Source organism: Streptomyces sp. NPDC091682 (assembly GCF_044756625.1).
Taxonomy (GTDB): domain Bacteria; phylum Actinomycetota; class Actinomycetes; order Streptomycetales; family Streptomycetaceae; genus Streptomyces.
In genome coordinates this window covers 473,860-527,783 of the sequence record NZ_JBIVTH010000001.1, presented here as the reverse complement: position 1 = coordinate 527,783, position 53,924 = coordinate 473,860, and the positions used below count along the sequence as shown (strand labels likewise).

The 53,924-nt window shown below is 72.3% G+C and carries 55 protein-coding genes (1 of these 55 running past the window's edge); 30 read left to right on the top strand and 25 right to left on the bottom strand.

Annotated features, from left to right (window positions below; genetic code table 11):
- The first annotated feature begins 60 nt into the window (after positions 1-60).
- Positions 61-1,056 carry an NAD-dependent epimerase/dehydratase family protein gene (locus tag ACIQK6_RS02615; protein WP_402694153.1) on the top strand — a complete coding sequence of 332 codons (996 nt, stop codon included), beginning with the start codon at positions 61-63 and terminating at the stop codon, positions 1,054-1,056.
- Positions 1,057-1,061: 5 nt separating this feature from the next.
- Here the strand turns inward: ACIQK6_RS02615 and ACIQK6_RS02610 are convergent, their stop codons facing one another.
- Positions 1,062-1,820 carry a GntR family transcriptional regulator gene (locus tag ACIQK6_RS02610; RefSeq protein WP_402694152.1) on the bottom strand — a complete coding sequence of 253 codons (759 nt, stop codon included), beginning with the start codon at positions 1,818-1,820 and terminating at the stop codon, positions 1,062-1,064.
- Positions 1,821-2,053: 233 nt separating this feature from the next.
- Between ACIQK6_RS02610 and ACIQK6_RS02605 the strand changes: the two genes are divergently transcribed.
- From ACIQK6_RS02605 to ACIQK6_RS02585, 5 genes are read left to right on the top strand one after another with little or no spacing between them, the layout of a single operon-like run.
- Positions 2,054-3,217 carry an ABC transporter substrate-binding protein gene (locus ACIQK6_RS02605; RefSeq protein WP_402694151.1) on the top strand — a complete coding sequence of 388 codons (1,164 nt, stop codon included), beginning with the start codon at positions 2,054-2,056 and terminating at the stop codon, positions 3,215-3,217.
- Positions 3,217-4,107: an ABC transporter permease gene (locus ACIQK6_RS02600; protein WP_402694150.1), complete on the top strand. Its 891-nt coding sequence runs from the start codon at positions 3,217-3,219 to the stop codon at positions 4,105-4,107. The genes ACIQK6_RS02605 and ACIQK6_RS02600 overlap by 1 nt, the downstream gene beginning before the upstream one ends.
- Complete coding sequence (locus ACIQK6_RS02595) at positions 4,104-5,045, top strand: ABC transporter permease (protein WP_402694283.1); 942 nt, start codon at positions 4,104-4,106, stop codon at positions 5,043-5,045. Before ACIQK6_RS02600 ends, ACIQK6_RS02595 begins: the two co-directional genes overlap by 4 nt.
- A 4-nt stretch (positions 5,046-5,049) precedes the next feature.
- A complete protein-coding gene (locus ACIQK6_RS02590; RefSeq protein WP_329105703.1) occupies positions 5,050-6,153 on the top strand; it encodes an ABC transporter ATP-binding protein in 1,104 nt (367 codons plus the stop codon).
- Between the two features lie 26 nt (positions 6,154-6,179).
- Complete coding sequence (locus ACIQK6_RS02585; protein ID WP_402694282.1) at positions 6,180-6,809, top strand: HAD family hydrolase; 630 nt, start codon at positions 6,180-6,182, stop codon at positions 6,807-6,809.
- A 9-nt stretch (positions 6,810-6,818) separates the two neighbouring features.
- Here ACIQK6_RS02585 and ACIQK6_RS02580 read toward each other — a convergent pair whose 3' ends face one another.
- A complete protein-coding gene (locus ACIQK6_RS02580) occupies positions 6,819-7,328 on the bottom strand; it encodes a hypothetical protein (RefSeq protein ID WP_329105706.1) in 510 nt (169 codons plus the stop codon).
- An 86-nt stretch (positions 7,329-7,414) separates the two neighbouring features.
- Between ACIQK6_RS02580 and ACIQK6_RS02575 the strand changes: the two genes are divergently transcribed.
- The 3 genes from ACIQK6_RS02575 to ACIQK6_RS02565 all read left to right on the top strand — a co-directional run bounded on the left by ACIQK6_RS02575 (position 7,415) and on the right by ACIQK6_RS02565 (position 10,247).
- Complete coding sequence (locus ACIQK6_RS02575; protein WP_402694149.1) at positions 7,415-8,500, top strand: DUF2330 domain-containing protein; 1,086 nt, start codon at positions 7,415-7,417, stop codon at positions 8,498-8,500.
- Positions 8,501-8,567: 67 nt separating this feature from the next.
- Entirely contained in the window at positions 8,568-10,007 is a 1,440-nt protein-coding gene (locus tag ACIQK6_RS02570; protein WP_329105710.1) for an amidase, read from the top strand.
- 66 nt (positions 10,008-10,073) lie between these two features.
- Entirely contained in the window at positions 10,074-10,247 is a 174-nt protein-coding gene (locus ACIQK6_RS02565) for a hypothetical protein (protein WP_329105712.1), read from the top strand.
- A gap of 347 nt (positions 10,248-10,594) precedes the next feature.
- On the opposite strand, the gene ACIQK6_RS02560 is transcribed toward ACIQK6_RS02565, so the two are convergent.
- Positions 10,595-11,029 carry a carboxylesterase family protein gene (locus tag ACIQK6_RS02560; protein WP_402694281.1) on the bottom strand — a complete coding sequence of 145 codons (435 nt, stop codon included), beginning with the start codon at positions 11,027-11,029 and terminating at the stop codon, positions 10,595-10,597.
- Between the two features lie 147 nt (positions 11,030-11,176).
- Between ACIQK6_RS02560 and ACIQK6_RS02555 the strand changes: the two genes are divergently transcribed.
- The 3 genes from ACIQK6_RS02555 to ACIQK6_RS02545 all read left to right on the top strand — a co-directional run bounded on the left by ACIQK6_RS02555 (position 11,177) and on the right by ACIQK6_RS02545 (position 13,209).
- Positions 11,177-11,377 carry a hypothetical protein gene (locus ACIQK6_RS02555; RefSeq protein WP_402694148.1) on the top strand — a complete coding sequence of 67 codons (201 nt, stop codon included), beginning with the start codon at positions 11,177-11,179 and terminating at the stop codon, positions 11,375-11,377.
- Between the two features lie 121 nt (positions 11,378-11,498).
- Complete coding sequence (locus ACIQK6_RS02550) at positions 11,499-12,404, top strand: fumarylacetoacetate hydrolase family protein (RefSeq protein WP_402694147.1); 906 nt, start codon at positions 11,499-11,501, stop codon at positions 12,402-12,404.
- 79 nt (positions 12,405-12,483) lie between these two features.
- Positions 12,484-13,209: an Asp/Glu racemase gene (locus tag ACIQK6_RS02545; RefSeq protein ID WP_329108200.1), complete on the top strand. Its 726-nt coding sequence runs from the start codon at positions 12,484-12,486 to the stop codon at positions 13,207-13,209.
- A gap of 13 nt (positions 13,210-13,222) precedes the next feature.
- On the opposite strand, the gene ACIQK6_RS02540 is transcribed toward ACIQK6_RS02545, so the two are convergent.
- On the bottom strand, positions 13,223-14,413 hold the full coding sequence (locus ACIQK6_RS02540) for a serine hydrolase domain-containing protein (RefSeq protein ID WP_402694146.1): 1,191 nt from the start codon (positions 14,411-14,413) through the stop codon (positions 13,223-13,225).
- A 155-nt stretch (positions 14,414-14,568) separates the two neighbouring features.
- Positions 14,569-15,423: a DMT family transporter gene (locus tag ACIQK6_RS02535; RefSeq protein ID WP_329105719.1), complete on the bottom strand. Its 855-nt coding sequence runs from the start codon at positions 15,421-15,423 to the stop codon at positions 14,569-14,571.
- A 284-nt stretch (positions 15,424-15,707) separates the two neighbouring features.
- Between ACIQK6_RS02535 and ACIQK6_RS02530 the strand changes: the two genes are divergently transcribed.
- Positions 15,708-16,196, top strand: a complete 489-nt coding sequence (locus tag ACIQK6_RS02530) for a hypothetical protein (RefSeq protein WP_402694145.1) — start codon at positions 15,708-15,710, stop codon at positions 16,194-16,196.
- 40 nt (positions 16,197-16,236) lie between these two features.
- Here ACIQK6_RS02530 and ACIQK6_RS02525 read toward each other — a convergent pair whose 3' ends face one another.
- A complete protein-coding gene (locus ACIQK6_RS02525) occupies positions 16,237-17,058 on the bottom strand; it encodes a RimK family alpha-L-glutamate ligase (protein WP_402694144.1) in 822 nt (273 codons plus the stop codon).
- Positions 17,055-17,960, bottom strand: a complete 906-nt coding sequence (locus ACIQK6_RS02520; RefSeq protein WP_329105725.1) for a hypothetical protein — start codon at positions 17,958-17,960, stop codon at positions 17,055-17,057. The genes ACIQK6_RS02525 and ACIQK6_RS02520 overlap by 4 nt, the downstream gene beginning before the upstream one ends.
- Positions 17,961-18,105: 145 nt before the next feature.
- On the opposite strand from ACIQK6_RS02520, the gene ACIQK6_RS02515 reads away from it, so the two are divergent.
- Positions 18,106-19,521, top strand: a complete 1,416-nt coding sequence (locus ACIQK6_RS02515) for a hypothetical protein (RefSeq protein ID WP_329105727.1) — start codon at positions 18,106-18,108, stop codon at positions 19,519-19,521.
- 9 nt (positions 19,522-19,530) lie between these two features.
- Positions 19,531-20,262, top strand: coding sequence for a hypothetical protein (locus ACIQK6_RS02510; protein ID WP_329105728.1), 732 nt, complete (start codon positions 19,531-19,533; stop codon positions 20,260-20,262).
- Positions 20,263-20,686: 424 nt separating this feature from the next.
- Here the strand turns inward: ACIQK6_RS02510 and ACIQK6_RS02505 are convergent, their stop codons facing one another.
- From ACIQK6_RS02505 to ACIQK6_RS02495, 3 genes are all read right to left on the bottom strand, one after another.
- Positions 20,687-21,412: a zf-HC2 domain-containing protein gene (locus ACIQK6_RS02505; RefSeq protein ID WP_329105730.1), complete on the bottom strand. Its 726-nt coding sequence runs from the start codon at positions 21,410-21,412 to the stop codon at positions 20,687-20,689.
- Positions 21,409-22,020, bottom strand: coding sequence for a sigma-70 family RNA polymerase sigma factor (locus ACIQK6_RS02500; RefSeq protein WP_030725819.1), 612 nt, complete (start codon positions 22,018-22,020; stop codon positions 21,409-21,411). The genes ACIQK6_RS02505 and ACIQK6_RS02500 overlap by 4 nt, the downstream gene beginning before the upstream one ends.
- 83 nt (positions 22,021-22,103) lie before the next feature.
- Positions 22,104-23,102 carry a DUF1996 domain-containing protein gene (locus ACIQK6_RS02495; protein ID WP_329105732.1) on the bottom strand — a complete coding sequence of 333 codons (999 nt, stop codon included), beginning with the start codon at positions 23,100-23,102 and terminating at the stop codon, positions 22,104-22,106.
- A gap of 220 nt (positions 23,103-23,322) precedes the next feature.
- Here ACIQK6_RS02495 and ACIQK6_RS02490 point away from each other — a divergent pair, with 220 nt between their 5' ends.
- Positions 23,323-24,231: a phosphotransferase family protein gene (locus ACIQK6_RS02490; protein WP_402694143.1), complete on the top strand. Its 909-nt coding sequence runs from the start codon at positions 23,323-23,325 to the stop codon at positions 24,229-24,231.
- A gap of 56 nt (positions 24,232-24,287) precedes the next feature.
- Here ACIQK6_RS02490 and ACIQK6_RS02485 read toward each other — a convergent pair whose 3' ends face one another.
- Together ACIQK6_RS02485 and ACIQK6_RS02480 are read right to left on the bottom strand one after the other, a co-directional pair.
- Positions 24,288-25,454, bottom strand: a complete 1,167-nt coding sequence (locus tag ACIQK6_RS02485) for an ATP-binding protein (RefSeq protein WP_402694142.1) — start codon at positions 25,452-25,454, stop codon at positions 24,288-24,290.
- Between the two features lie 229 nt (positions 25,455-25,683).
- Positions 25,684-26,076, bottom strand: a complete 393-nt coding sequence (locus ACIQK6_RS02480) for a hypothetical protein (protein ID WP_329105737.1) — start codon at positions 26,074-26,076, stop codon at positions 25,684-25,686.
- A 54-nt stretch (positions 26,077-26,130) separates the two neighbouring features.
- On the opposite strand from ACIQK6_RS02480, the gene ACIQK6_RS02475 reads away from it, so the two are divergent.
- From ACIQK6_RS02475 to ACIQK6_RS02460, 4 genes are all read left to right on the top strand, one after another.
- A complete protein-coding gene (locus ACIQK6_RS02475) occupies positions 26,131-26,673 on the top strand; it encodes a GNAT family N-acetyltransferase (RefSeq protein WP_329105739.1) in 543 nt (180 codons plus the stop codon).
- Between the two features lie 82 nt (positions 26,674-26,755).
- The gene (locus ACIQK6_RS02470; RefSeq protein WP_402694141.1) at positions 26,756-27,505 is read left to right on the top strand and encodes a DUF1838 family protein; all 750 of its coding nucleotides are present in this window, start codon (positions 26,756-26,758) and stop codon (positions 27,503-27,505) included.
- Positions 27,506-27,964: 459 nt separating this feature from the next.
- Entirely contained in the window at positions 27,965-29,731 is a 1,767-nt protein-coding gene (locus tag ACIQK6_RS02465; protein ID WP_329108202.1) for a S8 family serine peptidase, read from the top strand.
- 213 nt (positions 29,732-29,944) lie between these two features.
- Positions 29,945-32,713 carry a LuxR family transcriptional regulator gene (locus tag ACIQK6_RS02460; protein ID WP_329105742.1) on the top strand — a complete coding sequence of 923 codons (2,769 nt, stop codon included), beginning with the start codon at positions 29,945-29,947 and terminating at the stop codon, positions 32,711-32,713.
- Positions 32,714-32,731: 18 nt separating this feature from the next.
- On the opposite strand, the gene ACIQK6_RS02455 is transcribed toward ACIQK6_RS02460, so the two are convergent.
- The 3 genes from ACIQK6_RS02455 to ACIQK6_RS02445 all read right to left on the bottom strand — a co-directional run bounded on the left by ACIQK6_RS02455 (position 32,732) and on the right by ACIQK6_RS02445 (position 34,566).
- Complete coding sequence (locus ACIQK6_RS02455) at positions 32,732-33,643, bottom strand: glycoside hydrolase family 19 protein (protein WP_402694140.1); 912 nt, start codon at positions 33,641-33,643, stop codon at positions 32,732-32,734.
- A gap of 149 nt (positions 33,644-33,792) precedes the next feature.
- Positions 33,793-34,206, bottom strand: a complete 414-nt coding sequence (locus ACIQK6_RS02450) for a rodlin (RefSeq protein WP_329105747.1) — start codon at positions 34,204-34,206, stop codon at positions 33,793-33,795.
- Between the two features lie 168 nt (positions 34,207-34,374).
- Entirely contained in the window at positions 34,375-34,566 is a 192-nt protein-coding gene (locus tag ACIQK6_RS02445; RefSeq protein WP_329105749.1) for a DUF5302 domain-containing protein, read from the bottom strand.
- A 208-nt stretch (positions 34,567-34,774) separates the two neighbouring features.
- On the opposite strand from ACIQK6_RS02445, the gene ACIQK6_RS02440 reads away from it, so the two are divergent.
- Positions 34,775-36,136 carry an FAD-dependent oxidoreductase gene (locus ACIQK6_RS02440; RefSeq protein ID WP_329105751.1) on the top strand — a complete coding sequence of 454 codons (1,362 nt, stop codon included), beginning with the start codon at positions 34,775-34,777 and terminating at the stop codon, positions 36,134-36,136.
- Positions 36,137-36,232: 96 nt separating this feature from the next.
- On the opposite strand, the gene ACIQK6_RS02435 is transcribed toward ACIQK6_RS02440, so the two are convergent.
- Both ACIQK6_RS02435 and ACIQK6_RS02430 read right to left on the bottom strand, forming a co-directional pair.
- Complete coding sequence (locus tag ACIQK6_RS02435; protein WP_329105753.1) at positions 36,233-36,751, bottom strand: DUF664 domain-containing protein; 519 nt, start codon at positions 36,749-36,751, stop codon at positions 36,233-36,235.
- Between the two features lie 98 nt (positions 36,752-36,849).
- Positions 36,850-38,379, bottom strand: a complete 1,530-nt coding sequence (locus ACIQK6_RS02430) for an MFS transporter (protein ID WP_329105755.1) — start codon at positions 38,377-38,379, stop codon at positions 36,850-36,852.
- A gap of 154 nt (positions 38,380-38,533) precedes the next feature.
- Here ACIQK6_RS02430 and ACIQK6_RS02425 point away from each other — a divergent pair, with 154 nt between their 5' ends.
- The 3 genes from ACIQK6_RS02425 to ACIQK6_RS02415 are packed head-to-tail and all read left to right on the top strand — an operon-like array spanning position 38,534 to position 39,964.
- A complete protein-coding gene (locus tag ACIQK6_RS02425) occupies positions 38,534-38,974 on the top strand; it encodes a MarR family transcriptional regulator (RefSeq protein WP_329105757.1) in 441 nt (146 codons plus the stop codon).
- 16 nt (positions 38,975-38,990) lie between these two features.
- Positions 38,991-39,362: a DUF4180 domain-containing protein gene (locus ACIQK6_RS02420; RefSeq protein WP_329105759.1), complete on the top strand. Its 372-nt coding sequence runs from the start codon at positions 38,991-38,993 to the stop codon at positions 39,360-39,362.
- Positions 39,359-39,964, top strand: coding sequence for a HutD family protein (locus ACIQK6_RS02415; RefSeq protein WP_329105761.1), 606 nt, complete (start codon positions 39,359-39,361; stop codon positions 39,962-39,964). The genes ACIQK6_RS02420 and ACIQK6_RS02415 overlap by 4 nt, the downstream gene beginning before the upstream one ends.
- A 157-nt stretch (positions 39,965-40,121) precedes the next feature.
- Here the strand turns inward: ACIQK6_RS02415 and ACIQK6_RS02410 are convergent, their stop codons facing one another.
- Positions 40,122-41,984 carry a galactose oxidase-like domain-containing protein gene (locus ACIQK6_RS02410; protein WP_402694139.1) on the bottom strand — a complete coding sequence of 621 codons (1,863 nt, stop codon included), beginning with the start codon at positions 41,982-41,984 and terminating at the stop codon, positions 40,122-40,124.
- 263 nt (positions 41,985-42,247) lie between these two features.
- Here ACIQK6_RS02410 and ACIQK6_RS02405 point away from each other — a divergent pair, with 263 nt between their 5' ends.
- Positions 42,248-42,910, top strand: coding sequence for a DUF4360 domain-containing protein (locus tag ACIQK6_RS02405; RefSeq protein WP_329105765.1), 663 nt, complete (start codon positions 42,248-42,250; stop codon positions 42,908-42,910).
- Positions 42,911-43,002: 92 nt separating this feature from the next.
- On the opposite strand, the gene ACIQK6_RS02400 is transcribed toward ACIQK6_RS02405, so the two are convergent.
- On the bottom strand, positions 43,003-44,061 hold the full coding sequence (locus tag ACIQK6_RS02400) for a LacI family DNA-binding transcriptional regulator (RefSeq protein WP_402694138.1): 1,059 nt from the start codon (positions 44,059-44,061) through the stop codon (positions 43,003-43,005).
- Between the two features lie 89 nt (positions 44,062-44,150).
- Positions 44,151-44,579: a MarR family transcriptional regulator gene (locus tag ACIQK6_RS02395; RefSeq protein WP_329105769.1), complete on the bottom strand. Its 429-nt coding sequence runs from the start codon at positions 44,577-44,579 to the stop codon at positions 44,151-44,153.
- Positions 44,580-44,705: 126 nt separating this feature from the next.
- Here ACIQK6_RS02395 and ACIQK6_RS02390 point away from each other — a divergent pair, with 126 nt between their 5' ends.
- Positions 44,706-45,590 (top strand): MBL fold metallo-hydrolase, encoded by an 885-nt coding sequence (locus tag ACIQK6_RS02390; RefSeq protein WP_329105771.1) that lies wholly within the window; start codon positions 44,706-44,708, stop codon positions 45,588-45,590.
- Between the two features lie 19 nt (positions 45,591-45,609).
- Here the strand turns inward: ACIQK6_RS02390 and ACIQK6_RS02385 are convergent, their stop codons facing one another.
- From ACIQK6_RS02385 to ACIQK6_RS02370, 4 genes are all read right to left on the bottom strand, one after another.
- Positions 45,610-46,446 (bottom strand): class II glutamine amidotransferase, encoded by an 837-nt coding sequence (locus tag ACIQK6_RS02385; RefSeq protein WP_329105773.1) that lies wholly within the window; start codon positions 46,444-46,446, stop codon positions 45,610-45,612.
- 88 nt (positions 46,447-46,534) lie between these two features.
- Positions 46,535-47,047 carry a pyridoxamine 5'-phosphate oxidase family protein gene (locus ACIQK6_RS02380; protein WP_329105775.1) on the bottom strand — a complete coding sequence of 171 codons (513 nt, stop codon included), beginning with the start codon at positions 47,045-47,047 and terminating at the stop codon, positions 46,535-46,537.
- Between the two features lie 165 nt (positions 47,048-47,212).
- Complete coding sequence (locus ACIQK6_RS02375; protein ID WP_329105777.1) at positions 47,213-48,643, bottom strand: glycoside hydrolase family 16 protein; 1,431 nt, start codon at positions 48,641-48,643, stop codon at positions 47,213-47,215.
- Between the two features lie 269 nt (positions 48,644-48,912).
- Positions 48,913-49,194, bottom strand: a complete 282-nt coding sequence (locus tag ACIQK6_RS02370; RefSeq protein ID WP_329105779.1) for a hypothetical protein — start codon at positions 49,192-49,194, stop codon at positions 48,913-48,915.
- 218 nt (positions 49,195-49,412) lie between these two features.
- Between ACIQK6_RS02370 and ACIQK6_RS02365 the strand changes: the two genes are divergently transcribed.
- Positions 49,413-49,622 (top strand): acyl-CoA carboxylase epsilon subunit, encoded by a 210-nt coding sequence (locus ACIQK6_RS02365; protein WP_329105781.1) that lies wholly within the window; start codon positions 49,413-49,415, stop codon positions 49,620-49,622.
- Between the two features lie 50 nt (positions 49,623-49,672).
- Here the strand turns inward: ACIQK6_RS02365 and ACIQK6_RS02360 are convergent, their stop codons facing one another.
- Complete coding sequence (locus tag ACIQK6_RS02360; protein ID WP_329105782.1) at positions 49,673-51,304, bottom strand: FAD-dependent monooxygenase; 1,632 nt, start codon at positions 51,302-51,304, stop codon at positions 49,673-49,675.
- A gap of 275 nt (positions 51,305-51,579) precedes the next feature.
- Between ACIQK6_RS02360 and ACIQK6_RS02355 the strand changes: the two genes are divergently transcribed.
- The 3 genes from ACIQK6_RS02355 to ACIQK6_RS02345 all read left to right on the top strand — a co-directional run.
- Positions 51,580-52,677, top strand: a complete 1,098-nt coding sequence (locus tag ACIQK6_RS02355) for a SchA/CurD-like domain-containing protein (protein WP_329105783.1) — start codon at positions 51,580-51,582, stop codon at positions 52,675-52,677.
- Between the two features lie 90 nt (positions 52,678-52,767).
- Complete coding sequence (locus ACIQK6_RS02350) at positions 52,768-53,211, top strand: cupin domain-containing protein (RefSeq protein ID WP_150255520.1); 444 nt, start codon at positions 52,768-52,770, stop codon at positions 53,209-53,211.
- Positions 53,208-53,924: the 5' portion of a beta-ketoacyl-[acyl-carrier-protein] synthase family protein gene (locus tag ACIQK6_RS02345; RefSeq protein WP_329105786.1), read on the top strand. The gene runs 555 nt beyond the window's last position; 717 of the gene's 1,272 nt are visible here — the first part of the coding sequence; it begins with the start codon at positions 53,208-53,210; its stop codon lies beyond the right edge, outside the window. The genes ACIQK6_RS02350 and ACIQK6_RS02345 overlap by 4 nt, the downstream gene beginning before the upstream one ends.

Sequence of the window (53,924 nt, the reverse complement as noted above, 5' to 3'; positions counted from 1 at the left end):
CGATGCGTTCAGCGGCTGGTCGGTTCCGCTGGGGGACCATACAGCGGCACAGTCGAACGCATGAAGCGAATTCTTGTCATCGGCGGCAGTAGGTACTTCGGAAAGACCCTGGTCACCCGGGCGCGCGAAGCGGGAGACGAGGTCACCGTCCTCAACCGGGGCTCCGGCGCACCACCGCACGGCGTGGACCGCCTTGTCGCCGACCGCGACGACGAGGAAGCACTGCGGGCGGCTCTGGGCCCGCGCGAGTTCGACGTGGTCGTGGACCAGGTCTGCTACACACCGCTCCAGGCCGCCGTCGCCCGAAGGGTGTTCGCCGGGCGGACCGGGCGCTACGTCATGACCTCGACGATGGAGGTCTACGACCCGGCCACGCTCCCCGCCGGCCTTCCCGCCGGCCTTCCCGCCGGCCTTCCCGACCCCGACCCCGCGCCCGGCACCACCTCCGTCCCCGTCCGGGCCTCCGGCCCCGTCCCGGTCACCGAGGCGACGCTCGACCCCGCGCGGTTGCCGCTCGCAGGGGCTGCGGGCCGCGCCACCGGGCCCTGGCCCGCGTACGTCTACGCCGAGGGGAAGCGGCAGGCCGAGGCCGTCTTCCTACGGGACCCGACCTTCCCGTACGTCAGCGTGCGCGCCGCGCACGTCCTCGGCGGGGGCCCGGCGGAGTTCACCGGCCGGCTCGCGCACTACGTGGAGCGGATCGCGGCCGGAACCCCCGTCGACGTCCACGAAGCCCCGTACGCCACCTCGTTCATCCATCACCACGAGATGGCCGAATTCCTGCACTGGACGACCGCGCAGACCTTTACCGGGCCCGTCAACGCGGCCTCGCACGGCGCGCCCGACGTGCTCGCCCTCTGCGAGGCGGTCGCGGCGCAGGTGGGGCGACGGCCCCGGTACCGGGTGGTCGGATCGGGAGTCGCAGCCTCGCCCTTCTCCTTCGACCGCGCCTACGCCATGGACAACGGCCGGGCCTCGGCCCTGGGCTTCGGCTTCGGTCGCGTCGTCGACTGGCTGCCGGGGGCGATCGCCGAGACCCCGCGCGCCGCCGGCTGACGCGGTCACTGGTCTCCGACCCGCCGCTCCAAGGGAGTTGCTACCGATGAGTTGCTCACACTGAAGGTCACGCTGCCGGCCCGGTACCGGTCGTCGGACCACTCGATCGGGCGGCCGGTCGCCGTCGCCGAGACGTGCCGCTGGCGCAGGAGCGGGCTGCCGCGCCGGATCTCCAGCAGCCGGGCGTCCTCGCTGCCGGCCGGAAGCGCGTCGATGAGGTGCTCGCCGTAGTGGGCGGTGACCCCCGACCCCTCGGCCAGGCTGTCCATGACGGAACGGCAGTCCACCGGCAGCGCCTCGACGGCGGCCGCGACCCAGTCGGCGTAGGCGGTCCGCTCCACCATGGTGGGCTCCCCGTCGAGCAGCCGCAGCCGCAGTACGGCCAGGACCTCCGTGCCGGGGGCCAGCGCGAGCCGGTCCGCCTCCTCGGCCGTGGCGGGCCTGCGGGTGCGCGACAGGAAGCGGCTGGCGGCCCGGTGCCCGAGTCCCTCGGCCCACTGGGCGAAGCTGTTCAGCTCGCCGAAGCTGTGCCGGCGCTCCCGGCGCAGGACGATGCGCCGCGCGCCCTGGCGGGAGCCGATCAGCCCCTCCGCCGCGAGGGTGGCGACCGCCTGGCGGACCGTCCCGCGCGATGCGGACCAGTGCGCCGCCAGGTCGCTCTCCGAGGGCAGGTGCGCCCCCACGGAGAGCTCGCCCGAGAGGATCTGCCGTCGCAGGGCCTCGGCGATCTCCAGATACCTGGCCGTGCCCGCGCTCGTGCTCATGCCCTTCGCCCCCTGCTGGCCGTGTTCCGGCGGTGCCGTGTCGGAATAGCCGTGCACCGGTCTCCCATGATCATTCCAACAGGTTCTGTCACGGCTCCTTCCGGTCATTCTTCTCTCTTCCTCGAGACGTGCTCCGGGCGACAGGCGCCGTTCACCGTCCGTACAGCGGGCCCGGGCGAACTAGAGCCAACTTGTTCAGACAAGTGAACCCACCTTCGTCTCCGGGAGAGACCGTGCTCAGTTCCTCCGCCCGTCGCGGTGCGGCCGTTCTGCTCAGCGCCGCCGTACTCACCACGCTCAGCGCTTGTGGTGCCGCACCCGACCAGAAGTCCGGCGGCGCCGACGGCGCCAAGAACGGCGTGCAGCCGGGCGCCGCGACCTCGGTCGCCGACTTCGGCTCCTTGGAGGCCCTCGCCGCCGCCGCGCAGAAGGAGGGCGAGCTCAACGTGATCGCGTTGCCGCCGGACTGGGCGAACTACGGCGAGATCATCAAGGCCTTCGAGGCCAAGTACAAGATCAAGGTGAACAGCGAGAACCCGGACGCCTCCAGCTCCGACGAGATCGCCGCCGTCAAGTCCCGCAAGGGCCAAAAGCGCGCCCCCGACGTCCTGGACCTCGGCATCGCCTTCGCCCGCAGCGGCGCGGCCGAGAACCTCTTCGCCCCGTACAAGGTCACCGGCTGGGACAAGATCCCCGCCGCCCAGAAGGACGCCGAGGGCCGCTGGACCAACGACTACGGCGGCTACGTCTCCATCGGCTGCGACGCCGCCCGCATCCCCACCTGCCCGCAGACCTTCGCCGACCTCCTCAAGCCCGAATACAAGGGCAAGGTCGCCCTCAACGGCAACCCCACCAAGTCCGGTTCGGCCTTCGGCGGCGTGTACGCGGCCGCCCTCGCCAACAAGGGCTCCTTCACCGACATCCAGCCCGGCATCGACTTCTTCGGGCAGCTGAAGAAGAACGGGAACTTCATCCCGGTCGAGTCCACCCCGGCCACCGTCGAGAAGGGCGAGACGCCCATCTCCATCGACTGGGACTACCTGAACGCCGGCTACGCCGACCAGTTCAAGGGCAAGGGCGTCGACTGGAAGGTCGCCGTCCCCACCGACGGCGTCTACGCCCAGTACTACTCGCAGGCCATCAACAAGGAGGCCCCGAACCCGGCGGCCGCCCGCCTGTGGCTGGAGTTCCTCTACAGCGCCGAGGGCCAGAACCTCTGGCTCAAGGGGTACGCCCGCCCGGTCCTGCTCCCCGGCATGACCCAGGACGGCACCGCCGACCAGGCCGCCGTCGCCAAGCTCCCGCAGGTCCAGGGCACCCCGACGTTCCCCGCCTCCGAGGAGCTCGACAAGGCCAAGGCCACCCTCGCCGAGAAGTGGGACAAGGCCCTCTCCTGATGTCCTCCACCACCGACCCCCGCGTCGCCGGCGGCACCCGTCGCCGGCGGCGCGGCCCGCGCACCTGGCTCGCGACCCTCCCGCTGCTCACCTTCACCGGGCTCTGCTTCGGCATCCCGCTCGGCGCCATGGCCTACGGCGCGGTCACCCGCACCGACCCGGCCGGCGGCGCCACCCGGGTGACAGGTGAGCACCTCGCGCGCTCCCTCCAGGGCCCCTACCTCGACTCCCTCATCGGCAGCGTCCAGCTCTCCGCCCTCACCGCACTCGTCGGCGGCGTCCTGGGCGTGGTGATCGCCCAGGCCGTGGTCACCTCCCGCTCCGCGGGCCTGCGCAGCGCCGCGCTGACCGCCTCCGGGGTGCTCGCCAACTTCGGCGGCGTACCGCTGGCGTTCGCCTTCATCGCCACCGTCGGGATCTCCGGCGTCGTCACCCAGCTCGCCGACCTCACCGAACTCGGCTGGAACCTGTACTCCTTCACCGGCCTCACCGTGGTCTACCTGTACTTCCTGATCCCCTTGATGGTGCTGGTGATCGCCCCCGCGTTGGACGGGCTGCGCCCGCAATGGCGCGAGGCCGCGCAGAGCAGCGGAGCCACCGCACTGCAGTTCTGGCGCCACGTCGGCCTGCCCGTGCTCGCGCCCTCCCTGCTCGGCGGGTTCGTGCTGCTCTTCGGCACCGCCTTCGCCGCCCACGCCACGGCCGCGGCCCTCGTCGGAGGCTCCGTACCGCTGGTCACGCTCAAGATCGCGGACGCGCTGTCGGGGAACGTGCTCACCGGCCAGGAGAACGTGGCGCTGGCCCTCGGCCTCGACATGATCCTGATCGCCGGCCTGGTCATGGCCGTCTACCTGCCCCTCCAGCGACGGAGCGCCCGATGGCTGCGATGACCCCGACCACCCCGACCGCCCGGTACTCCGACGGCGCCCGGGACACGGAAGCATCGGAGACCGGTGGCCCGGAGCGGACCCCGGCCCGCCGGTCCCGTCGGCCCCGCCCCAGGATCTGGCGCGGAGCCGTCCTCGCCCTCGCCGGCGCCTACTTCCTCGTCCCGCTCGTCGCCTCGTTCGTCTTCACCGTGCACGTGCCCGGCCACGGCATCACCTTCGAGGCGTACACCGAACTGCTCTCCGCGGACGGCTTCACCGAGAGCCTGCTGCTCTCCCTCGGCCTCGCCGCCGCGACCATCGCAGTGTCGTTGCTGCTCGCCGTACCCGCGCTGGTGGCCGTACGCCTCGGCTCCCCGCGGCTGCGCCCGGTCGTCGAGGTGATGTGCATGCTGCCGCTGGTGGTGCCGCCGATCGCGCTGGTCACCGGCATCAGCACCGTGCTGCGCTGGGGCCCCGAACACCTGTCGCGGACCCCGCTCTACCAGACCTTCATCGCCGTCCAGAACGAGGAGTTCCCCGTCGTCCTGGTCCTCGCCTACACGGTCCTGGCGCTGCCCTTCGTCTACCGCTCGCTCGACGCCGGCCTGCGCGCCGTCGACGTACCGACCCTGGTCGAGGCCGCCCGCAGCTGCGGCGCGAGCTGGCCGTACGTCGTCCTGCGCGTGCTGCTGCCGAACCTGCGGGCCTCCCTCGCCGGCGCCGCCTTCCTCACCCTGGCCCTGGTGCTCGGCGAGTTCACCATCGCCTCCCTCCTCGGGTTCCAGCCCTTCGCGGTGTGGATCGTCTCGATCTCCGGAGCGCAGGCCCGGATGTCGGTGGCCGTCTCCATCCTCAGCCTCCTGATCACCTGGCTGCTGCTGATCGTCCTCTCCCGGGCCGGGACCACCCCTTCCACGGCCGCGGCCGCACCCGCCACCACCTCCCGCAAGGAGTCCTGAGTCCATGTCCACCACGCCCACCACCCTTCCCGCGGCCAGGAAGCCGGCGGAAACCGACCGGCCCGCGGGCGCGCGCGTCGAGTTCCGCGGCCTGCGCCGGGCGTTCGGGTCCGCCGTCGCCCTGGACGGGCTCGACCTCACCGTCGAACCCGGTGAACTCCTCGCCCTGCTCGGTCCGTCCGGCTGCGGGAAGACCACCGCGCTGCGCGTCGTCGCCGGTTTCGAACAGCCGGACTCCGGAGAGGTCCTCGTCGACGGACAGGACATCACCCGGGTCCCGGCCAACCGCCGCGACGCCGGCATGGTCTTCCAGTCGTACAGCCTCTTCCCGAACCTGAGCGCCCGCGACAACGTCGCCTTCGGCCTGCGGGTACGGGGGGTCGGCGCGGCCGAGCGCCGCGAACGCGCCGCCGAACTCCTCGACCTGGTGGGCCTGCCCGACCACGGCGACCGCTACCCGCACCAGATGTCCGGCGGGCAGCAGCAGCGCGTCGCCCTCGCCCGCGCCCTCGCCCTGCGCCCGCGCGTACTCCTGCTCGACGAGCCGCTCTCCGCGCTCGACGCCAAGGTACGGGCGAACCTGCGCGAGGAGATCCGGCGCCTGCAGCTCTCCCTCGGCATCACCACCGTCTTCGTCACCCACGACCAGGAGGAAGCCCTGTCGATGGCCGACCGGGTCGCCGTCCTGAACGCCGGGAAGCTGGAGCAGTGCGCCGCCCCGGCCGAGCTGTACGACCGCCCGGCCACCCCCTTCGTCGCCGAGTTCGTCGGCACGATGAACCGGCTGCCCGGACGGCTCGGCGACACCGGCCTGGTGGAGGTGGCGGGAGTGCGCCTGCCCGTCGACGGCCCGGTCCCCGCGACGCCGCAGGTGCAGGTCCTCGTACGGCCCGAGAACGTCACCGTCACCGCCGACGCGGAGGGCACGGCCACCGTGGTCTCCGCCTCCTTCTTCGGCTCCGTCACCCGGCTCCAGCTGGAACTGCCGGGCGGGGTGAGCGTCAAGGCGGACCTCCCCTCGCGGGACGCGGGAGCCCTGGTGCCGGGAAGGCGCGCCGCCGTGGGACTGGCCGAGCGGCCGGTGCTCGTCGTGGCGGGCTCCTCGTGAGCACCCTCGCCGCGGTCCTGTTCGACATGGACGGCACCCTCGTGGACACCGAGGTGCTGTGGTGGCGCACCACCGAGGAGATAGCCGACGGCCTCGGCCACCGGCTCACCGACACGGACGCACCGGAAGTCGTCGGCCGGGCGGTGGAGGACACCGCCGCCCACCTCGTACGGGTCTCGGGAGGCGGAGACCCGGCCGAGGTCGCGGCGGCGCTCACCGAGAGATTCTTCCGCGGGGTGCAGGCCGGGGCGCCGATGCGGCCCGGCGCGCAGCGGCTGCTGACCGCGCTGGAGGCGGAGGGCGTGCCCTTCGCCCTGGTCAGCGCGTCACCGAGGGTGGTCGTCGACTCGGTGGTCGGGGGCTCCCTGGCCCATGTCCCCTTCGCCTTCACCCTGTCGGCCGACGACACCGCCCGCACGAAGCCGCACCCGGACCCCTACCGGGCGGCCGCCGGGCGCCTCGGCCTCGCACCGCGGGCCTGTGTCGCCGTGGAGGACTCGCCGGACGGCGCCGCCTCCGCCGAGGCGGCCGGCTGCGCGGTCCTCGTGGTCCCGTCCCTACTGGCGGTTCCGGCGTCACCGCCGCGGACCTTCGCCGAGTCCCTGGAGGAGGTCACCGTGGCGCGGCTACGGCGCTGCGTGACGGCGGCCGGCTGACCCCCGGACTCAGGTCGGCAGGCCGAGGATGTCCAGGATGCCTTCCGCGTAGGCGGCGCTCCCGGAGCCGGGGTCGGCGGCGATCTCACGGCGGAAGCCGTCGATACCCGTACGGATGAAGGCGGCGCACTGCCCGTGCAGTCCGGCCTCGTGGGTGCCGCCGTCGTCCACCGTGCACAGCAGGGCCAGCAGGGTCCACAGCAGGGCCTCGCGGCTCGCCCGCCGGGGCGGGTGCGCGGCCCAGGCGGCCATCAGGACACCGCACACCGCCGGGGCGGGCGGTTTCAGGTGCTCGGCGAAGAAGACGTGCCCCTCCAGCGCGTGGAACGCGGAAGGATGTCCCTCGGCGGCGTCCCGCACCGCGTCCACCAGATGGCCCGCCGAGCGGCCGCAGCCGCACTCGATGGACTCCCAGTCGTGCCGCGCGATCTCCGCCGCCACGGCATCCGGAACCAGCGGGCTGCGCAGCACCGCGGACCGGCGCAGCAGAGCCTGCTGCCGCTTCTCGCTCCCCGTCATGGGGCACAGTATGAGGCCAGGTCGCAGTGGTCGGCGAGGGGGGTCGGAACCGGATCGCGGGGGCCTTCGTCACAGACGCCGTGAGGATGAAACGAAGAATTGTGGCACTGCTGTGCGCCCTGCTCGTGACCCAGCTGGGCGCACTGGTCAACCCCGCCTACGCGTGCGGGTGCGGGGCCATGATTCCCGACGGCCAGTCCCGGATCGGCGTCGACCGCGAGACCTCCGTGGTGCGCTGGGACGGGCGCACGGAGCAGATCGTCATGCGGTTCACCGTCGGCGGGGACGCCCACCGGGCCGCCTGGATCATGCCGGTACCGAGCCGGGCCGCGGTGGAGCTGGGCGACGGCAAGATGTTCGACGAACTGGGCCGACTCACCCTGCCCGAGCACAAGAACCGCGGCTACTTCTGGCCGCGCGAACACGACTGGCCCTTCTCCTCGGGCGGCATGCGGGACGGGGCCGGCGCCCCAGCGGCCGGCGCCGCAGCGCCACCGGTCGGCGTCGTCGGACGCGAGCAGCTCGGTGACTTCGACGTCGCACGGCTCACCGCCACCGACCCGGACGCCCTGAAGAACTGGCTGGAGGCCAACGGGTTCAAGCTCCCCGACCGCCTCGCCACCGAGGTCAAGCCGTACGTGGACCAGCACTGGGAGTACGTGGCGGTACGGCTCGCCCCGCGCGTGGGGGACGAGCCGCTGCGCGGCGACCTGGACCCGCTGCGGATCCGCTTCGACAGCGACCGGCTGGTCTATCCGATGCGGCTCTCCCGGATGGCCAGGACACCGCAGTCCCTCGGCCTGTACGTCCTCGCCGACCACCGCATGGAGCCGGCCTCTCCGATCGGCGGCTCCGCACCCGAGGTGACCTTCGCCGGGACCATCCGCCCCGGGACCGGCCCGCTCGCCGAACTGGCGGGCGCCGAGTCCGTCTTCCTCACCGCCATCGACCAGCGGTTCCCGGAGCCCGGGCGGATCGACGCCGACCACGAACTGCGCGCCACCGCCGAGGACACCCCGTACCGCAGGGCGATCTACCACGACGAGCTCCTCACGGTGGGCGGCGTCCCGGTCTGGCTCCTGACGCTGGCGGCCGCCGTGGCGGTCCTGACGGCCACGTCCCTCGCGGTGCTCCGCGTCCGCGGCCGCCGCCGCCACCCCGGCCGGGGTTGACGCGCGAGCCGTGGGACACCAGCCTTGCACCGGAGTTACCGAGAGGTAAGGGGAAAGGGTGGTGTCCATGGACGAGGACGGCGTACGGCGGCGGGAACAGGACCGGGACGACGCGGAGTTGATGTTCCAGGGGGTCGCGCGCCAGGCCGAGCTGGTGCGCACCGGCAAGACCACCTCGCGCGCCCTCGTCGAGGCCGCGCTGCGCCGCACGGCCCGGACCGATCCCGTGCTCGGGGCCTTCCGCATCGTCCTCGCCGAGCAGGCCCTCGCCGAGGCCGATGCCCGTGACGCGGCAGAGCCGACCGGTCCGCTCCACGGCGTCCCGGTCGCGGTCAAGGACGAACTGGACGTCGCGGGTCAGGTCACCACCTTCGGCGGATCCGCCAACCGGACCCCCGTCACCGCCGATTCCGAAGCCGTACGCCGCCTGCGCGCCGCCGGCGCCGTCGTCATCGGCAAGACGACGATGCCCGAGTTCGGCCAGTGGCCCTTCACCGAATCCGCCGCCCACGGTCACACCCGCAACCCGTGGGACACCACCCGCACCCCCGGCGGCTCCAGCGGCGGCAGCGCCGCCGCCGTCGCGGCCGGACTGGTCGGGGCGGCCCTCGGCGGCGACGGCGGCGGATCCATCCGCATCCCGGCCGCCTGTTGCGGTCTGTTCGGCCTCAAGCCCCAGCGCGGCCGGGTCTCCACCGCCCCGAACCCGCACCTCTGGTACGCCCTCGGCACCGTCGGGCCGCTGACCCGCAGCGTGGGCGATGCCGCGCTGCTCTACGACGTGCTCGCCGGCACCACCCCCGCCGACCGCTGGAGCGCCGGCCCCTCGACCACCAGCTGGGTGGCGGCCCTGGAGAGCCCGCCGGGCCGGCTGCGCATCGGCTACTCGGTCAAGCCGGCCGTGCCCGGGGTGCGTCCGCATCCGGAACACGTCGGGGCCGTCCTGGAGTCCGTACGGGCGCTGCGCGAACTGGGCCACGACGTAAGGGAGGTCGACCCCCGCTATCCCGACGCGACCGCGCCGTTCGCCGCGCAGTTCTGCGGTGGAGTGCGGGCGGAGGCCGATGCCGTCGAGCGCCCCGACCTGCTGGAACGGCGCACCCGACGGACCCTGGCGCTCGCCCGGCTGGTGCCGGGATCCGCCGTGGAGCGCGGGATCCGGGCGGGGGAGCGGCTGGCGGAACGCGCCGACCGCATGTTCACGACCATGGACCTGCTGCTGACACCGGTCGTCGCCGAGCGCCCGCGCCCGGTGGGTGCGCTGGACGGCGCCGGGCTGCTGACGGCGCTGGCGCGCTCGCGCCCGATGGTCGCCTACACCGCGCTGTGGAACGTCACGGGGCACCCGGCCGCCTCCGTCCCGGCGGGCCTCGGCGAGGACGGTTTGCCGCTCGCCGTGCAACTGGTGGGCCGCCGGGACGACGAGGTGACCGTCCTGCGGGTCGCGGCGCAACTGGAGGAGGTCCGGCCGTGGGCGCAGCGACGCCCCCGGCTCCCGTCCGCCTGACGGGATCCGGCGGCCGTCCCCCGGGCGCCTCGGGCCGGTGAGACCCGTACGGGCGGCGGGGCCATCGTGACCGCCGGGAACTCTCACGCGGAGCGGTACGCCCTGAGCGCGAGCGCGCCGATCGCCGGTGAGCGGTGGTGGGCGTTCGCGACGAACACCGACACCACCAACCCGGGCACGCTGGAGGTCTACGCCATCTGCGCGAAGGTCGTCAACAACCCGACGCTCACCACCCCCTGACTCGGGCCGCACGGGGCCGCGTCCGTTCCGGGAACGTTCCCCGGAACGGCCCTCGTGCGAGCTGCTTCGCTGAAGGGCCGGGTGGGCCGTCGCCAGTGGGGCCCCACCCGCCCATCCCCTGGTGGACCCGGCGCTCGCGCCCGGGCACCGGTGAGGGAACGGCGCCTTCTACGCCAGGCCGGTCGCTCCTGATCGGACGGTGCTGCTCGCCTCCGGGACCGTCCGGCACGGTCCGGCCCCGGACGGATCGCCGGAGACCGCCCGTACGGATTCCGGGGTGCGGGCGGGTCCAACCGGGAGGCCCGTCTCGCGGTGGAACTCCTCGTGGGGGATCCCGGATCGCGGTGTCAGAGCGGCCGGGGAGGCCGGGTCCGCCAGAACGTGCAACCGTGCTCCGCTGCGAAGGAGGTGCTCGGCCGCGTCGCGACCGGGCCGAGGGTGAGCACCGTGGCTGCTCCGGGACCGGCCGCCGGCCACGGGGCCTGGCCCGCCACCACGGGCGCGCCGAAGCGGGCGAACGCCGCCCAGTAGCGCTTCATCCGGTTCCCGAGCGCGACCTGCACCGGCGTCAGCGGGCGCTCGCCCATCGTGAAGTCGTACAGATAGGCCAGCTCCGCACTGTGCGCGTTCGACTCGTCCAGGCCCGGCACCTGTGCGCCCGCGAGCGTCGGAGAGGCCGGGTCGTCGAACTCGTAGACGTACGTCGGCACTTGGGCTGCGAACAGCTGCGCCGTCCACGCGGTGTGGCACGCGAAGGTCGAGTCCGTCATGACCGCGGACAGCGCCAGGTACGGCGAACCGTACTTCGCGACCGGATACCGTGCGACCCGGATCTCCGCCGAACGCGCCGATGTTCTCCCGGGTCCAGCGCAGCGCCGCGAGCTGGTCCATCAGCCCGAAGGATCCGGGCGAAGGGCTCCGGAGTCTCGGTGATCGCCGGACAGCGCTTCGAGTGGAAGCAGGGCGACATCTTCTGCGTCCCGTCCTGGGCCTGGCACGAGCACCACAACCTCGACCCGGCCGAGGACGCCTGCCTCTTCTCCTTCAACGACTTCCCCGTCATGCGCTCGCTCGGCTTCCACCGGGAAGAGGCCTACGCCGACAACGGCGGCCACCAGCCCACCACCTGAACCGCTCCGCCGTGCCGGACGCCGCCGGCCCCGACACCGGCCCCGGCACGGCGGAGCACCGGCGAGTGCCGCCGCCGACCCACCCCCGCGCACCCTCCCCCTCATCACGCAAGGAGCACCCATGCAGTTGGTCAGCTACACCCTCGACGATGCTGTCGTGCGTCTCGGCGCGCAGGTCGACGACCTCGTCGTGGACCTCACCACTTTGGCCCGGCGGGCCGACGTGCAGCTGCCGCCGGACCTGATGTCATTCATCCGGGCCGGCGCGGCCGCCCAGGAGACCGCACGCGGACTTTTGGCCGCGGGCCCCGAGGCCTGGCCCGTCGAGGCCGTCCACCGGATCGACGCCGTGTCCCTGCGGGCCCCCCTGCGCCCCGGCAAGATCATCGGCGTCGGACTCAACTACATCGAGCACGTCGAGGAGTCCAGCCGCAGCCTCGACACCGACAAGGACCTGCCGCCGCGCCCCGTCCTCTTCGGCAAGCCCGCCACCGCCGTCACCGGCCCCGGACAGCCGATCCTGCACAACGCCGACCTGACCACCCAGCTGGACTGGGAGTGCGAACTCGCCGTCGTCATCGGCCGCCCCGCCTTCCGGGTGAGCGAGGAGGACGCGTACGAGCACGTCTTCGGCTTCAGCATCGTCAACGACATCAGCGCCCGCGACCAGCGCCGCTCCGGCCAGTGGTTCTTCTCCAAGGGCCAGGACTCCTACGCCCCCTTCGGCCCGGTGGTCGTCACCCGCGACGCGATCCCCGACCCGATGGCCCTCGACCTCTCGCTGCGCGTCAACGGCGTCACCAAGCAGAAGTCGAACACCCGGCACATGCTCTTCCCCATCGCCCGCCTCATCGCCGACATCAGCTCCGGCATGACCCTGGAGCCCGGCGACGTCATCGCGACGGGCTCACCGTCCGGCGTCGGCGCGGGCATGGTCCCGCCCGAGTTCTTGTGCCCCGGTGACATCGTCGAGGCCACGGTCGAAGGCATCGGAACCCTGACCAACCCCGTCGTCGACGCCCGCTGACCCGCCCGGGCAAGAAGGAGCACCCGTGTCACCCCGCACCTACCGCATCGGCCAGATCGTGCCGAGTTCCAACGTCACCATGGAGGCGGAGGTCCCGGCCGTCCTCCGGGCCCGCCAGGCCGTCGTGCCCGACGAGCGCTTCACCTTCCATTCCAGCCGGATGCGCATGACCCACGTGACCCCGGAACAGCTGAGGGCCATGGACGCCGACTCCGACCGCTGCGCCGTGGAACTCTCCGACGCCCGGGTCGACGTCCTGGGCTACGCCTGCCTGGTGGCCATCATGAGCATGGGCCTCGGCTACCACCGCACCTCGGAGCAGCGCCTGCACGCCCGGACCGCCGAGAACGGCGCGCCCGCCCCGGTCGTCACCAGTGCCGGAGCCCTCGTCCACGGGCTGCACACCATCGGCGCCGAGAAGATCGTGCTGTTGGCCCCCTACATGCGCCCGCTCACGCGGACCGTCGTGGACTACCTGACGCACGAGGGCATCGAGGTCCTGGACCATCGGGCCCTCGAAATCCCCGACAACCTGGACGTCGCCGCCCACGACCCGGCCCGGCTGCCGGGTCTCGCCCGGGCGCTGGAGTACGCCGATGCCGACGCGGTCGTGCTCTCGGCGTGCGTGCAGATGCCCTCGCTCGGCGCCATCGAGGAGGCCGAGCAGCTCCTGGGCAAGCCGGTGGTGTCCGCGGCCGTCTGCACGGCCCACCAACTGCTCCGGTCCCTGGACCTGGACGCGGTGGCACCGGGGGCGGGCCACCTGCTGTCGGGCGCGTACGCGCGGGCCCCGCTGCCGGGGTAGCCGGTACGGCCCGTCAGCTGCCGAAGGCGGTCAGGGCCAGGCGCTGGGCCACCGCCGGGAAGCTGTTGAGGGAGGACGAGGTACCCACCGAGTAGACCGCGCGCCGGTCGAGGTCACGGGAGGCGAAGACACCGCTCCTGTACCCCGGGTCGGACCCCGTCTTGCCCCACAGGACCGAGCCGTCGGGCAGCGGTACGGACATCAGTCCGACGCTGAAGCAGGCCGTACCCCTGCCGCGACCGGTGTTGCAGTTCGCGTCGTTGGCGTACGGCAGCGGCTTGCCGTCGATGCCCTTCGGCACCGTGAACAGCTCCGCGGCCTGGGCCGGGCGCAGCAGTCGGCCGTCGAACAGGCCGGAGATGAAGCGGTCCAGGTCACCCGTGGTGGACGTCATGCTGGCGGGCAGCCCGCCCTGCACGTTGACGTCGACCAGCTCGCCGTTGCCCTTCGGCTGGTAGCCGGGCAGGTAGGGCCGTGGCACGGGCGTGCTGCGGCCCGGCGCGACGGCCCGGGTCTCCCGCATCTTCAGCGGCTTCAGGATGCGGGCCGTCACCTCGTACTGGTAGGAGTGCCCGGTGATCTCCTCGATGAGCTTGCCCGCGACGCGGTAGCCGAAGGAGTTGTACTCCTGCCGCGTACCGGGGTGGAAGCGCGGGCCGGGTGCCGGCCTGCCTTCCGGGCGGAGCGTCTGCCGGATCACCTCGTCGAAGGTGACGTAGTCGAGGCGCCGATCGATGTCCTCGTCCGGCGAGGTGGGCGGGGCGCCCTCGAAGTCCTGGGGCAGGCCGCTGGTGTGGTTGAGCAACTGCCGTACGCTGATCGGCTCCTCGAACCGGTCCTCCGGCAGCAGCCCGGGCAGGTAGTGCTGGACGCTCCGGTCCAGGTCGACGCGGCCCTCGGCCGACAGCTGGAGCAGGATCACCGCTTCCATGGGCTTGGATATGCTGCCGATCCGGAAGTGGGCGTCGGGGCTGACGCGCCGACCGGTGACGATGTCCCCGGACGCACCCCGCCAGGTCTGCCCGTTCTTGTGCACCTCGGCCACCACCCCGGCGGCACCGTCGCCCGGGCGCACGGCGATCGCCTCGCGCAGGGCGGCACGGTCCAGGGGCGCGGGGGGCCCGGCGGTGGCGGCCTGCGCGGGGGCGACGACTCCGAGCACCAGGGCGGCGGTGGTCAGGGACAGGGCCGGGAAACGGCGCATGGGGGGTAACTCCACTCGGAAGGTAATGATCATGTCCCGGCGAGTATGTCCGCCGGCCCGTCCGTGTTCGACGGGGATCGCCCCTACGCCGACCCTGAAGCGACCCTGACCCCGCATCAGGGACGCCCGCGGAGCCCGGACCAGCTCCCGCCCGCTCACGGCGCGCCCTCCCCTGCCCGGGCCAGCGCCAGTACGCCCGCACAGATCAGGGTGATGCCCAGCAGCTGGGGGAGCAGCCACCAGCCCGACCGCAGGTGCTCCTCGTACAGCACCACCCCCAGCGCGATGCTGATGCTCGCGTCGCCGAGGGTCAGCGCGGGCTGCGACGCGACCAGCGGGCCGCCCTGCATGGCGTGTTCCAGCAGGAGCAGGGCACAGATGCCGGTCGCCCCGAAGGCGTACGTCTCCCAGGTCGTCAGGAAGGCGACGAAACCGTCGTCGTCGAGGACGTGCACCGCGGACTTCATCAGTGCGGCGGTGAGCGCGTAGCAGACGGCGGTGGCCGCACCGAGACAGCCGGCCCTGGCCCGGCCGGGCGGCAGGCGCAGTCCGGCCACGGCCAGGGCGGCCACGACGACCGCGCACGCCGCCAGGGCCACCACCCAGCGCTCGGGCGGCACGTCGGTCCGGTTGCCCATGGGCGAGGCGGCCACGAGCGCGACCCCGAGCCCCGCCACCACCCCCGCCACGGCCAGCCACAGCGCCCGCGGGAGCCGCTGCCGCGTCATCAGCGAGGCGATCAGCAGCGCGAGCGGCAGCTCCAGTACGAACAGCGGCTGTACGAGGGCCAGTGCACCCGTGGCCAGGGCGAGGGCCTGCCCCGCCCCGGCCGCGATCACGGCCAGGATGCCGCCGATCCACAACGGACGCCGCAGCAGATCGAGGACCAGGCCGGGGCGGAAGCCGTCGCTCTGCGGCACGGTGAGCGCGGCGCGCCGCTGGAGCACCGTGGCGAGCGCATTGCTGAAGGCCGCGAACAGCGCGAAGAGGACCGGCAGGACGACGCCCATGCGCCGATCCTCACGGCGTCCGCCGCCCCTCCGCGTCACGACACCGGGCCACGGCCGTCCGACCCCGCGCATTCCCCCGTCCGGACCTGCCCGGCAGGACCAGGGCCGGTTCCTTCGGATCACCAGCAGGGCTGGAGGGGCGACCTTCAAGGTCTGTAAGCTCGCTCGATCCTGATGGTGCGCCCGTGAGGGGCCGAACGCGGATCCCGGCGGCCGGCAGACGCCGGAGAACGGGAGCGGACCACGGGCTGCGAAGCGCTCAAGTAGGCAATCGGAGAAACGACATGGATCTGCTCCTGGCACCGCCGACCGCCGCCGGGCCCGTACGCCTCGGAAGTCCGTACGGGAAGGCCGTGGCCGCGGTCCGGCCCTGGGGCAAGCCGCGGGTGGTCGGCCCCACCTCGCGGAGGGCGCGTCGGCTGATGGGCGACTTCGACGGGGTCGGCTACACGGTCTTCTTCGATGCGGTCGACCGTGTGACGGCCGTGGAACTGTGGCGGCCCGGAGAGGGTCGGCAGTGCACCACGCGGGTCCTGCTGGACGGGCACGACGTCTTCACCACCCCGGCCGACACCGTCCTCGCGGAGCTGCGCGAGCGCGGGTGGACCGTGGACGACGAGGACCCGGGGAACGTCTTCGTGCCGGGCGTCTCGCTGGGTTTCACCCGCCAGACCTCCCAGGAAGTACCGCGCGACGGGCAGGGCCTGCCCGTCTCCTTCACCTCGGTCCTCGTCGCAGGCAAGGGCTACTACGACTTCCGCTGCGGGCAGTAGAGAAGACGCGTGGCACGCGGCCGGCAGTCTTCCGTGCGGGTCAGGCGAGATCCGAACGTCTCCCCCGGTGGCGCCCCGCGGCCCGGCGCAGGGCCAGCGCCGCGAGGGCCTCCGGGGCTCCGGCCTGGCCGCGGATGCCGGGGAAGGCGTTGATGTCCACGATCAGTGGTGTTCCGCCGCCGGTGTCGATGACGTCCACGCCGTAGACGTCCAGCGCGAACACCGCGCCCACCTCGCGCACCAGATCGGCCCAGCCGGAGGGCAGTTCCGCCAGGGGCAGGGGACGGGTGGGGCCACGGCCGCCGGGGGAGAGCTCGGACCGGCGCAGAGCCGAGAAGACCTGGTCCCCGATGGCCCACAGCTTGTGGTCCCAGCCGCTGTTGGGCGCGTACTCCTGCACCACGACCGGCTCGTGCGGCCACTCCCGCGCCAACTCCCGCAGGCGTGCCGCGTCGTCGACGCGGGCCACCAGGTCGCCCCGGCGGCTGTACCGGCTCTTGACCACCACGGGGGCGTCCGGTCGGGCCCCGGCCGCCCACGCCCCGAGGGAGTCGTGCGTAAGGGTCGCGGCGAACGGGAGCCCGGCCCGCAGGGCGAGCTCGGCCATCGCCGTACGGTCCTGGCACAGCGCGGTGGCCGAGGCGGAGTTCACCACGGCCGCTCCCCGCCGTTCCAGGTCGCGCGCGAGACCCAGCGCGTGCGGCGTCCGCGACTTCAGCAGGTACACCTCGGCGAGCGGCAGCGGCACGTCCTCGAGGGCGGCCGGATCGAGGGCTTCGACCTCGTGTTCCGGGGCCAGCAGGGCCGTGGTGTCCGCCAGCAGCGGATGCCCGGGTTCCGGGGTGATCAGGCCGATCTTCACGCGCCGTCGCCCCCCACGGCCGAGATCTGCGCCGGGATCGACAGGGGCAGCGGGTACGGCAGCGCCACGGGCGCCGGCTGCTGCGCGCAGCCGCCCGCCCGCGCCAGTTCCAGCACCGCCCGGGCCACCCGCGCGGCCGCGTCCGGCACCTGACGGAAGCTCGGGAAGTCGTTCACGTCGACGACCACCGGCCCGTCCGGGCCCAGCAGCACGTCCACGCCGTACAGGTCCAGCCCGTAGACCGCCCCCACCTGTGCGGCGATCGCCGCCACCTCGGCCGACAGCGGTACGCGGCGCTCCCGCACGGAGGGGTCCGGGTGCAGAGGCGAGCACCGCTCGGTCGCGAACAGCTCCCCGCCGACCGCGTACACCTTGATGTCCGTGCCCGAGTTGGGCACGTACGGCTGGGCGATGAGCAGGCCCTCGCCCGCGAGCACGGGCAGCAGCGACTCCAGCCGCTCCGGCGAGGACACCAGGTGCACGGCCCGCCCGGAGCTGCCGTCGGCGGGCTTGACGACGAGCGGGTACTCCGCGGCCGGGACCTCCCTGAGCAACTCGGGGCGGGCCACGGCGTACGTCGGCGGCAGCGGGAGCCCCCGGCCGCGCCCGAGGGCGGCGGCCAGCGCTTTGTCCCGTACGCCCCGGATCGACCGGGCGTCGTTGACGGTGGTCGTACCGGCCGCGGCGGCCGCCTCGAGCAGCGTCAGACCCGGGCCGCCCGAGACCGTCTTGAGGACCCACGCGTCGTGGGCACCCGCGTCCACCACCTCGGTCATGCGCAGGAGCGAGCCGCCGGGCCGTACGACGTCCACCCGGTGCCCCCACGCGGTCAGCTGCCGGATCACCTCGTTCGGCATGCCGTCGTGGCGGTAGTGCTCCTCCACCAGGAAGCAGAGCCTCATGGACCTTCCCCATATTCCCCGGACGTCCGCCGATACGTCCGGCGAGTCATGACGTCACAGGATGTCATGGACCGCAATGTGATGATCGGTCCGGCTGTGGGCTTCCTTGTTACGCTCCCGCTTCGGCAAGGGGGAGGGACAGGGCATGGGCGATCGGTGGACCGGGCTGCTGCACGGGCTCGTAGCGAACACGGCCGCACCGGCGGATGTGCTGGTGCGCCTGCTCGGCCACGAAGACGAGTGGGTGCGACGGGCGGTTGCGCGGCGCGCCGTGCTGCCGCAGGAGGTGGTCGAGGCCGTTCTGGTCCACCCGGACCGCCACGTACGGATCGCCTTCGCCGAGAACGGCAACGCCGCACCCGAACAGCGCGCCCGGCTGGTCGAAGACCCGAGCCCGGGGGTCCACCTCGCGCTCGCGGTCGGCCCCCTGACCTACCGGCAGCAGGTGGCCCCCCTGCCCGACTGGGCCTACGAGCGGCTGCTGAACCATCCCAGGGACCTGGTGCGCCGGGAACTGGTCGAGTGGGGCGGGACGCCCGCCCGCGTCCTGGCGGGGCTTGCGGACCACGTGGATCCGATGTTCCGTCGGGCTGCCTGTCGAGGTGCCTGGCGGGAGCTCCCGGACGCCGCACGGCAGCGTCTCCTCCACGACGACGACCACGAAGTGCGGCGGGAGGCCGCCGAACAGGTCTGCCACGAGGACGAGGAACGGACTACTTGGCTGGTCGGGGAACTGGGCGACGACTGGCGGGCGACGGACGTCCTGCGGAACGGCCGGCTCAGCCGGGAGCTCGCCGAACGCGTGGTCGTCGAGGGGGAACGGCTCCCGGCGATCGCCGGTAACCCGAGCCTTGCGCCCGACCTGGTGGCGCGCCTCGCCGACGACCCCGACCCGTGGGTCCGGCTGGCGGTCTCCGCACGCCCCGAGCTCAGTGAGGCCGAGCGCGCCGCCATCGACTACACCGTGGACCCCGAGGCCCGGCTGGGCACGCTCGACTGGGTGTGGGGGCGGCGCGAGGACGCCGAGTTCCTGCGCCGGTGCGCCCGGTCCGCGCACACCTGGCTGCGCCGCAGCGCCGCGGTCTGTCCCGGCCTGCCGGCCGATGCCGTCGAACTGCTCGCGGGGGACGAGGACTTCGCCGTACGCCTGCTGCTCGCCGAGTTCCACCCGGAACCGCCCCCCGAGCTGCTCCTCGACCTCTATCTGAACGGCACCCACCGCGCCGTACTCATGCTCGTCGCCCGGCCGGGCTTCCCCGCCGCCGGGCTCGCCGCCCGCTTCGGCGCCTCGCCCGATCCGGAACGCCGGCGGCTGGCCCTGCGCGATCCCGGTCTGGAACCGGAACTCCTCGACCGTCTCAGCCGGGACCCCGATACGCGTAAAGCTGCCGCCCGGCACCCCCGGCTCCCGGTGGCCCGGATCCGCGAACTGCTCGCCGATCCGGACACCGAGGCCGCCGCGGCCGCCAACCCCGCGCTGCCGCCCGAGGACATGCGCCGGTTGCTGGACCGGGCGGGCGTGCCGGAAATCCCGGTGAATGATCGGACAATCGACTGCTAGGTTGATCACGTGCCGAAGCTGAATCAGATCATCGCAGTGGAAAAGGGCGTCAAGTCCAAGTCCCTCCAGGAGCTCACCCAGGCTCACCACGACGTCCAGAAGCCCGCCCTGCTGGCCGGAATCTCCCGGACCTACCAGCCCAAGGACGAGGAGGGCGAGCAGCTGCCGCCCGAGTCCACCCGGGTGCAGGTCAAGGCCGAGGACGTGCTGCGGGCGACGGCGGGAACCCTGACGCGGCTGTTCGACGTAACGGCGACCAAGGACTGGGCCAACCGCACCGCGGCCGCCGACGTCGTCGTGGACGGGACGGTCCTGCTGGCTCAAGTGCCCGTGCCGTACCTGCTCTTCCTGGAGAAGCAGCTCACCGACATGCACACCTTCGTGCGGAAGCTGCCGGTACTGGACGCCTCCGAATCCTGGAACCTGGACCCGTCCACGGACTCTTGGAAGACGGACGCGGTGCGCACCATTCGCACCAAGAAGGTGCCGCGCAACCACGTGAAGGCCGAGGCCACCGAGAAGCACCCGGCCCAGGTCGAGGTGTACTACGAGGACGTGCCGGTCGGGTACTGGACGACCGTGAAGTTCTCCGGTGCGCTGCCCGCCCGGCGGGTCAACGAGCTGATCGACCGCGTGGAGAAGCTCCAGCAGGCCGTCAAGTTCGCCCGCGAGGAGGCCAACAGCGCCGAGGTCACCGACCAGCGGGTCGGCGACGCGGTGTTCGGCTACCTGTTCAGGTAGCCCACAGAACCCCTCCCGTATGTCTGCGGGAGGTGCGCGAGAGCGCAAGCTGAAACTGATGTTGAAGCTGAACGAGGGTGTCAGTTGGGGGTTCGAATCCCTCCCCCGGCATTGCGAGCCGGGGTGGCCCAAGCTGGTAGAGGCGGCCCTTCAATCTCAGATTATCGCTCCAGTCTCAGTATTCGCCGCCGAACACCGGATCGACCGAGCGTGGACGATCATCGATGGATAGGGGTTCAAGTCCCCTCTGCGCCTCTCCTCGTGGCGCGGTAGTTCAAAGGTAGAACACGTCGATCTAAGAATGATCCGCGACTCTTAAACGTGCCGGTGTGCGCAATTGGGTGGCACACAGGAGCCCGGGAGCTGGATATGCTCCCGGGCTCCGTCACGTTCCGGTCTGACCGTTCCGGTCAGACCGGAACGGTCAGACCGGAACGGACACGAACGTCCGGCCCGACTCGTTCTCCACCAGGATCGCCTTGACGTCCGCCGGGTCCACGGCCGCCGAACCGTCCAGCGCCGCGCCCTTGGCCTCGCCGTTCTCCTGGCTGCCCGTGACCCAGCCGGCGGCCGTGGTGCGCGTGCCGTTCTTGGAGACCACGACCAGCCGGCACCGCTCGCCCGGCGGTACGCCCGTGACCGCTGCGTGCACCCGCACCCACTTGGTGGCGGGCGTCATCTGTACGGTCATCCGCGCACCCGTGGCCTTGTCGGTCGCGGAGAGCACCTTGGTCCCGGCAGGCGGTGGGGAAGGGTTGGCCGTGGCCGTCGGGGACGGCGGCACGGGCAGCGCCTCGGTGTCCAAATCGCCCGTACCCAGCTGGGTACCGGCCCAGAACACGGCGGCCAGCGAAGCGGCGACCGCCAGTCCCGCGAGGCCCGCGCGCCGCCGCGAATCACCGGCCCGCTCCCCGCGCATCTGCCGCAGGGTGCGCTGGAGCAGCAGGTCACCGCCGTGCGGCGGTCCGTCGAGGAACGCCTCGTCGGGCACCTCGCCCAGAGCCGCCTCCATCTCGCGCAACGCGGCCACCTCCTCCCGGCACTGCCCGCATCCGCTCGTGTGTTCCTCGACCCGGCGGATCTCCTCGGGGTCCAGGACGCCGAGTACGTAGGGGCCGAGCAGTTCCTCCTCGTGCCTCTGCCGGTTCATGCCACCACCTCACGCAGTCCGGCGGGCTGCTGGGGCGGCCTGCCCGATCGCTTTCCTTCTCTGGAACCGATGTCCCTGAATCCGTCGCTCTTGAAGACGTCGCGCAGCGCCTTGAGGGCGTAGTGCGAACGAGATTTGACCGTACCCGCCGGGATGCCGAGGCTGTCGGCCGCCTCCGCGACGCTGAGCTGTCGGTAGTACAACTCCTTCAGGACGTCGCGGTGTTCCGGCGACAGCTGATCGAGGGCCCCCAGGACCGTCATGCTGTCCACCACGGAATCGGCGTGGTCCGCCTCCACCGGGGGAGCGGACGAGGCTCCCGAAACCTCCGGCGGCCGGGCGGCCTTGGCCCGGTAGCGGTCGGTGATGATGTTGCGGGCCACGGTGAGCAGCCAGCCGCGCACCGAGCCCTTTCCGTTGACCAGCACCTCGGAGTGGCGCCAGGCGCGGATCAGCGTTTCCTGTACGACGTCCTCGGCGGCGGCCCGATCTCCGGTCAGCCGGGTGGCGTACGCGAGCAGGGCGTGGCCGTGCTCCTCGTACACCGACTTGATCAGTGCCTCATCGGTCGAGCCCCGCCGAGTGCGGGGCCACAGTGGTCCGGCCATCTCACCCTCTCCGTCTTCCTCGCATATGTGGTGCGGTCGGAACACGCCACCGGGGCGGATTCGGTTCACGTGACCTGCGTCACTCAGGTCCGGCAGGCGCGGCCCTTGTTGAGGCAGTCCACGACCGCGGCCATCTGCCGGTCGGTCATCGCGTTCACGAACATCGCGTGATCGGTCTTCGGGCTGTGCCGCTGCTCGGGGAAGGAGTCGAGGGCCACGTTCAGCCCCGGCGGGATCTCGTAGGCGAGGGAGACGCGCAGTTCGGGCACCGGGAAGGTGTCCTTCGGGCAGACGCCGTTCGCAGCGGTGAAGAGCAAGTGCGAGCGGTGCGTGACGCCGACGGTGTCGAGGCCGTTCCAGCAGCTCGGGAAGACCAGGGTGCGGGTGACGCGCTCGCCCGCGGGACAGCGCGGGTATCGGGTGGTGGCCCGGTCCGGGGAGCCCGAACATCCCCAGCGGGCCCGGACGTCGGCCTCGGTGTCCGCCGTGTACGCGACGGCGTCACCGGTCATCGCGCGCAGGAAGCGCGGCATCGGCACCACCTTGCTCACGGGGTTGCCGCGGAACTCCACCAGGACCGAGGTCTCCGGCACGATCTCGCCGACGTTCCCGTGCCCCGCCGAATCCTCGTGCGGGCGCGTGCCCGGGCGGTCGGGGCGGCGCAGGACCGGCCAGTAGTACGTGGACCGGTCGCCGCCCGCACAGCTCGTGGCGGCCGCCTCCAGCGAGGCCTCCGTCGACAGCGCGTTGGTGGAGAGGTTGCCCACGTAGGCGTGCGTGTGATGGGCGCCGCCCAGCAGGCCGGGCGAGACCACGAGATTGTCCTCGTTGTAGTGGCCCTGCTCGTTGCGGCCGCAATCCACCACCATCGATCCGGCCGATCCTTCGGACCCGGCGGCGGGAGCGGCTGCAGGGAGGCGCGGGACGTCGCCTATGTCCACGTAGTCGGACGCGACCGGCCGCCCGTCCGCCGCCCCGGCGTGCGGACCGGCCGCCCGCGACGCCCCCAGGACCGCTGCGATCAGTCCGCCGGCCAGGACCAGGCAGACGGCGAGAGTGAGCAGCCGGTGTTCGTTACCCATGCCGGTCACGGTTGCCGGTGGCGCCCCCGCCGTCAACTGGTCATCCGCATGACGGGCGCGGCGCCGTGATTCGTACGTTCCGTGGGTCGCTCGCCCGCCCGGGAAGGCGAGGCCGATGGTTCACTCGGACGGATAGCCTGCCTCCATGAACGAAGGCGAGAGGACCGTGGGCATGGTTGCGGAGTTAGTCGGTGAGGACTGGGGTGCCACGCGCTCCTGAGTGGAGAAGGGGTTGCCCGCGACGGAACGCATCGAGCAGGTGGTACGGCTGCGCGGAGGCTGGACCTCGCAGATGCGGCGGCTGGACCTCGGCGGCCCGGACGGACGGCGCTCGCTCGTCCTGCGGTCCTTCGTCACGCCCTTCTACGTCCGGCACGCGGAAGGCCTGCTGACGCGTGAAGCGGCGATCCTGCGCCTGCTCGGCGACACGGGCGTGCCCGCGGCCACGCTGGTGGCGGTGGACGCGACGGCGCAGTACTGCGACCACCCCTCGCTCCTGATGTCCCTGCTGCCGGGAACCGTGCGCCTGGACGAACGGAACGCCACCGCGCGCGCCGAACTGCTGGCCCGCCAACTGGTGCGCATCCATCAGCTGCCGGTGGCCGCAGCCCAGCGGCCCCGTACGTATCAGGCCTGGGCCTCTCCCGAAGGGGTGAGCCCGCCCGCGGACACCCGGCGGCCCGAGCTCTGGCGGCGGGCGGTCGACGTCATCCGCCAGGATCCCCCGGAGTACCGGGGCCGCTTCCTGCACCGGGACTTCCATCCGGGGAACGTCCTCTTCACCGGCGCGGACGAGGACCTTCGGATCAGCGGCGTCGTGGACTGGGTGGAGACCTCCTGGGGGCCCGCCGACCTGGACGTGGCGCACTGCTCGACGGCCCTCGCCCTGCTGCACGGGGTCCCCGCGGGGATGGGCTTCGCGGACCGCTACGTCGCCGCGGGAGGAACCCTGACCGAGGACCACGCCGCCCACCTCTACTGGCGCCTCCTGGACGCGCTGGGCTTCGCTCCGGACGCGGAGAAGGTCGGCGTGCCCTGGCGTGAGCTGGGCCGGGTCGACCTGACGGCACGTGTCCTGACGCAGCGACTGGAGGATTACATCCACGCCCTCTTCGAGAGGTATGCCTGAATCGTCGCGTTGTCCCGGCCTGCCTTCGCCGATGCCGGCCGGGACGCGGCGAGCACTCAGTCGAGGGTGTCGGCCCGGAGGATCTCGGTGATGACGGCCTCCGCCTGCCCCGGGTTCTGCTCCAGCCAGGCGCCGAGGTGCTCCCGCACGGCCTCCCCGACACAGGCGCGTACGGGGCCGTTGCCCAGTTCTCCGCGTGCCGCGCCGACGAACTCGGGATGGTCCAGCTTGACCGACACGACCGCCGTCAGGCCTTGGCCGATGCGGTCGGCGCCGAGACCGGGGTCCGCCGCCGTCAACAGCCCCCGCGCCCGCGCGTACGCGTCGAGCGCGGCCGCCGCTCCGTCGCGCAGGCCCACCTCATGGGCGCCGCCGTAGGGAGTGGCCATGCTGTTGGCGAAGCTGCGGACCCGCTCCTCGCGGGAGCCGCACCACCCCAGGGCCACCTCCATCGTCCCCGCCATCCGCGGGTCCTCCCGCTCGAAGGCGACGACGTCCGTGCGCAGGTACGCCCCCGACCGCGCCCGGAGGGACGTGACGAAGTCCCGTACGCCGCCCAGGAAACGGAACCGCGCCGCCTGGGGACCACCCGGAGGGCGCTCATCGGTCAATGAGATGTCCAGGCCCCGGTTGAGGAAGGCCAGCTCCCTGAAGTACTCCGCCAGCACGGCGAACGAGCACTCCGTCGTCTCGAAGAGCGTGGCGTCGGGCCGGAAGGTGATGGTGGTCCCGCTTCCCGTCGCCGGACCCGCGGCGGTGGGCGGCGCGATGGCGACGCCGCACGCGTACTCCTGGACCCAGCGGACCCCCTCGCGCCGCACCTCGGCCGTCAGCCGGCTGGACAGGGCGTTGGTGACGGCGGGCCCCAAGCCGACGAGGGCCACGGTCACGGTGCGGCGGTCAACGGGCCTCGCCCCGGCCGACAGCTCGGTCAGCACGGCTTCGAGGCCGGGGCCGTCGGTGTCCTCGGCCGCCCCGAAGGGGATGCCCGGCCCGTCGTCGTCGACCCGCACGCCGCCGTCGGCCATCAGGGTCACTCCGACGGAGCTGGCGCGGCCGGCCACGGCCTCGTTCACCGCCCGTTCGGCGACCTCGAAGACCATCTGGTGCAGGCCGCGTTCGCCGGTCGAGCCGATGTACATCCCGGGCCGCTTGCGCACGGCTTCGGGCCACTCCAGCACCTTGATGTGGCTGGCGTCGTACTTGATCGCTTCGTCACTCACGAAGTCCCCCTCCGATGGTGTCCGGGTGATGCCACCAGGCTAGGTGAATCGGAGGAAAAGGCCAGGTCAGGGGCAGTGTGTCGAGCGTGTGGACGGGTGGGTGAGCGGCTGCCCGGAGCCGGGCCTCCCCGGGGTCGCGCACGACGGTGAAATCGCGGCCGTGGGCCCGCCGGGGCCGCGCACGACCCCGTTTCCGGCGCCCCCGAGGTCCCCGATTCCGGTGCGTGCCTCAGCCCGGTGTGAGGCACCGCGTCAGCGCGGCGAGTTCGGGCCAGCACGGCCCCGGGCCGATGCGGTCCTGATCGTCGGCGGCAAGCCGAAGGGCACGGGACCAGTCCGGGTGAGTGAGGAAGTAGTCCGTCGTCGTGAACTCCTCGCCACTGTTGTAGTGCGCGACGATGACGAAGCCGCCGCTCAGCGGCACGGAGAAGACCGGCCAGGCCGACTCGTCCCGGAGCCGCTCCCACATGTCCTGGGCATCCCAGGCGTCCACCCCGAAGGCACCCGCCGCGAACCCCTCGCAGAGCTCGGCCAGGTGAGCCGGCCAGAACCCCGGCTCGTCCAGGAGCGGATGACCGTTCACGACGGGGGACGAGGAATACGGGGGGAGCACCATCACCATGTCGCCATTGTGAGCCTTCGGCGCACCCCGGGACGCCGTGCGTACGATCGGCCGATGATCACTTCCGTCACGCTCGGGGCCGCCGCCACATCGACCGCTCCCGCTCTCCTTCTCAGGCCCTGGTGCGTGGAGGACGTCGCCGCACTGGTCGAGGCCTCCCCGGATCCCGGGCTGGAGAGCGAGGACGACGGACTGAGGTGGGTGCGGGCCCAGGAGCGGGGCTGGGCGGCAGGGGGCCGGTTCGGATTCGCCGTCCTGGAGGCGCCCCGGGGCGCGTTGCCGGCGCGGTTGGTGGGCAACGTCGTCCTCAAGGAGGTCGCGCCCGGCAAGGCCTCCGCCGAGGTCGGCTACTGGACGGCGGCGGAGGCACGGGGCCGGGGCGTGGCTCCGCGAGCCCTGGAAGCCCTCACCGCCTGGTCCTTGGAGGCCTTTCGGACCGACGGCCTCGAGCGCCTCGAACTCCTCCACCAGGTGGACAACCCCGCATCCTGCCGCGTCGCCGTCAAATGCGGCTACGCGTACGACAGGACGCTGGTGTCCGCGCCTCCCGCCTACCCCCTCGACGGCCATCTGCACGTGCGTCGCGCAGCCGCCTGAAGCGTCACCGGCGCGACGGCCCTCGGGGGTTGTCCGTGGGGCCGCTTGTCCAGCTGCGCGGCCACCGCGCACAGTGGGGCGTATGACATCAGAGCTGACACCCGCCGAGCTCCTGCACGCATTCGCCCGCACCCGCGCCTCGCTCGACGGCGCCGAGGTCACCTACTGGTGGACCGGGGACGTCCACTCCTGGGCCCCCGGCGAGCCCTACCGGCGCCTCTTCGGCTTCGAGGGGCTCAACGTCGCGCGCCTCGTGGCGGACGAGGAGCTCGGCGGCTACCAGCTCCTGTCCAGGGAGGCCGCGTTCTACCTCGACCCCGGGACCCGGGAGATCCTGGAGACCTGGCAGGACAAGCAGGTGATCCACGTCTGGAACGATCCGGCGAACCAGAAGTGGCGGCCCTTCCCGATCCCCCTGACGGAACTGGGCGACCAGGTCTGCTTCAGCCTGGAGATCCCGCTGGCCTACCCCTCGCCCCTGCCGGTCGCGCAGTACCCGGCCCACTCGGCCGACGACACCTACCGCGCCCTGGAGCTGTTCCAGTTCTTCGCGCCCGCGGCCACCCTGACCACCGACGCGGTGAGCGTCCCCGCCACCATGTCGTGGACCCGGATGTCCCCGTGGCTGCCCTGGATGGAACAGGGGCAGCGCCCCGGCGGCCTCACCTTCCACTGCCGCGGCCGCAAGCTGGACTCGTACGCGCAGGTCCCGGAGCGCACCCGCGCGTACGTCGCCGAGCACCACCCCGAATTCGCCCACGCGCCGGAGAAGTGGAGCGAGCCGAACGAGACCAGCTGGACGTACTTCCGCACGCTCTTCCCGCCGCGGTAGGGCCAGCTCCGGTTCCGTTCCCGGTCTCGGCCCCGATGGTGCGCGGCGATCGCGCGGACGACGAACATGCCTGGTCATCGCCCCTACCGAGGGACCCCCGGCGGGATCGGCAGGGGGCGGACAAGGGTTTTCCCCGTATCGAGTTCATCCCCGTGTTGCCTACTGTCTGCCCACCGGCGATCTTCCCCTGACCCCAAGGCACACACGCCAACCCCACATGGCGTGAAGGCCGTACCGGTCGGGGGGAGAGCCGGGACCGCCGTTGCCCAGCCCCGCTGTTGCGGCTCGGGCGACGTGGCGCGCGGCGGAGCCGGGGCGAGCTCGACCAACTCGCTCCCGGTCCCGCGGCCGCCGGAACCTCCCACACTGCACTGACCGGCCGATCCGGCACGCCCGGAAACGGCCCTCGAAGGGGAACACGTGCACTCTTCCAGACGTCGGCTCATATCCGTGGTGGCTATGTCCGTCACCCTGCTCGCCGGCTCCGCGACAGCCTCCGTGGCCCTGGCCGCCGAGACCCCCGCAGCGGCCCCCGCCGCCACGGTCGCCCCCACCGCGCCCGTCGAGAACCTCATCGTCGGATACAAGTCCTCGGCCACCGAGGCCAGCTCGAACACGGCGGCGGCCGACGACGCCACCGCCAAGGGCAAGAAGGCCGGCAACAAGAAGGCGAAGTTCGACCGTCGCCTCGGCACCGGTGCCGCCCTCGTCAGCCTGGGTGGTGCGACCGCCCCGGCCGACGCGGCGGACGTGATGGCCCAGTTCCGCGCCGACCCGGACGTCGCCTACGTCGAGCCGGACACCCGCGCCTACGCCCAGGCCGTCACCCCGAACGACACCGAGTACGCCAAGCAGTGGGACCTCTTCGAGTCCACCGCCGGCATGAACGTCCCCGGTGCCTGGGACAAGACCACGGGCTCCGGCGTCACCGTCGCCGTGATCGACACCGGCTACGTCGCCCACTCGGACGTCGCGCCGAACATCGTCTCCGGCTACGACTTCATCTCGACCGCTTCCGAGGCCCGCGACGGCAACGGCCGTGACGCCAACCCGGCCGACGAGGGCGACTGGAACGCCACCGACGGCGAGTGCGGCACCGGCTCCAAGGCCAGCAACTCCTCCTGGCACGGCACCCACGTCGCGGGCACCATCGCCGCGGCCACCAACAACTCCAAGGGCGTCGCCGGCATCGCCTACGGCGCGAAGATCCAGCCCGTCCGCGTCCTCGGCAAGTGCGGCGGTGCCACCTCGGACATCGTCGACGCCATCACCTGGGCCTCCGGCGGATCCGTCGCGGGCGTCCCGGCCAACGCCACCCCCGCCAAGGTCATCAACATGAGCCTCGGCGGCCCGGGTGCCTGCGGCACCAGCTACCAGAACGCCATCAACGCGGCCGTCGCCCGCGGTACGACCGTCGTGGTCGCCGCCGGCAACAGCAACGCCAACGCGTCCGGCTACTCGCCCGCCAGCTGCAACAACGTGATCAACGTGGCGTCGACCAACCGTGCCGGAGAGCGCTCGTACTACTCCAACTACGGTTCGATCATCGACATCGCCGCCCCGGGCGGTGAGACGCGCCGCGCCACCGACACGCCCGGCACCGTCACCACCCCCCAGAACGCGATCCTCTCCACCCTGAACGGCGGGACCACCACCCCCGGTGCCGAGATCTACAAGCCCTACCAGGGCACCAGCATGGCCGCCCCGCACATCGCGGGCCTGGCCGCCCTGCTGAAGTCGGCGAACACCTCGCTGACCCCGGCCCAGATCGAGTCGGCGATCAAGACCAACGCCCGCCCGCTGCCCGGTACCTGCACCGGCGGCTGCGGCGCCGGCCTCGCCGACGCGGCCGCGACCGTCGCCGCCGTGACCTCGACCCCGCCCACCTCGGGCCGCGAGAACACCACGGACTACGCCATCGCGGACAACGCCACCGTGGAGAGCCCGATCACCGTCACCGGTGTGACCGGCAACGCCCCGGCGGCCCTCAAGGTCGGCGTGAACATCGTCCACAGCTACATCGGTGACCTCAAGGTCGACCTGGTCGCCCCGGACGGCAGCGTCTACAACCTGCACAACCGCTCCGGCGGCAGCACGGCCAACATCAACCAGGTCTACACCGTGAACGCCTCCTCCGAGGTCGCGAACGGCACCTGGAAGCTGCGGGTCAACGACAACGCCGGCGGCGACACCGGCAAGATCGACTCCTGGAACCTGACCTTCTGATCAGGAGCCAACTCGGCCTGACGGCCAGATAGTACGGACCAAAGCCAGCCCGCGGACCTGCTGATACACCTCGTATCGGCAGGTCCGACGGGTTTTCCCGGCACGCGGCTGATTTCTGCGTCACAATCCGTGTCCGCCCGCCACTCGACCTCGTATTGTCGCCTCTCACAGGAAGGGCGCCGGAGCTGGGGACCGAGAGGCTGGTGGCTGTGCGTGGTGGCGGCGACGGGGCACGCTGACACAAGTGTCGGACACGGAGAACTGATCAGGGCGGTCGACCGCGCGCTGGCCGCGCACGGCCGGGCGCTCCTGACCGGACCCGCCGGCGCGGGCAAGACCGAGGTCGTGCGCGCCGTCACGGCCGCGGCCGCATCGCGCCACGAGACCGTGCTGTGCCTCGCCCCCGAGGCCGCCGACCAATGGATACCCGAGGCGTCCGCCGCCGCCCTCCTCGCCTCCGTGCCCGGCGGCGCCCTGGAACAGCTCTCCGGCCCCCAGCGCACCGCCATCGCCCTCCTGCGCCGCGAGGCCGACGCACCCCGGGCCGGCCGCGACCACATAGCCCTGCGCCTCGCCGTGGTCGAAGTGCTGCGCACCCTCGCCGACCGCGACCCCGTCCTGCTCGTCCTCGACAACGCCCAGTGGCTCGACGCCGAGAGCACCGACCTGCTCCGCTTCGCCCTGCGCCTCACCCCGCCCCGCGTACGGGTCCTGGTCGCCGAATGCGTCCAGGGCGGAGTCCCGGTGGGCGAACCCCTCTGCGGCCCCGGCGTCCCCGCCATCCGGGTCCCCCCGCTGGGCGCCGACGAGGTCGCCGAACTCCTCCTCCGCCACGGCCTTCCGGCCCGCCTCGCCGGCCGGATCCACCAGGCCAGCGGAGGCAACCCGCGCCTCGCCCTCGCCCTCGGCCACTCCCTTGCCGAAGCCGCCGAGGCACGCGACAGCAGTGCCCACCACGCCGACGCCCTACCCGTCTCCGGACAGGCCCGCGAGGTGGCCCGCCGGCTGCTCGCCGGGGCCCCCGCCCAGGCCCGCCGCACCCTGCTGCTCGCCGCCCTCGCCACCCGCCCCACCATCTCCCTGCTGCGCCGCGCCGGCCGCCCCGACGCCGAGGCCGAGCTGGCCGAGGCGGAACGGGCCGCGCTGGTCAGGGTCGGCGAGGACGGCTCCGTGGAGTTCACCGCCGGCGCCCTGCCCACCGCCCTCGCCGCCGACGCCGGCTGGCCCGAACGCGCCGCCGGACACGCGGCCCTGGCCGCCGCCGTCGACGACCCCGTCCAAGCCGTACGCCACCGCGCGCTGGCCGTGGACACCCCCGACCCGTGGCTCGCCGCGGAGATCACCGAAGCCGCCGCGGCCTGCCGCCGCCGGGGACAGCGCGCCCTCGCCGCCGAACTGGGCCTGCTCGCCGCCGAACGCACGCCGTCCTCGCTCGCCGGCGAGGAACTGGCCCGCCTGGTCACGGCCGCCGAGGACGCCGGTTGGTCCGGCCGAGCCGACCTCGCCCGGCGCGCCACCGGAGCCGTCCTGGCCCGCGACGCCTCGCCCGCCGACCGGGTACGGGCCCGGCTCGCCGTGATCGACGCCGCCGGGCAGGCCCTGGGCGCCCTCGACGAGACCATCGCGTACGCCATGGACGAGGCCGCCGGTGACCCCTCGCTCCAGGCCGCCGTCCAGCTGCGGATCGCCTGGAAGCACAACCTCAGCGACGGCGACCCGGTCCGCTCCCGCGACGCGGCGGCTCGCGCCGGGGCGCTCGCCGCACTCGGCGGCGACCAGGTCGCCGAGGCCATGGCCCTGACGGTACGGGCCCGCATGGGCCGGATCCTCGGCGACCCGGGAGCCGAGGCGATCCTGGCCGAGGCCCTGGTCCTGCCCGCCCCCGAGGTGCCGCTCGGCATGCGCAACGCGCCCCAGTACCTCGCCGTCCGGCACGCCCTCTTCGACGACGGCCTCGACGACGCCCGCCGCCAACTGATGGTCCTGCTGCCCGCGGTCCAGCGCACCGGATCCGCCGAGGACGTTTTCGAGGTCCTGCGCAGCCTCACCGAGGTCGAACTGCGCAGCGGCCGGTGCGAGGCCGCCTCCGCCCACGCCCGCCGGGCGCTCGAGCTCACGATCGACGCGGGCCTCTCGCCCGGCCCCGCCTGGTACGTCGCCGCGATGGCCGAGGCCATGGGCGGCAGCTTCGCCCGGGCCGCCGGCTACGCCCGGCGCGGCATCCAGGCCTCGCAGGAGGAGCAGGACCAGGTCTTCCTCTCCCGCAGCCTGCACGCGCTCGGTCTCGTCGAACTCGCCACGGGAGAGGCGGCGAAGGCCGTCGCCACCCTGCGCCGGGTCGCCGAGCTGGAGGCCGCCCAGCAGGTGGTGGACCCCTCGATCCTGCGCTGGCACGGGGAGCTCGCCGAAGCCCTCATCGCCGCCGACGCACCCGAGGAGGCGGCCCGCCTGCTGGCCTCCGTCCGCACGGTCGCCGTCGGGCTCGGCCGGACCGGAGTGGTCGCGGCCCTCGACCGGGCCCGCGGGCTGTGCCTGTCCGCCCAGGGCGACGCCGACGGGGCCGTCCACCTGCTGGAGGCCACCGCCCAGCGCTTCGACGCCCTGCGGCTGCCGCTGGAACGCGGCCGTACGCTGCTCGCCCTCGCCCGGGTGGAGCGCCGCAGACGTCGGCGCGCACCGGCCCGCGCTGCGCTCCGGGCCGCGGCCGAGGTCTTCGACCGGGCCGGGGCCGCCCCCTGGACGGAGCTCGCCAGGGAACCGGCCCCGGGTGACGGCGCCGGTGTGCGGGTACCGGCGGCCGCGACCCTGACCGAGGCCGAGACCCGGCTCGCGCTGCTGGTCAGCCAGGGCGCCAGCAACCAGGAGGCCGCGGCGAAGCTGTTCCTCAGCGTCAAGACGGTGGAGGCCCGGCTGACCCGCATCTACCAGAAGCTCGACGTCCGCTCACGGGCCCAGCTGGCCACCGCGCTGCGCGCGCGGTGACCGCCACGGCACCGCTGCTCAGCAGCCGAGGTTGTTCCCGGGGGTAACCCCGAGCAGCTGCGTGAAGCTCTGGTACTTCGAGATGCGGCTCTGGACCTGGGCGGGGTTGCCGCCGTTGCACTCCAGGGCGCCGTTGATCGAGCGGATGGTCTCCCCGAAGCCCGCGCCGTTCACCATGGCGGCGTGCGCGGTCATGGTGCCCGGGCCGTTCTGGGTGTTCCAGTACCAGAGCGCCGTCTTCATGGCGACGGTCGGATCCTGCTCCACGAGGTACGGGTTGGCGAGCAGGTTGATGCCGAGGGCGTCACCGGCGGCCTTGTAGTTGAAGTTCCAACTGAGCTGGATGGGTCCGCGGCCGTAGTAGGCGGCCTGGCCGGCGGGACAGCCGTACGGCTGGCTCGCGTCGCAGTAGTGGGGGTAGTTGGCGGTGTTCTGCTCGACGATGTGCACGAGTCCGCCCGTCTCGTGGGACACGTTCGCGAGGAAGGCCGCTGCCTCGCGCCGCTTGGTGGTGTCGTCACCGGTCTTGGCGAACCCGGGGTAGGCGGACAGCGCCGCGACCAGGCCGTTGTAGGTGTAGAAGGGGTTCCGGTTCGGGAACATCTGGTTGAACTGGGCCTCGGAGACCACGAATCCGTTGGGGTTGCCCGGATCGGGGTCCTGGCCCCCGCCGCCGCAGGCACCCTGGTCCGACCAGACGCCCCACTGGCCGGTGGTGCCGGGCGTTTCGCCCTGGGTCCACCACTTCGCCTGCCAGTTGTGGCCGCCGTAGGAGGCGTTCATGCCACCCGTGTACACGGCGGAGGAGGTCCAGGCGCCGGCGCAGGGGGCCGCGGCGACGGCGGGGGAGGAGGGGAGGGCGAGGGCGAGGCCGGCCGTGAGGGCCGAGGCGGCGGCGAGTGCGAGGGCGCGGAGGCGAAGCGCACGCATCACGTAACTGCTCCTTCAGTGGGGGGACTTGCCGTGGGGGGCAATGGTGCCCACTGAAGCGAAAATGGTCTGAACCTGTCAAGGTCTAGACCAAATGAAACGCGCCGGTGTCACGCGTGACGCGTGACACCGGCGCGGAATCGAACCGATCAGCTACCCGCGGAGAGGTTGCCGGAGAGGACCGGGATGTTGCTGGCGATGTGCGAGAGGGCCTCGTCACCCTTGGCCTGGGTGGAGTTCTCGGTGCACTGCTGGTTCTGGGGGCTGGCGAGGACGTTGACGTCCTGGACGCCGACATTGGCGAGGACCGCGAGCAGGGACTGGGCGTTGACCTTGGCCGGCAGGCCGACGCAGAGCTTGTTGAGCGAGCCCTGGATGGCGCCGAGCTGCGGGCTCATCTTGCCGTGGGTCTCCTGGTTGCCGTAGATCTGGGACGAACCGTTGCCGTTGACGGTGTTCACGCCGTTGTCGTTGCCGATCGCCATCGCCGGGGAGGCGACTGCGGCACCCGCGCCGAGCACGGCGGCGGTGGCGGCTGCGGTGGCCATGAACTTCTTGAGCATGTGGGGATCCTTCTGGTCGCACTGTCGCGTGTGATGGCTGCCCTCGGCGGGACGTGCTGATCAACTGTTGACGGTGCTCGGGGTTATCCCCACTCACCCGAGTGGCCCAATGCCGGATCGAGCCACCCCCGGCCGTGACGGCGGGGGCGGGCTCCTCGGGCTCGAGCGTCAGCCGGTCTTGCGGCGGACCTTCTTGTTCTTGCCGCCGGGGCCGCTGCTGGCGCCGTGGACCTTCGCCCGGCTCTGGTGGGACTGCTGGGACTGGGCGTTCGCAGCGTTGCGCTCCAGGGCCTCCCGGAACTTGCGCTTGGCCGCGTCGGCCGGGGACTCGTCCTGCGGGGTGTCGGTTTCGTCAGCCATGTTGTCCTCCTGGGGTGATCAAGCGGTTTCAGTCTGTCAGGTGGCGTCCGTGCTGACCAGCGAGTTCCTCGATGCCCCAAGGGGGGCTTGGGGAGGTCATAAGTTTTGATTATGGGGCTATAAAGAGACACCGGGTGCTGAGTTAGGTTTACCTTCGTTTAGGGTTCCTTTTGATCCACCTTGCTGTCGCTCGAAGGGAACCCCTGCCATGCCTCGCCCTCTGCGGGTAGCCATCGTCGGTGCCGGCCCCGCCGGTATCTACGCCGCCGACGCGCTGCTGAAGTCCGAGGCAGCCGTCGAGCCCGGTGTGTCCATCGACATCTTCGAACGGATGCCCGCGCCCTTCGGTCTGATCCGGTACGGCGTCGCTCCCGACCACCCCCGGATCAAGGGCATCATCACCGCCCTCCACCAGGTTCTCGACAAGCCGCAGGTGCGCCTCTTCGGAAACGTCGACTACCCGAACGACATCAGCCTCGACGAGCTGCGGTCCTTCTACGACGCCGTGATCTTCTCCACCGGTGCCACGGCCGACCGCGCGCTGAACATCCCGGGCGTCGACCTCGACGGCTCCTACGGCGCCGCCGACTTCGTCTCCTGGTACGACGGCCACCCGGACGTCCCGCGCACCTGGCCGCTGGAGGCCGAGAAGGTCGCCGTGCTCGGTGTCGGCAACGTCGCCCTCGACGTCGCGCGCATCCTCGCGAAGACGGCCGATGAACTGCTGCCGACCGAGATCCCGGCGAACGTCTACGACGGGCTCAAGGCGAACAAGGCCCTGGAGGTGCACGTCTTCGGTCGCCGGGGTCCGGCGCAGGCCAAGTTCAGCCCCATGGAGCTCCGGGAGCTGGACCACTCGCCCAACATCGAGGTCATCGTCAACCCCGAGGACATCGACTACGACGAGGGCTCCATAGCCACCCGCCGCGGCAACAAGCAGGCCGACATGGTCGCCAAGACCCTGGAGAACTGGGCGATCCGCGACATCGGCGAGCGCCCGCACAAGCTGTTCCTGCACTTCTTCGAGTCGCCCACCGAGATCCTCGGCGAGGACGGCAAGGTCGTCGGACTGCGCACCGAGCGCACCGAGCTCGACGGCACCGGCAACGTCAAGGGCACGGGCAACTTCACCGACTGGGACGTCCAGTCCGTCTACCGGGCCGTCGGCTACCTCTCCGACGAGCTGCCCAAGCTCCCCTGGGACGTCGAGTCCGGCACGGTCCCGGACGAGGGCGGCCGCGTGATCGAAGCCGGTGCCCACCTGCAGTCGACGTACGTCACCGGATGGATCCGGCGCGGTCCGGTCGGCCTGATCGGCCACACCAAGGGTGACGCGAACGAGACCGTCGCGAACCTGCTCGCCGACCACGCGGAGGGCCGCCTGGGCGAGCCGGCCGCCCCGGCCCCGGAGGCCGTCGAAGCCTTCCTCGCCGAGCGCAGCGTCCGCTACACGACGTGGGAGGGCTGGTACCGGCTGGACGCGGCCGAGAAGGCCCTCGGCGAGCCCCAGGGCCGCGAGCGCGTGAAGATCGTCGAGCGCGAGGACATGCTCAAGGCGAGCGGAGCGTAGTACGAGGGGGCCGGAACCCGGACGGGGTCCCGGCCCTCCGCACGTCCCGCGGTGCGAGCGGTCGCGCCGCCGTCCGGCAACGGGACGGGGGCTCCCTCAGAGGCCCCGTTCCCGTTCCAGCACGCCCCGTACGAAGGCCGCCTGCCCGGCGTGCTGGAGGTCGTCACCCAACACGCTGACCAGGCGCACCCCGAGGGTGACCGGAGGATCCCAGCGTTCGTCGACCACCCGGTCCAGGTCGGTGGCGGCGAGCCCGTGCACGAACCGCGCGGTCCGCTCGTGCACCGCGTCGAAGTACCCCAGCAGCAGCTCGCCCGAGTCGACCCGCACGGTGTAGACGTCCTGCGGCGAGTGCCCGTATCCGGTCGAACCGGCGGGCAGCGGCAGCGCGAACCGGTCCGACCAGCCGCCGGAATCCCAGACCTGCTCGGTGCCGGCCGCGTCCGCGATGTGGTCGTCCTGGATCCGGGTCAGGTGCCAGACGAGCCAGGTGACCGAGTTCGCCGCAGGGTCCACGCGCCCGTTGAGCAGCTCGGGCGGGACCCCTTCCACGACCTCGTGCACGATCTCCCGGATGCGTCCGAATCCGTCGGCGATGACGTCCGTAGCCTTCATGCACCCACCATGCGGGGCCCGGAGGCCCGACCCCCGCGAGCGACACGCGGAGGTCGGACCCCCGGGCCGGCGAGTCGGGTCACGGGACCTGCGGTCGGTCAGCGGGTGGCGTCGACCGTCTCCACCTTCTCGGCCTGCTCGGCCTTCTCCGCCGTCCCGGGCACTGCCGCGCTCCGTCCGGCGGCCGCCGCCACGGTGCCCTGCCCGCTGCGCAGGCCGACCCAGCTGATCAGCGCGACCAGCGCGAAGGCCACCGCCCCGATCCCGAAGGTGAGGGTGAACCCGGACTCGGCGGGCAGCGGGGGGACCCCCGCCGGCAGGTGCTCGATGGTCTTGGAGGCCAGGATCGTGGTGACGACGGCGCTGCCGATCGCACTGCCCGTGGAGCGGGAGATCGAGTTGATGCCGTTGGCGATGCCGCTCTGGTGGTGCGGGACGCTGGACATGATCACGGCGGGCATGGCGGCGTAGCCGAAGCTGACGGCCGCACCGACGACCAGCCCGGCGCCGATCACGGAGAGGCTGTGCTGGTGGTCCAGGACCAGCCAGCCGAAGCCGGCCGCGCCGAGGGCCGCGGCCAGGGCCAGGGCCGTACGCGGACCCCGGTGGCGCACGATCTGGCCGCCCACGGGCGAGGCGAGCAGCGAGACGATGGCGCCGGGCAGCAGGAACTGTACGGAGGCCCGCAGGATGGACGCGTCGAAGCCGTAGCCGGTGAGGGCCTCGGGCATCTGGACGAGGTACGAGACGCCCAGGAAGTTGGCGAACATGCCGAAGCCGACGAGGACGCCGGCCAGGTTGGCCATGAGCACGGGGCGGTGGACGAACATCTTCATGTCGACGAGCGGCTCGCGCACCTTGCGCTCGACGAGCACCCAGACCGCGGCCATGACGGCGGCGCCGGCGAAGCTGCCCAGCGTGCGGGCGGAGCCCCAGCCCCACTCGTGGCCCTGGGAGATCGGCAGCAGGAGCAGCAGCAGCGCGATGCCGAGGGTGAGCGCGCCGAGGAAGTCGGTGCGCCCGCCGGTCTTGTGGCGGGTCGCGGGAACCAGGAACACCACCGCGAGCAGGGCGAGGAGCGCGAAGCCGGTCGCCATCCAGAAGGCGTTGCGGTAGTCCGCACCGGAGCCGGAGGTGAGCAGCCCGGTCGCGACGAGCGCGAGCCCGCTGCCGAACGCGAGGGTTCCGCTGACCAGGGCCATCGCGCCCGGCAGCTTCTGCGGACGGACCTCTTCGCGCAGGACGGACAGGGCCAGCGGGAAGATCGCGGTGGCGGCTCCCTGGAGCACCCGGCCCAGGATCAACAGCGGCAGCGAGGTCGCCAGTGCGGCGATGACGGAGCCGGCGACCATGACGCCGAGCACGGCGACCAGGGTGGGCTTCTTGCCGTGCTGGTCACCGAACCGGCCCAGCAGCGGGGTGAAGACGGCGGCCGACAGCAGGGTGGCGGTGGTCACCCAGCTCACGTTCGCCGTGGTGGTGCCGAGGTCCTGGCGGATGAGGCCGAGGATCGGGACGGGCAGGGTCTGCATCATCGACACGACCATGGCGGCCAGGCTCAGGGCGAAGACGATGACCGTCTCGTTCCGGTGCCCGGAGGCCGGGGTGGCGGGGGAGGGGGTGCTCATGGCTGGGGTGAACCTTCTTCGTGTTTCGGAGCTGAAGAGCTTCGGAACGCAGATGTTTGACCTTCTCAAGTAACTCGACCGACGGTAGACGTGGATAGTTAAGGTGGTCAAGTAAACAATTGATAATGTGAAGCATCCTGAGTACGCTCCAGGTATGAGCGACACCGCCACGCAGACCCCCACCAAGCTCCAGCTGCTGGAGCTGCTCGCCGCGATCGGCACCGCCCAATGGCGCGAGTTCGCCGCCGCCGCGGCCCAGCACGGCCTGACCTCCACCCAGGCCCGGGTCCTCGCCCAGCTCGACGGCCCCGTGCCGATGCGCGGCCTCGCCACCCTGCTGGTGTGCGACGCCTCCAACGTGACCGGCATCGTCGACCGGCTGGAGGCCCGCGAGCTGGTGCGCCGGGAGCCGGACCCCGCCGACCGGCGCGTCAAGAACGTCGTCGCGACGGATGCGGGCCGCGAGGTGATCCGGGTCGTGCGCGAGGAGATGCAGGCCATGCACGGTGCGCTGGACACCCTCGACGAGGCCGAGAGCGCGACGCTCTACGCCCTGCTGGGCCGCCTGCGCCCCTCGATGGAGAAGGGCGCCTGAAGTACCCTCGGCCTCCATGAGCACTTTGCAGACGATCAACGATGTGTCCGTGCTGATGTGCGAGGCGGAGGGCGAGGTCATCGCCGGTGAACGCGAGGCGCTCGACCACATCGGCGACGCCGGCTACCAGGGTGCCCAGTGGGTCGTCATCCCCGCCGGGCGGTTCGACGACGCGTTCTTCCAGCTGAGCACCCGCGTCGCCGGCGCGATCATCCAGAAGTTCGTCCAGTACCGGGTCGGGATCGTCGTCCTGGGCGACATCTCGCGCCACACGGAGGCCAGTCCGGCGCTGCGCGACTTCGTCCGCGAGTGCAACCGCGGGACGCAGACGTGGTTCCTCGCCGATACCGGAGAGCTGGGCGAGCGGCTGGCCGGGTCGGCGGCGTGAGCGGAGCCGGCGCGCTGTGCGTCTTGCGGGCGGTCGACCGGACCCCCACCGTCTGGAAGAACGGCGGGGGAGTCACCCGGGAGATCGCGGCTTGGCCCGAAGGCGCGGACATGGAGGGTTTCGGCTGGCGCGTGAGCCTGGCCGAGGTCGCCGCCGACGGCCCGTTCTCGGCCTTCCCCGGCATCGGGCGCACCCTGACCCTCGCCGAGGGTGCGGGCATGGACCTCACGGTGGCGGGCGTACGCCGGCTCGTGGACGAGCGGTTCGCGCCGCAGGACTTTCCCGGGGACGAGCCGACCGACTGCCGGCTGCTCTCCGGCCCCGTCGTGAACTTCAACGTGATGTACCGCAGGGGCGCGGTGGAGGCTCAGACCGCTGTCGTACGGGGCGCGCTCGCCCTCGCGGTCCCGCCGGGCGGGACGCTGCTGGTGGCCGCGCTGGAGGGGGCGGCGACACTGGAACGGGCCGCTGACCGCGTGGAGCTACTCCCGTACGACGCGGCCCTGCTGACGGGGCCGGTCGACTGCCGGGTCCGTACGGGCGGGCGCGCGGCCGTCGTACGGTTCACCCCGGCCCCGGCCCCGGCCTCCGCCCCCGTCTAGTGCTGTGACCGGAAAGGTTCACCGGCTCACGACGCCCGGTACGGCGCCTCGCCGCGTTGTCGGACCGCGCAAGTACGTCCAGTACGAGCCGCTGTCCTCCGCCTTGCGATGCACCGCACCGAACGCCGCGAACCGGCAAACCTTTCCGGCCACAGCACTAGCGGGTGCGGGGGCGGGTGCCCAGCTTGATCCACTTTGCGGTGCTGGGGACGCCCTTCGCGTCGAGCAGGAAGAGCATGTAGTACCCGGGCGGGGCATCGGCCGCCCCCGGCGGTGTGCGGAGCCCGATCGTGGCGCCGCGGACACCGGTGATCCGCAGGTCCAGGTGGCGCTGGCTGGTGTTCACCGAGTGGGTGACGGTCGTCGGAGCCAGCAGGACGGCCCGCGTGACGTCCTTCGCCGTCGAGCTCGTGACCTGGAAGGCCGTGTCGTGGCCGAGGTCGCCCGCCGGGGCCCGGTCGAGCGCCGGCCGGGCGCCCCGGTGCAGGTAGGCGGGCTCGTAGAGCTCGATGCTGCCGTCCATCCCGTCCCCGATGTCGGGGTCGTTGGCGATCTGCTGGAGTTCGTCCCCGGTGACCATGATCCGGCCGTCCGGCAGGACCAGGGCGTTGGAGTGGTAGCCGCGGGGCAGCCGCTGGGCCGGACCCAGCTTCCAGTGGCCGCGCGCGTCGCGCAGTTCGATCTGGCGGTACTTCAGGTCGGCCTTCGGGTTGAAGGGCCCGTTGCCGTAGTCCCGAGTGTCCAGGGCGCCGTTCACCGTGAGCAGGGTCCCGTCGGGCAGGATCAGCGTTCCGTCCTGGGTGCGGCCGAAGGCCCTCGGCTCCTCGATGCTCCAGCGGCCGCCGGACAGCCGGTACGTGAGCGGGTCGCGCGGGTCGCCGCCGAGCACCAGGACGGAGTCCGGGCCCCGGAAGCCGGCCGGCAGCGGCACTGCGGAGCCGTAGCCCCGGAAGTCGGCGGGCCGCCGGGGCAGGTCGGTGCGGACGTCCTCGACCGGGTCGAACAGCCACTGCTGGTCGGCGTCGCGGCCGAGCCCGTAGATCTTCCCGTCCCGGAGCGAGAAGAGGTGCGGATAGTCGTTGCGGAAGGGGGCCCGTGACCGGAGCGGCTCGGCGGGGACGTTCGCCGGGATGTCGTACGAACGCCAGGGCACGGGCCGCCCGAGCGCGGGGAAGCGCTCCACCACCGGAGTGGGCGTGCCCGTACCGCGCTCGGACTGGCCGGACATGATGATCTGTCGGCCGTCCGGCCCGGTCACCACCGAGGGGTACCAGCGGCCCACGGACATGTCGCGGTTGCGGAACCACTTCTCGGTCCACGGGTCGAACACGAAGGACAACTTGGCGCCGCTGCCGCCCTTCCCACCGACGTTTCCGCCGAACACCCCCACCATTCCGTTGGGGAGGTAGGAGTGACCGGCGCAGAAGAACGGCGCCGGGCGCGGGGCGTAGGCGCCGTCGGGCATCAGCACCACCGGTGGCGGCACGTTCTTGAAGGCATTGGCCCCGGTCCCCCTGGTGGGGTCCCAGAGGTAGGCGCGGCCCGCGTTGGTCCGGCCGACCGTGTTGGTCGGTCCGGTCTCCTTGGTGGGATCGGCTTCCACACGTTCGAAGGAGAAGAGCAGCACCTTGCCCGTCGGCAGCTGGGCCACGTGGACGCCGAAATCGGGGGAGGGGAAGAACTGCGTGAACCGGCCGGAGCGGGCCGCCTCGAACTTCGCGTTGCCCTTGCGCTGGGACTCCTCCAGCGAGGCGAGGCTCGACGTGCGCTTCGACTGCGGATAGCCCTGGTTGCTCTTGGCCGCCTCGCGCAACCGCGCGTGCGCGCGGGCGTGCTCCTCGCCGAGCACCGCGGCCTCGTCGCCCGTGTGGTGGGTCGCGGTGAAGGCGGGGGCGGCCCCGGCCAGCGCGATGGCGAGGGCAGTGGCGAGGGCGGTGGCGACGGCAGTGGCGCGGGGCAGCGCCGATGGGGCGGCGGGGCGTGGCCGTGGTGCGCGGGACGGGCGTGGTGCGCGGGACATGGGACTCCTCACCGCTGGAGGGCCCGGCGCCCCGGCGCCGAGGCCGGCTCCAGAACCCGCTGGTTGCCTGAAGGACCTCGCTGATATTAGGAAATATCGCAACGAGTGACCGGTTCGACTCGGCACTGCGCGCCACCTGGGGCCATCCGGCGGAGGGGTTTGAGTAGATTTATCGTTTCTCCGGTGAGAGGCTTCGGCCATCGAGGTGAGACCGCGTGCCCGTCGGCCGGCCGGGGCCGCCGCGGGCCGCTATCCATGGTGATGTGATCAAGTCCCTCCGCACCGGATTCACCGCAGCCGCCGTGACCGCGACCTTCGTCGCGCTCACCCCCGCCGCCGGGGCCTCCTCCTCGGCGCTCTCCGCCCCCACCGACCAGGTGACCGTGGACGTTGCCTCCGTGAACGGATCGGGCTGCCGTCCCGGCAGTGCCGCCGTCGCCGTGTCGCCGGACAACTCCGCCTTCACCGTCACCTACAGCGAATACCTGGCCCAGGCCGGCGGCGGTGTTTCCGCCGTCGAGGGCCGCAAGAACTGCCTCCTATCCCTCGACGTCCACGTCCCCCAGGGGTACACCTACGCCGTGGCCAAGGTCGACTACCGGGGCTTCGGCAGCCTCGCCCCGGGCGCGGTCGGCACGCAGAAGGCCAGCTACTACTTCCAGGGCATGAGCCAGACCGCGTACCGGACCCACAAGTTCAACGGCGAGCTCGTCGACAACTGGCAGGCGACCGACACCACGGGCGTCGAGGCCCTGGTCTTCGCCCCCTGCGGTGAGCAGCGCAACTTCAACATCAACACCGAGCTGCGCGCCGAGGTGGGCACCTCGGACCCGGCGCACACCAGCTTCATGGCGCTCGATTCGACGGACGGCAGCATCAACAGCGTGTACCACTTCTCCTGGAAGAAGTGCCCGGCCCGCCGCTGATCCGGGAGCGCCCGCTCCCCGTTCGTAGGGGTCCGCCGTCCGGCGGGCCCCTACGACGTGTCCGGCGCCGGTCCGCTGCCGGTCGGTCGGGCTCAGGCCGACGCGCGCCGCACCAGCGCCGTGGCGGTGATCACCGGATCGGGTGCGGCCGGTCGCCCGTCCGGACCGCCGTTCAGGCGGCTCATCAGCAGCCGCGCCATCAGGCGGCCCATGCCCTCGATGTCCTGGCGTACGGTCGTCAGCGGCGGGTCGGCACTCTCCGCCACCGGTTCGGCGTCGTCGAAGCCGACCAGCGCCACGTCCCCGGGCACCGTCCGGCCGCTCTCCCGCAGCACGCGCAGGGCGCCGGTCGCCATCAGGTCGTTCCCGGCGAAGACGGCGTCGATACCGGCGTCCCGGTCCAGCAGCTCCGCCATCGCGCGGGCCCCGCCCGCCGGGGTGAAGTCCCCTTCGGCGAACAGCTCCGGGCCGGCGGCCGCCAGGGCGTCGCGGTAGCCGCTCAGCCGGTCGGCCGCCGAGGTCTGGTCGAGCGGGCCGGCGATGTGTGCGATCCGCCTCCGGCCCTGCGCCAGCAGATAGCGCACGGCCTCCCGCGCGCCCCCGCGGTTGTCGGCGTCGACGTAAACCACGCCCTCGCCTTCGCCCTCGCCCTCCCCGGTCCCGGTGGTCCAGCCGGGCCGGCCGCCGTAGACCGTGGGCATGCCGATGCGGCGGGTGATCGCGGGCAGCGGGTCGTCGGTGTGCAGGGAGAAGGCGAGTGCCCCGTCGACGTGGCCGCCGGCGAGGTAGCGCTCGATCCGCTCGTAGTCGCCGCGGTCCTCGACCAGGAGCAGGACGAGCTGCGTGTCGTGCGCGGTCAGCTCCTTGGCGATGCCGCGGACCTGGCGCGAGAAGAAGGGGTCCGAGAAGATCCGGACCTCCGGCTCGGCGATGATCACCGCGACGGCCCCGGTGCGCCGGGTGACCAGGGTGCGGGCCGCGTGGTTGGGGACGTACCCGAGCACGCGGATCGCCGTGCGCACTCGGTCCACCAGATGTGCGCGGACCCCGTCGCCGCCGTTGACCACGCGGGACGCGGTGGCCCGCGACACCCCGGCGTGCGCCGCGACGGCCTCCAGGGTGGGGCGGCTGTCGGGACGCGGTTCGGTCACGGATGCTCCTCCACGGTGCCTGCGGGCGGTGGCTTCGACGGGCAGCAGGGTAACCGGTGATCGCCCCCGGTCGCTGCCCCGCAGGCGGGTTACGGCCGCGTGACGGCCCGCTCCAGCAGGCCCCGTAGGACGCCCTGTTCCTCCGGGGCGAGGCCGGACAGCGGCGAGTCCACGGCGAGCAGCGCGAGGAGGCGCTCGCGCAGTGCGATCCCCTCGGCGGTGAGGACGAGCTGCTTCGCGCGGCGGTCGGTGGGGTGCGGATGGCGCCCGATCAGGCTCTGCTTCTCCAGCTTGTCGACGACGAAGGTGGTGTTTGAGGGCTCGCAGCTCATGCGTTCGGCGAGCTCCCGCATGGTCATCGGCCCGCTCATCTCGCGTAGCGCGGTCGCCTGCGACGCGGTGAGGCCCAGGGCGGAGGCGCGCTCGCGCACGTGCTCGGCGATCCGCTGGGCCAGCCCGTTCACCAGGCCGCACAGCTGTCGCTCGGCGATGGCCTGCAGCTCCGGGGGCGTCGTCATGCCCTCACCCTAGCAAGTCCGTGAAGCCGAAATATTTATAACTTGAATGATTCGAACTTGATGCTTATGGTGATCGTCGCCGCGGCGGACCGCGGCGACCTGATGGCAACTCACAGGAGATGACCCATGGCCGACATGACGATGGCTCAGGACGAGCGACTGCGCCGACCCGCGGGAATCCGCTCGATACGGCTGGGCGACACCACGGTGTCCTACGTGCCGGACGGCGACGTACGGCTCCGGCCCCTGTCGCTGCTCCAGGACAGCACCGACGAGGTGTGGGCCGCGCATCCGGAGTACCTGGATCCCGCCGGCCACCTGGTGGGGAGCGTCGGCGGACTGCTCGTGGAGCACGGCGGCCGCGCCCTGCTGATCGATGCCGGCTTCGGCCCGCAGTCCCACGAGGCGCCGGACGGTCCGCTCGCCACGATCCGGGGCGGCGCGCTCGTGCGGAGTTTGGCCGAACTCGGTCGCAGCCCCGAGGGCGTGGAGGCGGTCGCCTTCACCCACCTCCACGCGGACCACCTCGGCTGGGCCTGCCACCCCGCGCCCGGCGGTGACCGGCCGGTGTTCGCCCACGCCGAGTACCTGGTGTCCGAGCCCGAATGGGAGCGGCGCGACCTCCTGGAGGCCCAGGGCATGGCCGAGCAGGTCGCGGCCCTGGCGCCGCGCGTACGTACGATTACGGACGGTCAGGAAGTCTTTCCCGGCGTGCGGGTACGGATCACCCCCGGCCACACCGTCGGACACGCCGAGTACGTCATCACCGGCGGCGGCCGCCGTCTGATCGCCTTTGGGGACGCCGTGCACTCGCCCCTCCAGATCGACCACCCCGCATGGTCCTCGGGCTTCGACCACGACGGCGCCCTCACCGCCGGCCACCGTCGGCGCCTCGTCGCCGAGCTGGCGGAACCCGGCACCATCGGCTTCGGCGTCCACTTCGCCGACGTGGTGTTCGGACACGTCGTGCAGGACGGGGACGGCCCGGCCTGGCGCCCCCTGGACGCGTGACCCGGAGGTCAGGGGCGGGTCAGAATTCGGGGACGAAGGGGAGGTAGTCCGCTTCCGGCCCGGAGGGGATCACCACGTAACTGCTCTCGGGGAGTTCGTTCCACACTCCGGGCAGGTCGCCCAGCGGCTCCGACACCACGAGGCGCGTCTCGTCCGAAACCTCCCTGAGGTAGGGCACCTCGGGGTGCAGGTGCCGGACGGTCTCGGCCCTGGAACTGTAGAAGAGCGAGCGGGACCTCCCCTGGCTGGAATAGCGGAAGGCCCACACGTGCGTGCCGTCACTCACCGCCACCGTCATCTGGAGCGGTTCCGACACGCCGTGCTCCTTGCCGAGGCGCTCCACGAACCCCGCCATCCTGGCCACCGCACCCGGGGCGTCCTGGTCGAGACCGAAAGTGACCGCCAGGTAGAACATCACCTCGGAATCGGTGGACCCCTCGATGGACGGGAAGAGCGCCGGGTCGACGGCCATGCACAGGTCGCGCTGGAGCCGCTGGAAGTCCGCGATCGCGCCGTTGTGCATCCACAGCCAGCGTCCGTGGCGGAAGGGGTGGCAGTTCGACTGCTGGACGGCCGACCCCGTCGAGGCGCGGACGTGCGCGAAGAACAGCGGCGAGCGGACGTGCGCCGCGAGCTCCTGCAGGTTGCGGCTGCTCCACGCCGGGCCGACGTCCCGGAAGACCGCCGGGGTGCCGTTGCCGTCCGCGCTATACCAGCCGATGCCGAATCCGTCGCCGTTGGTCGGTTCGGCGCCCATCTTGGCCCGCAGGCTCTGGTTGATCAGGGAGTGCTCGGGGCGGTAGAGCACGGTGTCGAGGAGCATGGGCGAACCCGAGTAGGCGAGCCAGCGACACATGCGCACCATCCCCTTCGCGACCTGCTCTGAGCCTAACCCCGCTGACGTCGGGGTTCTCGCGGGACGGGCCGTCCGCGGCGGCTGCGGGTCAGGAGAAGAGCCAGCGCGTTTGGCTGTAGCCGCCCTTGCCGAAACCGAAGGCGGTGCCCGGGCGGACCGCGAAGACCACCGCTTCGCCCGCGTCGGGATTCACGAACACGCCGTCCCCCACCTCGAAATGCCATTCGGCGCCGTACTTCGCCTCCCAGGCGGCGGCGAGCCGGCGCAGCCGGTCGGGGTCCTTGACCCGGACGGCCTCACCCTCTACGACCAGGTCGAATCCCTCGTGGAGGGTGTTGGTCCCGGTGGTGAGGACGACGTGCGGGTTCCCGCGGAGGTTCTTGGCCTTGCGCTCCTGGGGCCCGGTACAGAAGTGCAGCGCGCCGTCCGCCCAGACCCCGATCAGCGGGGTGACGTGCGGCCGCGCGTCGGGGCGCACCGTCGTCAGCCAGTACAGCTCCGCCGCGGCCAGTCGGGTGACGGCCTCCCGCCAGGGCACGGCCCTCGCCCGCTCGTCGCTGTACCGCGCGTCCAGCTCGGCGCGGGGTTCCTCGTCGGGCACGGTCGTCCTCCTGGTTCGGCCTCCGACTGCGTTCGCCCACCAGCCTGTCCCGGGGCGTCCCGGCCGTCCACCGGAGGCGGTGCCCCACCCGGCTCCCGGGCCGAGTCCGCCCGGCGGTCCGGGGCGCCGTCCCCGCGGAGTCCGCGGGGACGGCGCCGCCGCGCATCAATGGCCGAAGTCGAACCAGTTGACGTTCACGAAGTCGGCGCCCTGGCCACTGGCGAAGGTCAGGTAGACGTCGTGCGCACCGGTGACCGCGGTGATGTTCGCCGGCACCGTGCGCCAGCTCTGCCAGCCGCCGGTGGACGCGATCGAGAAGCTGCCGATCGGAGCCGAGGCCGGGTCGTCGAGCCGCACCTCGACCAGCCCGCTGACCCCGCCGGCCGCACCACTGGCCACGCGCCCGTAGAACTGCCTGGCCGGGGTGGAGCCGAAGTCGACGCCCCGGAACAGTGCCCAGTCGCCGTTCCCGATCGCCGCGAGGTCCTGGCCGCCGCCGCTGTCCGTGGTGTTCTCCTTGAGGACGCCCGACTGGCCGTCGTACGACTCGGCCTGGATCGCCGTGTACGCGTCGCGGTGACCGGGCGGCGCGGTCGGCGGGGTGGTGGGCGGTGTCGTCGGTGGAGCGGTGGGCGGGGTGGTGCCGCCGGTCGACCGCAGCACGGAGACGTAGTCCACGACCATCGCGTGTCCGGGCTGGGTGCCCGCGTCGGGGCCGCCGCCGAAGGCGTCCGGGAAGCCGCCGCCCATGGCGACGTTCAGGATGATGAAGTAGCCGTGGTTCGTGGCGTTGGTCCAGGTCGTCGCGTCGACCTGGTTGGCCCGCACCGTATGGAAGTTGAACTCGTCGACGTAGAAGCGCATCTCCTCGACCGCGGTCGAGCGGTCCCACTCGACGGCGTACGTGTGGAAGCCGGCCTGGCAACTGGCGCCGGGGCAGGCGCGCTGGCCGCCGATTCCGGAGGTCTCGTTGCAGGGGCCGCCCGGACTCGTGCCGCAATGCAGGGTGGCCCAGACGTTGTTGAGGCCCTGGACGTTCTCCAGGACGTCGATCTCGCCGATGCCCGGCCAGTTCCACCAGTTGCCCCGGTAGGGGGCGCCGAGCATCCAGAACGCCGGCCAGTAGCCCTTGGCGGCCGGGCCCGTCACGTTCGGCATCTGGATGCGGGCCTCCGACCGGAGCTTGCCGCCCGCCGGGGGCTCGAAGTCGGCCCGCCGGGTCTCGACGCGGCCGGACGTCCAGTTGCCGGCGGCGTCCCGGCGCGGGGTGATGCGCAGGTTGCCCGTGCCGTCGAGGGAGACGTTGGAGGGGTCGGCGGTCATCGTCTCGATCTCGCCGGTTCCGAAGTTGGCGGGTCCGCCGGGGTAGGAGGTGCCGGTGGTGTACTGCCAGTCGGCGGTGTTCACCCCGGATCCCGCAGGTCCGTCGAAGTCGTCGAGGAACACCCGGGACCAGCCGGCCGGAGCGGGGGGAGCCGCGGCGTTCGCGGGCAGGACCACGGCCGCGGCGGCTGCCGCGCCCACGGCGATCGTACTGAGCGCGGCTAAGAGGGCCCGCCGGGCCCCCGGCCGCTTCCTGCCGGATATCTCGTGCATGGCTGCCCTCTCTGAAGCGCGCCGAAGCGCGGTGCGGGGGAAGGGTCAGTGGCTCCGGTGCCTTGAGAGCGCTCTCAATCCGGCGCCGCTGGACACTGTCCTCCGCGCCCTCACGCGCCGTCAAGAGATGCAACCGGCACGGCATTCGCCGGCAGGGCGAGTTCAATCAGTGAACGCGGGGGGCCCGGTCGACGGCACGGCCGTCGATCGGGCCCCCGGCCGCCGGTCGGCGGGGGGACGCTCACCCGTACGGATCAACTCGCCGTACGTCAGACCGGCGGACCGAGCACCTCCTCGGCGCCGGGCAGGTCATGGACGCAGGCAGCCGTCCCGGTCAGCGGCAGCAGGCCGGACAGCGGGCACAGCACGGGCATCTCGTGGTCGACCTCCCACTGCCCGACCGCGTTTCCGGACGACTTCCCGCCCGTGTTGCCGGCCGCTTTGCCTGCCGCCTTGCCGCCCGCGTTCCGGCCCGCGTGGTCCATGGTGCAGACGGCGTACAGGTTGCCGGCGCAGCCCCGGCACAGCAGCGGCCGGTGGCCGGTCACCACGACCGGTCCAAAGTGCCGCGCGCGGCACGCTCTTGTAGCGTCGGTCGCGACAGGGTTCCAGGTGATCCCACCGGAGCCCGCAGGCCGGTTCGCTCACGCGGAACACGTCCCGTCAGCGCGCCGAGCCACCCGTGTGCCGCCCGCGCCGGAGCCCGGCCGGTCCGCCCCTCGCGATGGGACCGGGCGCACGCGCAGCCCCCGTGAGAGAGGCCGTGCCGATGCCGAAGGATGTCCCGATAGCGAGCCTGCTGCGTGTGGAGCGGGGCGTCGCCGCCCCTGAGGAACTGGCCGCGATCGCGGTCGTCGTCGCGTGTTACGCCGGGCGGGCCTCCGGCGGCGGCGACGCGGCCGCAGGCGCAGGGCCCGGCCGCCGGCGCACCGCAGTACCGGCATCCGGCTGCTGGGCAGGTTGCTGGGCCTGCCGCTGAACCGCTTCCGCCGGCCGCACGCACGGCCGGCGGAAACGGGGACGAGGTTCTCACGCCCGGCGCAGCACCGTCGTGAGGACCTCGCGCAGCGTCGCAGGGGCATCGGCCACGGCTCCCTCCGAGCGCCAGGCCACGAACCCGTCCGGCCGGACGAGCACGGCGCCCTCGGCGCTCATCGCATGGACCTCGGTCCAGTCGGCGCGCCCCTCCTGGACCAGGTCCACACCCGACCCGGAGCCGATGGTGTAGGCCTCCAGCCGCACCGGCAGTTGTCCGGCCACCTGCTGCGCGGCCGCCTGCCACGGCGTTCCCGCGCCGCTGAGCAGCACGAAGGAACGCTCGTAGAGGTCCAGGGTGGAGATCCGCTCACCCGACCGGGTCACCCACATGTGCGGGGCCCGGGTCCCGGTGTCGCCGACCAGGCGCAGCGTCTCCGGGATGACGGGCCGTCCGGGCTCGCCGCCGACGAGCGCGCCCTTCGGGTAGCAGTAGCCCATGGCGGTGGTGAGGACCCCGCTGCCCGGCCCGCCGCCCATGGTGGGCGGGGGCGCGTACCCCGGGTGGCTGTGTTCCGCCGACCGGGCCGACGCCCGCTCGCTGGTGGCCCTGGCCACCGGCAGCCGCTCGGCCTCGTAGGTGTCGAGCAGCTCGATGCCGGCCGAGCCGTCCAGCACCGCGGCGATCTTCCACGCCAGGTTGTGCGCGTCCTGGATCCCCGTGTTGGAGCCGAACGCCCCCGTGGGGGACATTTCGTGGGCCGCGTCTCCGGCCAGGAACACCCGACCGGACGAATACCGCTGCGCCACCCGTTCGGCCGCGTGCCACGGGGCCTTGCCGCCGATCCGTACGTCTAGGTCGGGTACGCCGATCGCGTCGCGGATCTGGTCCACGCACCGCTCGTCGGTGAAGTCCTCCAGGGTTTCGCCCTGGTCCGGGTGCCACGGGGCGTGGAAGACCCACTGCGTCTTGTTGTCCACGGGCAGCAGCGCTCCGTCGGCTCCCGGGCGGATCAGGTAGCAGACGATGAACCGCAGGTCGCCCAGCACCTCGACGAGCTTCTCCGAGCGGAACGTGACGCTCACGTTGTGGAACAGTTCCCCGTTACCCGTCTGGGGGATCCGCAGCTGTTCCCTGACGGGACTGCGCGGCCCGTCCGCGGCGATCAGGAAGTCGGCGCGCACGGTGATGTGCTCGCCCGTCTCCCGGTCCTTCACCACGGCGTTCACCCCCGTGGCGTCCTGGTCGAAGCTCATCAGCTCGGTGGCGAACCGCACGTCGGCGCCCATGCCCCGGCTCTGTTCGGCCAGTACCGGCTCGACGTTGTTCTGGCTGCACAGACACCAGCCGGTCGGGCTGAACCGGGCCAGTGCCCCGGCCGGATCGATCGACTTGACCAGCCAGTTGTGGTCGCCGTCGGTCAGCGAGCGGGCCTGCAGAATGCCCTGGTTTCCCTCCAGTACGGACGCCGCCCGGCGGATCGCGCGCTCCGCCCCTGCCGTGCGGAACAGCTCCATCGTCCGGGCGTTGATGCCACGGCCCCGCGGGTGCGCGGAGGTGCCGGAGTGCTTCTCGACCAGCAGGTGCCTCACTCCGTGGCGGCTCAGGAAAAGCGAGGTGGACAGGCCCACGAGGGAGCCGCCCACGACGAGAACCGGTACGCGAACATCGGCGTTGTCTTCCATCAGCTGCGGGCTCCTGTTTTCTGTGTGGGGGAGTGGACTCTTTATGCCCGCGATCGGGGATGAGGCCCAGTTGATTCGCCGGTTGTCACCCGCTTGATCCGGACATGTAGCGGTACGTCCCCACCCGGATGACGATGAGCGACAGCGGCTCCCCCTGAGACGCGCCGGCCTGCCGTTCCCCACCGAGGCGGCCGCCGGCCCGGGCGGACGCCACCGGTGACGGACGAGGGGTCCGTACGCGATGGATCTCCACCCCCTCATGAAGGAGTGAGTAGATGACAACCACCCTGTCCGAACGGGTGTCGCAGTCAGCCTTCGACGGCTCCATGCTCCGGGTCGTCCTGCTGATGGACCTCCACGAGGGGACCCAGCAGCAGTTCTTCGAGGCGTACGAACAGCTCCGCCACGACATCGCGTCGGTTCCGGGCCACATCAGCGACCAGCTGTGCCAGTCCTTCGAGAACCCCTCCCAATGGCTCATCACCAGCGAGTGGGAAAGCGCCCCGCAGTACCTCGCATGGGTCAACAGCGACCATCACGCCGAACAGGTGAAGCCGCTCGGCGCGTGCGCCCGCGCCATGCGCCCGCTCAAGTTCACCGTCCTGCGGGAGACCGGCCGCGGCTACGGCCAGGAGTCCCGCCCGGCCACGGCGCGCCTGCAGCAGACCCCCCGGCTGGGGGCCGGCATCGTGCGCCACGCCCTCACCTTCACCGTCAAGCCGGGAAGCGAGCGGGACGTCGCCGCCATCCTCTCCAGCTACGCCTCCCCGGCGGCCCGGGTCGACGACCACACCCGCCTGTGCCGCACGTCCCTGTTCATGCACGGCAACCGGGTCGTACGGACGGTGGAGGTCCAGGGCGACCTGATGGCGGCCCTGCGGCACGTCTCCGAGCAGCCCGAGGTGCGCGCCGTCGAGGAGGCCATCAATCCCTACCTCGAACGGGACCGGAACCTGAACGACCCGGAGTCCGCTCGCATGTTCTTCATGCGTGCGGCGCTCCCGGCGGTCCACCACATCGCCGCACCCGAACCCGAGTCCGTAGAGGTCCAGCGGCACGCGGTCTTCTATCCGGCCAAGCCCGGCTGCGGCGCCGCGCTCGCCAAGTTCCTGGCCCGCCAGGACGAGGCGGCCGCACACCACCCGGGGAGCCCCGTTCGGAGCAGCAGCATCTTCCAGCGTGACGACATCGTCGTCCGGCTCATCGACGTCCGCGGCCCGCTCGACGCCGAGCCCGACACCACCTTCGGAGTCTCGGGACCGCGCAAGGCGGCGGTGCTCGACCGGCTGACGGCCCGGGCCGGCAGGCGGGTTCGGACCGCCGGCCACACCATGAACCTGATCACGGACCGCCGGGCACCCGCGGATTCCTGATCCTCCCCGGCCGTCCGGCCCACCCGTTCCACCCCCACGATCCCGCCCCATCCGCACCCAGGCTCTCCCCACACGCAGGAGGAACCCGCCATGACCCAACAGCGCCCACGCATCGTGGACCTCAGCGAGACGCCCCCCAACCGCCGGCGCGGCGGAGACCTCAGGGCGGTGCTCACCCCGACCTCCGTGGGTTCCACCAGCGGCTTCATGGGCCTGGCGATCATGGCCCCCGGGGAGTCGATCGCGGAGCACTACCACCCGTACTCCGAGGAGTTCGTGTACGTGGTCAGCGGCCGGCTGGAGGTCGACCTCGACGGCGAGGCCCACCCGCTCCGCACCGACCAGGGACTCCTGGTCCCGCTCAACGTGCGCCACCGCTTCCGCAACGTGGGGGACACCGAGGCCCGCATGGTCTTCCACCTCGGCCCGCTGGCCCCGCGCCCCGAGCTCGGCCACGTGGACACCGAGCAGGCCCCGCACCCGGAGAGCACCGCGTGGGAGCAGCCGCCGGACCGTACGGGAGCGGTATCGTGACCCGCCGGCGGGTGGCCGTCACCGGAGTCGGTGTCGTCGCGCCCGGCGGGATCGGCGTCCGCGACTTCTGGGACCTGCTCTCCAACGGCCGTACGGCGACGCGCGGGATCAGCCTCTTCGACCCGGCCGGGTTCCGTTCCCGGATAGCCGCCGAGGTCGACTTCGACCCCGCCGCGCACGGCTTCGAACCGGGCGAGGCGGACCGGGCGGACCGCTACATCCAGTTCGCCCTGGTGGCCGCCCGGGAGGCGGTGAAGGACGCGGGGCTCGACCTCACCACGGACGAGGCCTGGCGGACCGGAGTCTCCCTCGGCACGGCCGTCGGCGGAACCACCCGGCTGGAGCACGACTACGTGGCCGTCAGCCAGTCCGGCTCCTGGTGGGACGTGGACCACAAGCGGGCCGGCCCGTTCCTGCACCGGGCGTTCACCCCCGCCACCCTCGCCTCCGCCGTGGCGGAGCAGACGGGTGCGCGGGGCCCGGTCCAGACGGTCTCCACCGGCTGCACCTCGGGACTCGACGCCATCGGGTACGCCGTGCACTCGATCGCGGAGGGCCGGATGGACGTGTGCATCGCGGGAGCCTCCGACTCACCCATATCGCCCATCACCGTGGCCTGTTTCGACGCCATCAAGGCGACCTCGCCGAACAACGACGACCCGGCCCACGCCTCCCGGCCGTTCGACGCCGACCGGGACGGGTTCGTCCTCGGC

Excerpts from the sequence above, each read along its gene's own strand:
- ACIQK6_RS02350 (WP_150255520.1), top strand. The coding sequence starts at position 52,768 with ATGACCCAACAGCGCCCACGCATCGTGGACCTCAGCGAGACGCCCCCC.
- ACIQK6_RS02550 (WP_402694147.1), top strand. The coding sequence starts at position 11,499 with ATGCAGTTGGTCAGCTACACCCTCGACGATGCTGTCGTGCGTCTCGGC.
- ACIQK6_RS02570 (WP_329105710.1), top strand. The coding sequence starts at position 8,568 with ATGGACGAGGACGGCGTACGGCGGCGGGAACAGGACCGGGACGACGCG.
- ACIQK6_RS02580 (WP_329105706.1), bottom strand. The coding sequence starts at position 7,328 with ATGACGGGGAGCGAGAAGCGGCAGCAGGCTCTGCTGCGCCGGTCCGCG.
- ACIQK6_RS02470 (WP_402694141.1), top strand. The coding sequence starts at position 26,756 with ATGACATCAGAGCTGACACCCGCCGAGCTCCTGCACGCATTCGCCCGC.
- ACIQK6_RS02545 (WP_329108200.1), top strand. The coding sequence starts at position 12,484 with ATGGAGGCGGAGGTCCCGGCCGTCCTCCGGGCCCGCCAGGCCGTCGTG.
- ACIQK6_RS02535 (WP_329105719.1), bottom strand. The coding sequence starts at position 15,423 with ATGGGCGTCGTCCTGCCGGTCCTCTTCGCGCTGTTCGCGGCCTTCAGC.
- ACIQK6_RS02585 (WP_402694282.1), top strand. The coding sequence starts at position 6,180 with ATGGACGGCACCCTCGTGGACACCGAGGTGCTGTGGTGGCGCACCACC.
- ACIQK6_RS02515 (WP_329105727.1), top strand. The coding sequence starts at position 18,106 with ATGGGCGATCGGTGGACCGGGCTGCTGCACGGGCTCGTAGCGAACACG.
- ACIQK6_RS02385 (WP_329105773.1), bottom strand. The coding sequence starts at position 46,446 with ATGTGTCGCTGGCTCGCCTACTCGGGTTCGCCCATGCTCCTCGACACC.
- ACIQK6_RS02575 (WP_402694149.1), top strand. The coding sequence starts at position 7,415 with ATGAAACGAAGAATTGTGGCACTGCTGTGCGCCCTGCTCGTGACCCAG.
- ACIQK6_RS02445 (WP_329105749.1), bottom strand. The coding sequence starts at position 34,566 with ATGGCTGACGAAACCGACACCCCGCAGGACGAGTCCCCGGCCGACGCG.
- ACIQK6_RS02440 (WP_329105751.1), top strand. The coding sequence starts at position 34,775 with ATGCCTCGCCCTCTGCGGGTAGCCATCGTCGGTGCCGGCCCCGCCGGT.
- ACIQK6_RS02450 (WP_329105747.1), bottom strand. The coding sequence starts at position 34,206 with ATGCTCAAGAAGTTCATGGCCACCGCAGCCGCCACCGCCGCCGTGCTC.
- ACIQK6_RS02435 (WP_329105753.1), bottom strand. The coding sequence starts at position 36,751 with ATGAAGGCTACGGACGTCATCGCCGACGGATTCGGACGCATCCGGGAG.
- ACIQK6_RS02455 (WP_402694140.1), bottom strand. The coding sequence starts at position 33,643 with ATGCGTGCGCTTCGCCTCCGCGCCCTCGCACTCGCCGCCGCCTCGGCC.
- ACIQK6_RS02360 (WP_329105782.1), bottom strand. The coding sequence starts at position 51,304 with ATGGAAGACAACGCCGATGTTCGCGTACCGGTTCTCGTCGTGGGCGGC.
- ACIQK6_RS02595 (WP_402694283.1), top strand. The coding sequence starts at position 4,104 with ATGACCCCGACCACCCCGACCGCCCGGTACTCCGACGGCGCCCGGGAC.
- ACIQK6_RS02615 (WP_402694153.1), top strand. The coding sequence starts at position 61 with ATGAAGCGAATTCTTGTCATCGGCGGCAGTAGGTACTTCGGAAAGACC.
- ACIQK6_RS02480 (WP_329105737.1), bottom strand. The coding sequence starts at position 26,076 with ATGGTGATGGTGCTCCCCCCGTATTCCTCGTCCCCCGTCGTGAACGGT.
- ACIQK6_RS02520 (WP_329105725.1), bottom strand. The coding sequence starts at position 17,960 with ATGAGGCTCTGCTTCCTGGTGGAGGAGCACTACCGCCACGACGGCATG.
- ACIQK6_RS02430 (WP_329105755.1), bottom strand. The coding sequence starts at position 38,379 with ATGAGCACCCCCTCCCCCGCCACCCCGGCCTCCGGGCACCGGAACGAG.
- ACIQK6_RS02420 (WP_329105759.1), top strand. The coding sequence starts at position 38,991 with ATGAGCACTTTGCAGACGATCAACGATGTGTCCGTGCTGATGTGCGAG.
- ACIQK6_RS02600 (WP_402694150.1), top strand. The coding sequence starts at position 3,217 with ATGTCCTCCACCACCGACCCCCGCGTCGCCGGCGGCACCCGTCGCCGG.
- ACIQK6_RS02505 (WP_329105730.1), bottom strand. The coding sequence starts at position 21,412 with ATGAACCGGCAGAGGCACGAGGAGGAACTGCTCGGCCCCTACGTACTC.
- ACIQK6_RS02610 (WP_402694152.1), bottom strand. The coding sequence starts at position 1,820 with ATGAGCACGAGCGCGGGCACGGCCAGGTATCTGGAGATCGCCGAGGCC.
- ACIQK6_RS02365 (WP_329105781.1), top strand. The coding sequence starts at position 49,413 with ATGCCGAAGGATGTCCCGATAGCGAGCCTGCTGCGTGTGGAGCGGGGC.
- ACIQK6_RS02390 (WP_329105771.1), top strand. The coding sequence starts at position 44,706 with ATGGCCGACATGACGATGGCTCAGGACGAGCGACTGCGCCGACCCGCG.
- ACIQK6_RS02540 (WP_402694146.1), bottom strand. The coding sequence starts at position 14,413 with ATGCGCCGTTTCCCGGCCCTGTCCCTGACCACCGCCGCCCTGGTGCTC.
- ACIQK6_RS02495 (WP_329105732.1), bottom strand. The coding sequence starts at position 23,102 with ATGGGTAACGAACACCGGCTGCTCACTCTCGCCGTCTGCCTGGTCCTG.
- ACIQK6_RS02500 (WP_030725819.1), bottom strand. The coding sequence starts at position 22,020 with ATGGCCGGACCACTGTGGCCCCGCACTCGGCGGGGCTCGACCGATGAG.
- ACIQK6_RS02375 (WP_329105777.1), bottom strand. The coding sequence starts at position 48,643 with ATGCACGAGATATCCGGCAGGAAGCGGCCGGGGGCCCGGCGGGCCCTC.
- ACIQK6_RS02410 (WP_402694139.1), bottom strand. The coding sequence starts at position 41,984 with ATGTCCCGCGCACCACGCCCGTCCCGCGCACCACGGCCACGCCCCGCC.
- ACIQK6_RS02590 (WP_329105703.1), top strand. The coding sequence starts at position 5,050 with ATGTCCACCACGCCCACCACCCTTCCCGCGGCCAGGAAGCCGGCGGAA.
- ACIQK6_RS02425 (WP_329105757.1), top strand. The coding sequence starts at position 38,534 with ATGAGCGACACCGCCACGCAGACCCCCACCAAGCTCCAGCTGCTGGAG.
- ACIQK6_RS02465 (WP_329108202.1), top strand. The coding sequence starts at position 27,965 with ATGTCCGTCACCCTGCTCGCCGGCTCCGCGACAGCCTCCGTGGCCCTG.
- ACIQK6_RS02355 (WP_329105783.1), top strand. The coding sequence starts at position 51,580 with ATGACAACCACCCTGTCCGAACGGGTGTCGCAGTCAGCCTTCGACGGC.
- ACIQK6_RS02395 (WP_329105769.1), bottom strand. The coding sequence starts at position 44,579 with ATGACGACGCCCCCGGAGCTGCAGGCCATCGCCGAGCGACAGCTGTGC.
- ACIQK6_RS02475 (WP_329105739.1), top strand. The coding sequence starts at position 26,131 with ATGATCACTTCCGTCACGCTCGGGGCCGCCGCCACATCGACCGCTCCC.
- ACIQK6_RS02530 (WP_402694145.1), top strand. The coding sequence starts at position 15,708 with ATGGATCTGCTCCTGGCACCGCCGACCGCCGCCGGGCCCGTACGCCTC.